The organism is Pseudomonas sp. LBUM1674, assembly GCF_059695635.1.
Window position 1 is genome coordinate 6,190,349 of sequence record NZ_CP166779.1, and the last position, 57,671, is coordinate 6,248,019.

Genomic DNA, 57,671 nt, shown 5'->3' on the forward strand with positions numbered 1-57,671 from the left:
TACCGCCAACGAGGCGTTACGCATGATCTGGTATTCCTTGTCCGTCAGGGTTTGTGCCGGAGCAACGGTGATCGAGTCACCGGTGTGCACGCCCATCGGGTCAAAGTTTTCGATCGAGCAGACGATGATGCAGTTGTCCTTCTTATCGCGGACAACCTCCATCTCGTACTCTTTCCAGCCGATCAGCGATTCGTCGATCAGCAGCTCTTTGGTCGGCGACAAATCCAGACCGCGAGCGCAGATTTCTTCGAACTCTTCACGGTTGTAAGCGATACCGCCACCCGTGCCGCCCATGGTGAAGGACGGACGGATGATGCACGGGAAACCGAGCTTTTCGAGGACCGCGTTGGCCTCTTCCATGCTGTGGGCGATGCCCGAACGCGGGCAGTCCAGGCCGATGGATTTCATCGCCTTGTCGAAGCGCGAACGGTCTTCAGCCTTGTCGATGGTGTCGGCGTTGGCGCCGATCATCTCTACGCCGAACTTCTCCAGAACGCCTTCGCGCTCCAGGTCCAGTGCGCAGTTCAGGGCGGTCTGGCCGCCCATGGTCGGCAGCAGCGCGTCCGGACGCTCTTTCTCGATGATCTTGGCAACGGTCTGCCACTTGATCGGCTCGATGTACGTGGCGTCAGCCATGTCCGGGTCGGTCATGATGGTCGCTGGGTTGGAGTTCACCAGGATGACGCGGTAGCCCTCCTCGCGCAGGGCTTTACAGGCCTGGGCGCCGGAGTAGTCGAATTCGCAGGCCTGGCCGATCACGATCGGGCCAGCGCCGAGAATCAGGATGCTTTTAATGTCTGTACGTTTTGGCATGGTTGTCACTCAAATCCGCAGGTCAGTCGGCAAGCCGTCTTGTTCAATCTGTGAAGACTTGAGGGGGTCGCCGGTGTCGGGACCGCCCTCAAGCTTTGCTGCATCAAGGCGAGCGATCAGCGTCGCTTGGCCATTTCGTTGATGAAGCGATCGAACAATGGCGCTACGTCGTTCGGGCCAGGGCTGGCTTCAGGGTGACCCTGGAAGCTGAAGGCGCTCTTGTCGGTAAGCTCGATGCCTTGCAGGGTGCCGTCGAACAACGATTTGTGGATCGCGCGGACGTTGCCTGGCAGGGTGGTCTCATCTACCGCGAAGCCGTGGTTCTGACTGGTGATCATCACCACACCGCTGTCCATGTCCTGGACCGGGTGGTTGGCGCCGTGGTGGCCGTGACCCATTTTCAAGGTCTTGGCGCCGGCGGCCAGGGCCAGCAGCTGGTGACCGAGGCAGATACCGAACACCGGGATGTCGGTTTCCAGCACGTCCTTGATCGCCTGGATCGCGTAGTCGCAAGGCTCGGGGTCACCCGGGCCGTTGGACAGGAACACGCCATCCGGATTGAGCGCCAACGCGTCGGCCGCAGGCGTTTGCGCCGGCACCACGGTCACGCGGCAACCGCGCGCAACCAGCATGCGCAGGATGTTCAGCTTGACGCCGTAGTCGTAGGCAAGCACGTGATACGGCAGCTCGGAGGCGTCGATGGTCGCATGGCTGTCGGTTTTCAGATCCCAGACAGTCGAGCGCCATTCGTATTGCTCTTTGGTGCTGACGACTTTCGCCAGGTCCATGCCTTTCAGGCCAGGGAAGCCTTGCGCGGCGGCGATGGCCGCTTCTTCGGAGATGTTGTCACCGGCCATGATGCAGCCGTTCTGCGCGCCTTTCTCACGCAGGATGCGCGTCAGGCGGCGGGTGTCGATACCGGCGATTGCCACCACATTGTTGGCTTTCAGGTAGTCGGACAGCGACAGCTTGTTACGCCAGTTGCTCGCAACCAGCGGCAGGTCACGAATGACCAGGCCAGCGGACCAGACGCGATCGGACTCGGCGTCTTCCGGCGTGGTGCCGGTGTTGCCGACGTGCGGGTAAGTCAGGGTAACGATCTGTTGGGCGTAGGAAGGATCGGTAAGGATTTCCTGATAGCCGGTCATGGCGGTGTTGAACACCACCTCACCAACGGTTTGACCGTCGGCTCCAATGGCTTCGCCGCGAAAAATGCTGCCATCAGCAAGGGCGAGTATGGCTGGCTTAGTCAAGAAGACCTCCCGTAAATAAAGCCTGAAAGGGCGATCGCAGGTTGTAAAAAAGCGGAGTGACGTATGGACACGTCACCCCGCTTCTTCACCGAATAATTCTGCGCGCTTTTAGTGGACACACTAAAGCTGTAGCTTACAGAAAAAGGCATTTTTGGTCTACCGCCAATGAGCCCTAAAGGCCGGAGAATGCGACAGGACGTCGCTTGGCGGGATAAAACCGGGCCCAAACGCTGAGTCTGGACCCGATTTCGGGCGCATCTTAGCGCAGGTCGAGCACGTCTTGCATGTCGTAAAGACCTGGCTCACGCTTGTCCAGCCACAAAGCCGCACGAACCGCCCCCTTGGCGAAGGTCATGCGACTGGAAGCCTTGTGCGTGATCTCGACACGCTCACCGTCGGCGGCGAACAACACAGTGTGATCACCGACAATGTCACCGGCACGCACCGTGGCGAAGCCGATGGTTTCGCGAGCACGGGCACCGGTCTGACCTTCACGACCGTAAACCGCCACCTTCTTCAAGTCACGACCCAACGCATCGGCAATCACCTCGCCCATGCGTACGGCAGTCCCCGACGGCGCATCGACTTTATGCCGGTGGTGAGCTTCGGTGATTTCGATATCGACGTCATCCCCCAACACACGAGCGGCGGTGTCGAGCAGCTTCAGGCACAGATTGACGCCGACACTGAAGTTGGCGGCGAAGACGATAGGAATATCCTTGCCCGCCTCGGCCAGCAACCGCTTCTCTTCCACGCTGAAGCCGGTGGTACCGATGATCATCGACTTACCGTGCTTGCGGCAAAATGCGAGGTTCTTCAGGGTCACCGTCGGGTGGGTGAAGTCGATCAGCACATCAAACTCGTCGACCACCCGATCCAGATCACCGGACAGTGGCACGCCGATACGACCCAGCGCAGCCAGCTCGCCGGCATCCGCGCCGACCAGCGAGCTGTCAGGGCGATCGATCGCCGCCGTCAGACCGGCGCCCGGCGTTTGCTGCACAGCCTCGATCAAGGTTTTGCCCATGCGCCCCGCGGCGCCCATCACTGCAATACGTCGCATGCCTGTCTCCTTACAAATCGCCGAAGAAACGCTTCACACCTTCGAACCAACCGGTGGTTTTCGGCGAATGACTGTTATCGTCCGCCAGCGAGCTACGGAATTCTTCCAGTAATTCGCGCTGGCGACGACCCAGGTTGACCGGGGTTTCGACCGCCACGCGACACATCAGGTCACCGGCACCGCCACCACGCACTGGCGCGACGCCTTTGCCGCGGACACGGAACTGCTTGCCGGTCTGAGTCCCCTCAGGGATCTTCAGCTTGACCCGACCATCGAGGGTCGGAATCTCCAGCTCGCCACCCAGCGCCGCGTCGACAAAGCTGATCGGCACTTCGCAGAACAGGTGTTTGCCGTCACGCTGGAAGATGGCGTGCTCGCGCACATTGATCACCACGTACAGGTCGCCGGTCGGGCCACCCTGGGCGCCCGCCTCGCCTTCTCCGGACAGGCGAATGCGGTCACCGGTATCGACGCCGGCCGGCACTTTCACCGAGAGCGTCTTGTACTCTTCGACACGGCCTTCGCCGTGACAGGAATCGCACGGATCGGAAATGATCTTGCCCTGGCCATGGCAGCGCGGGCAGGTCTGCTGCACCGAGAAGAAGCCCTGCTGCATGCGGACCTGGCCGATACCGCCACAGGTCGGGCAAGTGACAGGCGAAGAGCCTTTCTTGGCACCCGAGCCGTCGCACGGCTTGCAGTTGACCAGTGTCGGAACGCGGATATTCACGGTAGTACCGCGTACCGCTTCTTCCAGGTTCAGCTCCAGGGTGTAGCGCAGGTCGCTGCCGCGCTGAGCGCCGCCACGGGCACCGCCGCGACCGCCACCGAAGAAGTCGCTGAAGACATCACCAAAGATGTCGGAGAAGTTCTGACCGCCAAACCCGGCACCGCCGCCGCCCATGCTTGGGTCGACACCGGCATGGCCGTACTGGTCGTACGCCGCGCGCTTGCTGGAATCGGACAGCACTTCGTAGGCCTCGTTGGCCTCCTTGAACATCTCTTCCGACGCTTTGTCATCGGGATTACGGTCCGGGTGGTGCTTCATCGCCAGGCGACGGTAGGCCTTTTTCAGGTCCGCTTCGCTTGAGCCGCGCTCAACACCCAATACTTCGTAATAGTCACGCTTTGCCATAATTCTTTGCACTCTTAAGGACGTTCGGCAAACCCCTCCTGAGCCTCGCCAAACTCGTTGAGCCCCAATACAGGCCCGGACCCAACTCACGTCAATTCAACGATCCTGGTCTTTGATTCAATGCGGCACTTTCGGCTCGAAAAGCAGGAGCATTTCCGGCCATACCGCCAGCACCCGAGCGTTGTCGCATGCTGTAAAAATTCGTTAACTCCAGACACGCCAACGCGGGAGCAAGCTCCCGCGCGGCGACATCCTACCAGTCACCGCCTGAAGGCAGTCAACCGGGCGACCAACAACTTACTTGTGGTCTTTGACTTCTTCGAACTCAGCGTCCACGACGTCGTCGGCTTTTTGAGCTTTTTCGTCGTTCGGTGCAGCGCCTTCAGCAGGCTGAGCCTGTTCGGCGTACATTTTCTGAGCCACTGGCGCGGAGACTTTGGACAGCTCTTCAACCTTGGCGTCGATAGCAGCCTTGTCGTCGCCTTTGATGGCGGCTTCCAGGGCAACTACTGCAGCTTCGATTGCAGTCTTCTCTTCAGCGGTCACTTTGTCGCCGGCATCAGCGACCATTTTGCGCGTCGAGTGAACCAGGGCGTCGCCCTGGTTGCGGGCGCTGGCCAGCTCTTCGAACTTGCGGTCTTCCTCAGCGTTCACTTCAGCATCACGAACCATCTGCTGAATTTCGTCCTCGGACAGACCGGAGTTGGCCTTGATCACGATCGACTGAGTCTTGCCGGTGGCCTTGTCTTTCGCGCCGACGTGCAGGATGCCGTTGGCGTCGATGTCGAAGGTCACTTCGATTTGTGGCACGCCACGTGGTGCCGGTGGAATCTCGGCCAGGTCGAACTTGCCCAGGGACTTGTTCTGGGCGGCTTGCTTGCGCTCGCCTTGCAGCACGTGAATGGTCACTGCACCCTGGTTGTCGTCGGCTGTCGAGAACACTTGCGATTTCTTGGTAGGAATCGTGGTGTTTTTCTCGATCAGCGCGGTCATCACGCCACCCATGGTTTCGATACCCAGGGTCAGCGGGCTGACGTCGAGCAGCAGAACGTCTTTCACGTCGCCGGCCAATACCGCGCCCTGGATAGCAGCACCCATGGCAACGGCTTCGTCAGGGTTGACGTCTTTACGTGCTTCTTTACCGAAGAAATCGGTGACCAGCTTCTGAACCAGTGGCATACGGGTCTGACCGCCGACCAGGATCACGTCGTTGATCGCGCCAATGTCGATACCGGCGTCTTTCATCGCAATGCGGCAAGGTTCGATGGTGCGTTGAACCAGGTCTTCAACCAGCGCTTCCAGCTTGGAACGCGAGATCTTCACGTTCAAGTGCTTTGGACCGGTTGCGTCTGCGGTGATGTACGGCAGGTTCACGTCGGTCGACTGGCTCGAGGACAGTTCGATCTTGGCTTTTTCAGCAGCTTCTTTCAGGCGCTGCATCGCCAGCGGATCACCTTTGAGGTTCATGCCGCTTTCTTTCTTGAATTCGTCGACGAGGTAGTCGATCAGACGAATGTCAAAGTCTTCACCGCCCAGGAAAGTGTCGCCGTTGGTGGCCAATACTTCGAACTGGTGCTCGCCATCGACTTCAGCGATTTCGATCACGGAAACGTCGAAAGTACCGCCGCCCAGGTCATAAACGATCACGGTGTGATCGCCTTTGGCCTTGTCCATACCGTAAGCCAGCGCAGCTGCGGTCGGTTCGTTGATGATACGTTTAACGTCCAGGCCCGCGATGCGGCCGGCGTCCTTGGTGGCTTGACGCTGGCTGTCGTTGAAGTAGGCCGGAACGGTGATCACCGCTTCAGTCACTGGCTCGCCGAGGTAGTCTTCGGCGGTCTTCTTCATCTTCTTCAGAATTTCAGCCGAGATTTGTGGCGGTGCCATTTTCTGGCCGTTCACTTCAACCCAGGCGTCGCTGTTGTCAGCCTTGACGATCTTGTAAGGGACCATCTGGATGTCTTTCTGCACGACTTCTTCGTCGAAACGACGACCGATCAAACGCTTCACCGCGTACAGGGTGTTGTGCGGATTGGTCACTGCCTGACGCTTGGCGGACTGGCCAACCAGGATTTCGCCGTCGTTGGCATATGCAACGATCGAAGGGGTGGTACGCGCGCCTTCGGCGTTTTCGATGACTTTGGCTTTGCCGTTTTCAAGAATGGAGACGCAGGAGTTGGTAGTCCCCAGGTCGATACCGATAATTTTGCCCATGTTCACTCTCCCGAAACTTTGGATTTGGATGCCGCAGCAGTGGTGGCTAACTGCGGTAGCACTTAAACGCTTGACTTCTAAATGGGGGCCTTGCGACTAATTTCAAGCCTGCTCGTCAATAGAAGGCGCAACTGGCGCGCTGGCCTTGCTGACCACGACCATGGCCGGGCGCAGCAGGCGACCATTGAGCTGGTAACCCTTCTGGAACACCTTGAGCACGCTGTTCGGCTCGACGTCGGCGCTTTCCTGCATGGCCATTGCCTGATGCTGCGAGGCATTGAAGGGCTCGCCTTCAGGATCGATCACTTCCAGCTGATAACGCTTCAGGGTGTCCTGGAACATTTTCAGGGTCAGTTCGATCCCTTCGCGCATCGGACGAATGTTTTCGTCGTCAGGGCTGGACAACTCCAGGCCACGCTCGAGGCTGTCGATGATCGGCAGCAGGTCACCGGCGAATTTCTCCAGTGCGAACTTGTGAGCCTTCTCTACATCCTGCTCGGCGCGACGGCGGACGTTCTGCAGATCAGCTGCTACACGCAAAGCCTGATCATGAGCGCCAGCCAATTGCTCTTCGAGCACTTGTACACGAGCCGCCAGCTCATCACCCTCCTGGGCAGCTTGATCGGCGTCTAGATTTTGCGTATCCACTGTCTGTTCGTCAGCCATAGATTTCTCCTTTCAATATCGTCCGCGAGCTCAACTCGCGCTTCTGTCCCGGTATATGGGGCCGCAAAATCGAGCTTCAAGGGCCGCTTGTTGATTAACCCTACAAAAAACAGCTGCATTGTCATTCCCGGGCGCACTAAGGATTTCGTCGGATCAAGCAAATCGAGCTAAAGAGGGGCATTGTCAGCCAGAATCAAAACACTGTATAAATAACCAGACCTAATGCCTGGGAGCGGCCTTTATGCTGGTGCACCTGTCCGTACACAACTACGCCATCGTTGAACATCTCGATCTCGAACTCGATCGCGGGATGAGTGTGATCACAGGAGAAACCGGCGCCGGCAAGTCGATCATGCTCGACGCCCTGGGCCTGACCCTGGGTGATCGCGCCGACAGCGGCGTGGTCCGCCCCGGTGCCGACAAGGCCGACATCCTGGCCACCTTCGACCTGGTCGACATCCCGGAAGCCAGCGCCTGGCTGGCCGAACGCGACCTGGAGAGCGACGGCCCGTGCATCCTGCGCCGGGTAATCACCGCCGAAGGGCGCTCGCGCGGCTACATCAACGGCACCCCCTGCCCGCTTGGCGACCTCAAGGCCCTGGGCGAGTTGCTGATCGATATCCACAGCCAGCACGAACACCAGTCCCTGCTCAAGACCGACACCCACCGCCGCCTGCTCGACGAGTACGCCGGCGCGACGGACCTTGCCCGCCAGGTGCAACTGGCCGCCCAACGCTGGCGCCAGACCCGCCAGGAACTGGATCGTCTGTCCAACTCCGGGGATGAGCAGCGCGCCCGCCATCAGCTGCTCAGTTATCAACTCGACGAACTGGAAAACCTCGGCCTCGGTGAAAACGAGCTGGAGCAGCTCGAGCTGGAGCATAAGAACCTGACCAACGCCGAAACGCTGCTGAGCATCTGCCGGCAAGTGGTCGAACAATGCAGCGAAAGTGATTCAGGCAATGTCCTGAACGCACTCACCGCCAGCCTCAACCGCCTGTCGAGCGTGAACAACTCGATCGGTGCCCTGGGCGAAGCCAGCAGCCTGCTGACCAGTGCGCAGATCCAGGTCGAGGAAGCCGTGGGCGAACTTAACCGCTTCCTTGATAATTTCGACGCCGACCCGGCGCGTCTTCAGTACCTGGAAGAACGTCTCGACGCGATTTACACCATGGCGCGCAAACATCGCATTCAACCGACCGAGGTCGCGGATCTGCAACAGCGCCTGCTGGATGAAATCGAATCCCTGAATGCCAACGACGAATCCATCGAACGACTGAGCGATGAGCTGGCGTCCTACGCCCGTCATTATCAGGAGAAAGCCCGGGAACTGAGCGACCTGCGCCATCAAGCCTCAAGTAGTCTGGCAAGCGCCGTGGAGCAGGAAATCCAGCGACTGGGCATGCCGGGGGGGCGCTTCACCATCGAACTGCGCCCCAACAGCAGCGATGAATTGCTGCCCAATGGTCTCGAACAGGTAGAACTGCTGGTGAGCGCCAACCCGGGGCAACCGCTTAAAGCCCTGGCAAAAGTGGCCTCCGGTGGCGAGCTGTCACGAATCAGCCTGGCGATTCAGGTCATCACCGCGCAAACCTCGCGCGTACCGACCCTGGTCTTCGACGAAGTGGACGTGGGTATTGGCGGCCCGACTGCCGAAATTGTCGGCCAATTGCTGCGTCGTCTCGGCGCACGCGGGCAGGTACTGACAGTGACCCACTTGCCGCAGGTAGCGGCGCAAGGTCATCAGCATCTATTTGTGCACAAGGTGCGTGGCGAGGACGCGACCCGCACGGCGGTCTCCAAGCTGAACAAGAATGATCGTGTCGAAGAAGTTGCGCGAATGCTGGGCGGCATCGATCTGACCAAGGAATCCTTGGCTCACGCGAAAAAAATGGTCGTAACCGCAAAGATTTAACAACGGCAGACAGCACGAAGGCGACACTGGGGTCGCCTTCGTTCGTTTCGCGAACCTCAAGTTCGCGCGACATGCTTACTTTTTCTTACGCACGTACAGTACAAGGTTGTGATCAACCATCTCGAAGCCATACTTGTCGACGATTGCCTTCTGCAGCCGCTCGATTTCTTCATCGAAGAATTCGATCACTTCACTGGTCTCGACGTTGACCATATGGTCGTGATGCTTGCCGTCATCCAGCTCGAAGACCGCATGGCCTCCGTCGAAGTTGTGCCGCACCACAAGGCCAGCTGCCTCGAACTGGGTCAGGACACGGTAAACCGTGGCCAGACCGACGTCCTCACCAGCTTCCATCAGTGCCTTGTAGACGTCCTCGGCACTCATGTGGCGTTGCTCGGCGGAATCGAGCATTTGCAGAATTTTGACCCGTGGAAGGGTCACTTTGAGGCCGGCTTTGCGTAGTTCGCTATTTTCAACCATGGTCAGCTTTCTCGCGATGCTGCTTCGCAGCTTCTCTTAATGCGGGTATGATCGGCGTTTACGTTGTCCCAGCCAAGATAGTGGAAGTCGCCCACCGATGCAAAACACCAAGCTCTTGCTAACCAGTTTCACCTTTGTGGGACTGCTCGCACTCGCCGGTTGTTCATTCCCCGGGGTTTACAAAATCGACATCCAGCAGGGCAATGTCGTCACGCAGGACATGATAGACCAGTTACGCCCGGGAATGACCCGTCGGCAAGTACGGTTTATCATGGGCAACCCTCTGTTGACTGACACGTTCCATGCCGATCGCTGGGATTATCTGTATAGCCTGCAACCCGGTGGCGGTGAACGCCAACAGGAACGCATTAGCGTTATCTTCAACCCAAATGACCAACTTGTCAGCCTCTCCGGTGATTTCATGCCGGGCGTGAGCCGCGACGAAGCGATTCTTGGCAAGGACAGCGGCACCAGCGTGACCGCACCTGCAGAAAATGCCGAGAAGCCGAAACCGGAAAAACCGGTCAAGCCAGGTTCGTTGCTGGATCAGATCCAGAAGGACGTCGACGGCGTAGAAACCGTTCCGGTCCCGACTCCAGAACCTCTGGAAACCTCGCCACAATAATGTGCGAGACCATAAAAAACCCGGCATGTCCGGGTTTTTTATGGCCTGGCATTTATCCGCGTCACTGATTCCGCACCTTGGCCTCGGCCGCCTTGGCGGCGCGCAGCCGACGAACTTCTTTCGGATCAGCCAGCAGCGGCCGGTAAATTTCGATGCGATCCCCCGCCTGAACCACACGACTGTCCGGATCGATGACCACCTTTGCGAAGATCCCCACAGGACAATTGGCCAGATCCAGCTCCGCAAACGCCTGGCCGATACCCGACTTCTGCAAGGCCGCTCGCACTGTCGTCCCAGCAGGCACTGCCACAGTGAGCAGTACCTGACGATCAACGGCGGCATACACCACCTCGACCTCGATCATGGCCTCAACCATGCATCTGCCTGGCCCGCTGGCAGAACGCATCCACCAGCGTATTGGCCGCCTGATTGAACAACGGCCCCAAGGTGGCGCGAATGATCGTCCCGGCGTAATCGAACGACAGATCCAGGCTGATCTTGCACGCCTTCTCGCCCAGCGGCTTGAACACCCACACGCCGTGCAGCTGATTGAACGGACCTTTTTCAAGGTTCATTTCGATCGACTGTCCAGGCACCAGGGTATTGCGCGTCACGAAATGCTGACTGAGCCCGCCCTTGGCTACGCCCACACTGGCGCGCATGTGCTCGGGGGAGCTTTCAAGAACTTCGGCCGACGAGCACCACGGCAGGAATTCCGGATAACGCGCCACGTCGTTGACCAGGTCATACAGTGCTTGCGCGGGGTACGGCAGCAGGGCCGAACGTTGAATATGTGTCGTCATGTCAGCGTCACTTCCACAGCTGGGCGGCAAACACTACAAGAATGCCGATGGGCGCCACATAGCGCATCAAGAACAGGGACAGGGCGAACAACATCGGGCTGCGGATCGACAACTCGTCGCGTACCGTTTCCCGACCCATCACCCATCCCGCAAACACCACGAAACATAATCCACCAAGTGGCAACATGATTCGCGAGGTGAAGAAATCGATCACACCGAAGAAGTCCAGGCCACCGGCCGCACCCCATTGATAGAGATGGAACATCCCGCCTTCGTTCACGAAAAACTTGGCTTGCTTCCAGATGTTGAAGGAAAAGACCGTGCCCAGACCGACAAACCAGCAGATGAAGGCCAGCCAGAAAGTCACCCAGGCACGACTGACCCTGGTGCGTTCAACCAGGTAAGCCACCATCGGTTCAAGCAGGGAAATCGCCGAACTCCAGGCGGCAATCGCCACCAGTACGAAGAACACTACGCCCATCAACTGGCCGAAGGCTACGTTGCCAAAGGCAAATGGCAGGCTGACGAACATCAGGCCCGGGCCTTCGCTCGGGTTCAGGCCCGCAGCGAACACAATCGGAAACAATGCCAGGCCAGCAACCAGGGAAACGAACGTATCCAGCAGCGCCACGCCGACGATGGTGCCGGAAATCGACGAATCCTTCGGCATATAGGCGCCATAGATCATGATCGAACCAACGCCCACGCTCAGGGAAAAGAAGGCGTGCCCCATGGCCGGCAGCAAGCCGTCAAGGACTTTTTCCGGGTGGAAGTCGAACATGAAATGCACGCCCTCCATGAAATGGCCAGTGGTCATGCTGTAGCCCAGCAACACCAGAATCATCACGAACAGCAGCGGCATCATGATGCGCAGGCTGCGCTCAAGGCCGGCCACCACGCCCTTGGCGATCACGATGGCGGACAGCAGCATGAAAATCGTGTGCCAAAGTGTCAGGCGCCATGGATCGGCGATCACATTGCCGAAATACGCGCCAACCTGGTCTGCCGTCACCCCCTGAAAATCACCGCGCCCCATGTCGATGATGTAATCCAGCGACCAGCCGCCGACAACACTATAGAACGACAGGATCAGCAGCGCCGTGATCATCCCGGCGAACGCTCCCCAGGACCACTTCGCCGAATGCCCCGCCTCCAGCGCCAACACCTTCAAGGCATTGGCCGGGCTCTGCCGGGCGCGACGGCCGATCAGGGTTTCCGCCAGCATGACCGGCACACCGATCAGCGCGATACAGGCCAGGAACATCAGCACGAAGGCGCCGCCGCCGTAGACGCCGACCATGTACGGGAATTTCCAGATACTACCCAGGCCCACGGCCGAACCGGTCGCGGCGAGTATGAAGACCCAGCGGCTAGCCCAACTGCCGTGGACAGAAACCTTGTCTGTCGACATCGTTATCACGCCCAAGCGTTCAAAAAAGAGGCCGCATTGTCCGGGATTCAATCAACCTGCTCAAGCACGTAGCGATACCGTAGCCGACTCGCTTGTAACTCCCTATAATGCCGCCCCTATGGCTAAACAGAAGAAACACCCAACAGGGACCATCGCGCAAAATAAAAAGGCGCGACACGATTACTTCATCGAGCACAAGTTCGAGGCTGGTCTGGTCCTGGCCGGCTGGGAAGTAAAAAGTCTGCGGGCAAGCAAGCTGCAACTGGTTGACAGTTATGTGCTGCTCAAGGATGGCGAAGCCTGGCTGCTCGGCAGCCACATTACGCCGCTGATGACCGCCAGCACCCACGTCATCGCTGATCCGACCCGCACCCGAAAATTGCTGCTCAACCGACGCGAGCTGGAAAAGCTGGCCTCTGCCGTGCAGCAAAAGGGTTACGCCTGCGTGTGCCTGTCCTGGTACTGGAGCAAGCACATGGTCAAGTGCGAGATCGCGCTGGGCAAGGGCAAGAAGGAATACGACAAGCGTGATACCGAACGCGAACGCGACGCCGGTCGCGAGTTGCAGCGTGCGGTGCGCAACAAGGGCAAGGAAGATTAATTTTCTTTCTGCTTGAGACCACCATCGCGAGCAAGCTCGCTCCCACATTTGTTTTGTGTCGTTCACAAACCCACTGTGGGAGCGAGCTTGCTCGCGATGGCGATCGTACAAATCACCACAAAACCCACTGACTACATCCCCTTGCGTCGCTCCGCCCGGGCAACGCGCTGCACTTCCTGACGCACTTCCTCCAGCACTTCCTGCACATACAAAATGTGTCGACTGGAGACTTCCCGCGCCTGCTCCGCCCTGCCTTCGATAATCGCCAGGTACAACTCCCGATGCTGTGAAATCAGCATGTCTCGGGTTTCGGTGCGTTGCTTGTACATCCCGCCGATGTTGGTCACCACATTGCGCTTGAGCAGATCGAACAGCCCACGAATCGTGTGCAGCAACACCGCGTTGTGACTGGCTTCAGCGATCGCCAGGTGGAATTTCGCATCCGCTGCGCCCTCTTCCGCACGGCTCACCTCATCGTGGCGCGTGTAGCAGTCCTGCAATTCGTTGAACGCCGTGGTCAGCCGTTCGCGATCGACATCCGTGGCACGCAACGCCGCGTAATAGGCACAGGACGCTTCCAGGGTGTGACGAAATTCCAGCAGGTCGCGCTGGGCTTCAGGGTTGCTTTCCAGCAGAAGCAGCAGCGGATCGCTGAACGTCGACCCCAGCGACTCCACCACATAGTTGCCGCCCCCCTGGCGACTGACCAGCAAGCCCTTGGCCGCCAGTTTCTGGATCGCCTCGCGCAACGAAGGGCGTGACACACCAAACTGCTCGGCCAACGTACGTTCGGCCGGCAGACGCTCGCCCGCCTTCAGCGTGCCCTCGAGGATCATCCCCTCGAGCCGCTCGACAATATCGTCAGACAAACGGCGCTGACGTATCTGATCAAACCCCATAACTCACTTCTCCACGATCCCGGCAGCTCGCCGGGCCTTCTATTCTGGCCGATCGGCGCTGAGCCGGCACCCAGGCAGATTGCATTGGCTCGACCGCATCAGATGACCTGCGCACCGCGTATTCGACAAAAGTTGCAGGGCGGCAAATTGACACGCCGCCCATAAGGCTTTTACCCTAGCCAACAGCGATTGTAAATTGGTATTACCAATTAACCAAGCACGCTGACCAGTGCCTGACCAACAACAATTAGGGGCCACCCCATATGCAAACCTGGCAACAGCTCTATAGTCCGCTCGGCAGTCTCGGCCTTTCCGCGCTCGCGGCCGTCATCCCCATCGTATTTTTCTTCCTCGCCTTGGCCGTGTTCCGCCTCAAAGGCCATGTGGCCGGCAGCATCACACTGGCCCTGTCCATTGCGGTGGCCATCTTCGCTTTCCAGATGCCTGTCGACATGGCGTTCGCTGCTGCCGGCTACGGGTTCGCCTATGGCCTGTGGCCCATTGCCTGGATCATCGTCGCGGCGGTCTTCCTCTACAAACTGACGGTCAAGAGCGGGCAGTTCGAAGTGATCCGCAGCTCGGTGCTGTCGATCACTGACGACCAGCGCCTGCAAGTACTCCTGATTGGATTCTGCTTTGGTGCGTTCCTGGAAGGTGCCGCCGGTTTCGGTGCGCCGGTGGCGATTACCGCCGCACTGTTGGTAGGACTGGGCTTTAACCCGTTGTACGCCGCAGGCCTGTGCCTGATCGCCAATACCGCACCGGTAGCCTTCGGCGCCCTGGGGATCCCGATCATCGTTGCCGGGCAAGTGACCGGCATCGACGCGTTCAAGATCGGCGCCATGACCGGCCGGCAATTGCCGCTGCTGTCGCTGTTCGTGCCGTTCTGGTTGGTGTTCATGATGGACGGCCTGCGCGGCGTGCGGGAAACCTGGCCGGCAGCGCTGGTGGCGGGCCTGAGCTTTGCCATCACCCAGTACTTCACCTCGAATTTCATTGGCCCGGAACTGCCGGACATCACCTCGGCCCTGGCCAGCCTGATTTCCCTGACCCTGTTCCTGAAAGTCTGGCAGCCCAAACGTGCCGCTGGCCAACATATCGTCGGCGCCGTCTCGGCTTCCGTTGTGACCGCCAGCGCCGGCGGCTTCGGTCAGCCGCGCAGCACCGTGGCGTCGCCCTACAGCTTCGGTGAAATTCTCAAGGCCTGGTCGCCGTTCCTGATCCTCACCGTGCTGGTCACGATCTGGACCCTGAAACCGTTCAAGGCGATGTTCGCTGCCGGCGGTTCGATGTACAGCTGGGTGTTCAACTTCGCGATCCCGCACCTGGATCAGATGGTGATCAAGGTCGCACCGATCGTCACCGCCCCGACGGCCCTGCCTGCCGTGTTCAAGCTGGACCCGATTTCCGCGACCGGTACGGCGATTTTCTTCTCCGCGCTGATCTCGATGCTGGTGCTGAATATCAACCTAAGAACTGGTCTTACCACTTTAAAAGAGACCTTCTACGAGCTGCGCTGGCCGATTCTGTCCATCGGCATGGTGCTGGCGTTTGCCTTCGTCACCAACTACTCGGGCATGTCGTCGACCATGGCCCTGGTACTGGCAGGCACCGGGGCGGCATTCCCGTTCTTCTCGCCGTTCCTCGGCTGGCTGGGCGTGTTCCTGACCGGTTCCGATACCTCGTCCAACGCGCTGTTCAGTTCGTTGCAGGCGACCACCGCGCATCAGATCGGCGTCAGCGACACCCTGCTGGTGGCGGCGAACACCAGCGGCGGCGTGACCGGCAAGATGATCTCGCCACAATCGATCGCCGTGGCCTGCGCCGCGACCGGCCTGGTGGGCAAGGAATCGGATCTGTTCCGCTTCACCCTCAAGCACAGCCTGTTCTTTGCAACGATCGTCGGCCTGATCACCTACGCCCAGGCCTACTGGTTCACCGGCATGCTGGTGCACTAAGAACGATAAGAAAAACCGACGCCGGATCACGATTGCGGCGTCAGCTATTCACCACCCGGTCTGCAAGGCTGCTGAAAGCTTCCCTCTCTATATTCAGCAGCCTCAGCGGACGGATAACCGGCCGAGAGACACGCCTGATGAGCGAGCTTTTTTACAACGCTGTGCCGAACGCGACCCGTGTAGCCCCGCCACTGCCCGAGCCCCGGCAATACCCCAGCGAGAAACCGTCACGGGTCTACCTGTTCGGCACCTGCGTGGTGGATCTGTTCTACCCCGAAGCCGGGATGGATGCGATTCATCTGCTGGAACGCGAAGGCATCCGTGTCGAATACCCGCAAGGGCAAAGCTGCTGCGGGCAGCCGGCCTACACCTCGGGTTACACCGAGCAGGCCCGGACCGTGGCGCGCTCCCAACTGGCGTTGTTTGCCGGGGATTATCCGGTGGTGGTGCCGTCGGGCTCTTGTGCGGGCATGTTGCGCGAACATTACGCCGACTTGTTCAAGGATGAGCCGCAGACGTTGAAACAGGTCCAGGCCCTGGCCGCCCGGACTTATGAACTGGCCGAGTTCCTGCTGTTTGTCTGCAAGGTGCAGCTCATGGACAGCGGCGAACCGGTAAAAGTCGCGTTGCACACCTCGTGTTCGGCGCGGCGCGAGATGAACACACACCTGCATGGCCGTGAGTTGTTGGCGCAGCTAGGCAACGTGGAGCGAGTCGATCACAGCCATGAAAGCGAATGCTGTGGCTTCGGTGGGACTTTCAGCGTCCGTATGCCAGACATTTCCGGCGCGATGGTGGCTGACAAGACCCGATCGTTGAAGGAATCCGGCGCGCACCAGGTACTCAGTGCCGACTGCGGTTGCCTGATGAACATCAACGGCTCGCTGGAAAAACAGCAGGAAGCGTTGCGCGGCCAACACTTGGCCAGCTTCCTCTGGCAGCGAACCGGAGGTGGCCGATGAACGCTTCCGCGATTATTCCTACGGTTGCCGTAGAAGAAAATTTCCACACCCGGGCTCACGAGGCTTTGGGTGACAAGCAACTGCGAAATAACTTTCGCACTGCGATGGATTCACTGATGACCAAACGGGCAGCGTCCTTCAGCGATGCCCATGAAAGAGAACATTTGCGAGCGCTGGGCAATGCCGTCCGCGCCCGTGCGTTATCCAAGTTGCCCGACCTGCTCGAGCAGCTTGAACAAAACCTGACCCGCAACGGTGTGACAGTGCACTGGGCGGAAACGGTGGACGAGGCCAATGGCATCGTCTTATCGATCATCCGCGCTCACGAGGGGCGGCAAGTGATCAAGGGCAAATCGATGGTCAGCGAAGAGATGGAGATGAACCATGTCCTCGCTGAACAGGGCATTGAATGCCTGGAATCGGACATGGGCGAGTACATCGTCCAGCTCGACCACGAGAAGCCTTCACACATTATTATGCCGGCGATCCACAAGAATGCCGGTCAGGTCGCGTCCTTGTTCCACGACAAACTTGGCGTGGAATACACCAAGGACGTTGACCAACTCATTCAGATCGGTCGCAAAGTCTTGCGACAGAAATTCTTCGAAGCGGACATCGGCGTCTCCGGCGTCAACTTCGCCGTGGCCGAAACCGGCACCCTGCTGCTGGTGGAAAACGAAGGCAACGGGCGCATGACCACTACGGTGCCGCCGGTGCACATCGCCGTCACCGGCATTGAAAAGGTCGTGGAAAACCTGCGCGATGTAGTGCCGCTCTTGTCGTTGCTGACCCGCTCGGCCCTCGGCCAGCCGATCACCACCTACGTCAACATGATCTCCGGCCCGCGCAAGGAACATGAACTCGACGGCCCGCAGGAAGTGCACCTGGTACTGCTGGACAACGGTCGCAGCCAGGCCTTCGCCGACAGTGAATTGCGCCAGACCCTGAACTGCATCCGCTGCGGCGCCTGCATGAATCATTGCCCGGTCTACACTCGAATCGGCGGTCACGCCTATGGCGAGGTTTACCCTGGGCCTATCGGAAAAATCATCACCCCGCACATGGTCGGCCTGGCGAAAGTCCCCGATCACCCGAGCGCTTCGTCCCTGTGCGGTGCCTGTGGTGAAGTCTGTCCGGTGAAAATCCCGATCCCCGCCTTGCTGCGACGTCTGAGGGAAGAAAACGTCAAAGCGCCGGACAGCCCGCATCAAGTCATGCGCGGCCAGGGCAGCAAGTACTCGCGCAAGGAACGCTTTATCTGGAACGCCTGGGCCAGGCTCAACAGTTCGCCGACGCTCTATCGCCTGTTCGGCTTCTTCGCCACTCGCTTGCGCGCCCTCGCGCCGAGCAACGTCGGTCCGTGGACGCAAAATCACAGCGCACCGAAACCTGCTGCCCGCTCACTGCATGACATGGCCCGCGAGCATCTGGCCAAACAGGGAGACCGTTGATGAGTGCCAAGCAAACTATCCTCGCCAAGCTGCGCAACAGTCTGACGGGCACCACGCCGGTGCCTGACGAGTTCGACGTCGAACTGGTGACCCAGCCCTACACCTACACGCCCGAACAACGCATTGCGCAATTGCGCAAACTGATGGAAGCGGTGCACACGGAAATCCATCTGTCGTCCGGCGAAAGCTGGACCGGGTTGCTGGCCCAATTGCTGCGGGATCGTCAGGTGCCGAACCTGCTGATCGCGCCGACCACGCCTCATGGTCAAAGGGTCACTCAACACTGGGCGAAAAATCCCGGGCTGCCGGCGCTCAAAGCCTACGACCGTCCGGTTGAAGAATGGAAAGCCGAGCTGTTCAACGACACCGCCGCCAGCCTGACCACCACCCTCGGCGCAATCGCAGCGACAGGCAGTCTGATTCTCTGGCCGACGCGGGAAGAACCGCGCCTGATGAGCCTGGTGCCGCCGGTGCATTTCGCCCTGCTCAAGGCCAGTGAAATCCGCGACAACTTCTATCAGGTACAGCAGGAATTCGAATGGGCCCAAGGCATGCCGACCAATGCGCTGCTGGTGTCGGGCCCATCGAAAACCGCTGACATCGAACAGGTCCTGGCCTACGGCGCCCACGGCCCGAAAGACCTGGTGGTTCTGATCCTGGAGGACCAATGAGTCTACCGACAGCTTTTCTGCAAGATGCACAACGGCTAATTCCCCAGGCACGACGTTTCGATGACCCGTTGTCGACCCTGGCCTTCGGCACTGACGCCAGTTTCTACCGGCTGATTCCGCAACTGGTGATTCGTGTCGAGTCCGAAGAGGAAGTGGTGGCGCTGCTCAAACTCGCGCAACGGGATCAGGTCCCGGTGACCTTTCGCGCCGCCGGCACCAGCCTGTCCGGGCAGGCGATCAGCGATTCGGTGCTGATCGTTCTTGGGGATAACTGGAATGGTCGCGAAATCCGTGATCAGGGCATGCAAATCCGCCTGCAACCGGGCGTGATCGGCGCTCAGGCCAACGCCTGGCTGGCGCCATTCGGGCGCAAGATCGGTCCGGACCCGGCCTCGATCAACGCCTGCAAAATCGGTGGCATCGTCGCCAACAATGCCAGCGGCATGTGCTGCGGCACCGCGCAAAATACCTATCACACTCTGGCCGGCATTCGTCTGGTGCTGGCCGACGGCAGTCGTCTCGACACCGAAGACCCGACAAGCGTTGCCGCGTTTCGCGACAGCCACGCTGCGCTGCTTGAGCGACTGGCAACCTTGGGCCGCGAGACCCGCGCCAATGCCGAACTGGCTGCGAGAATCCGCCACAAATACCGTCTGAAAAATACCACCGGCCTGTCACTCAATGCCCTGGTGGATTTCGACGAGCCTGTGGATATCTTGAGCCACTTGCTGGTGGGTTCCGAAGGCACCCTCGGCTTCATCAGCGCGGTGACTTACGACACCGTGATCGATCACCCGAACAAGGCGTCGGCGCTGATTGTGTTCCCGGACGTGGAAACCTGCTGTAACGCGGTCACTGTGTTGAAAAGCCAGCCGGTGTCGGCCGTGGAACTGCTGGATCGCCGCAGCCTGCGTTCGGTGCAGGACAAACCCGGCATGCCGGTTTTCGTACAGCACCTGTCGAACAATGCCTGCGCCCTGCTGATCGAGTCCCGCGCCGCCTCGTCCACGTTACTGCACGAACAACTGACGCAAATCATGGCGTCGTTGACCTCGTTCCCCGTAGAGAAGCAAGTCGACTTCACCGAAGACCCGGTGGAAAACGCCCGGCTCTGGGCAATCCGCAAGGACACCTTCCCCGCCGTCGGCGCCGTGCGCAAAACCGGGACCACGGTGATCATCGAAGACGTGACCTTCCCGGTGGAACAACTGGCCGCCGGCGTAAACCGCTTGATCGAGCTGTTCGACAAACATCACTACGACGAAGCGATCCTTTTCGGACACGCCCTGGAGGGCAATCTGCACTTCGTCTTCACCCAGGGCTTCAACAACCCGGAAGAAGTCGCACGCTATCAGGCGTTCATGGACGACGTAGCGCAGTTGGTCGCGGTGGAGTTCGGCGGCTCGTTGAAAGCCGAACACGGCACCGGCCGCAACATGGCGCCCTTCGTCGAACTGGAGTGGGGCAGCGACGCGTATCAATTGATGTGGCAGCTCAAACGCCTGCTCGATCCCAAGGGCATTCTCAACCCGGACGTGGTGCTCAGTGAAGATCCGCAGATCCACCTCAAGCACCTGAAGCCACTGCCGGCCGCCGATGAGATTGTGGACAAGTGCATCGAGTGCGGCTTCTGCGAGCCGGTCTGCCCCTCTAAAGGCCTGACCCTGAGCCCGCGCCAGCGCATCGTGATCTGGCGGGACATCCAGGCGAAGAAACGTGCCGGGGTGGACACCACAGAACTTGAAGCGGCCTACGAATACCAGGGCATCGATACCTGCGCGGCGACCGGCCTCTGTGCTCAACGTTGCCCTGTAGGCATCAACACCGGCGAACTGGTGAAAAAGCTCCGCAGCCGCAACGCGACTCATACGAAAACCGCCAACTGGCTGCAAGGCCATTTCGCCACCGCGTTGCAAGGCGCACGCTTCACCCTGCACGTGGCCAACGGCGCGCGGATGCTGTTGGGCGCGCCACGACTGGCGAAACTATCAGCCACGCTGACGCGGTTATCCAAAGGCCAGGTCCCGCAATGGACCAACGCCATGCCGCAACCGGAAAAAGCCATTCGCTTCAGCCCGAGCGTGTCGGACGAGCGCCCTCGGGTGGTGTACCTGGCAGCCTGCGTGTCGCGGATCATGGGTCCCGCGGCCGGTGATAAAGAGCAGATGTCGCTGTACGACAAAACCCGTGGGTTATTGGAAAAAGCCGGTTACCAGGTGGTCTTTCCAGACAACCAGAACAGCCTCTGCTGCGGTCAGCCCTTCGCGTCCAAGGGCTACGCCGAGCAGGCCGAACACAAGCGCCAGGAACTGATCGGCGCATTGCTGCACGCCAGTCGCGGCGGACTCGATCCAATCTACTGCGATACCAGCCCCTGCACCTTGCGCCTGGTTCAGGACCTGGGCGAAGTTCGGCTGGACCTGTACGACCCGGTGCGTTTCATCCGTACGCATTTGATGGATCGCCTGGACTTCACGCCCCAGGACGCGCCGATCGCGGTGCATGTCACCTGCAGCACCCAGCACCTGGGCGAAAGCCAGGCACTGATCGATCTGGCGCGCAAATGCAGCAAAAACGTGGTCATTCCCGAAGGTATTCACTGCTGCGGATTTGCCGGTGACAAGGGCTTCAGCACACCGGAATTGAACGCTCATGCCTTGCGTACGCTCAAGGGTGCCGTGCAGCAATGCAGCGAAGGGATTTCTACCAGCCGCACCTGTGAAATCGGCCTGACCCAACACGGCGGAATCGACTACCACGGCTTGGTATATCTGGTAGACCGGGTGACTCGGGCGAGGGCGAACTGAAGAAAAATAGAACCCTGACGCGCCGCCGCAGTCCACTGATCAAGCCCCGCAAAACGCGGGTCTTCCCCACACTCGGCAGCCCGTCCTGATGGCCAGCGATGCCTGGACCCTCAGCTCAAGGAGATACACATGAAACGTTCTGTACTGTTAGGTCTGTTCGTTACTGCTTCCATGATGGCCTCCTCCTCGTTTGCTGTAGGCGATCTTTGCGACGTCAATCTGCAAACCATCAACAATGCCAAATCGCAGATTCAGGCGCCGGAAATGCAGGCCAGGGTAGAAGCCAGTGTCCAGCAAGCCAAAGCCCATCAGGCACTCGGCACGAAAGACGGCACCGAGAAATGCATCGCGGAAACTACCCAGACCATCCAGGAAATTCAGAAGGCAAGTGACGGCGGCAAGCAATAACATCCGCTCACGGCCAACCTTCGGGTTGGCCTTCTGAGCCACGTTGGCGTACACTGTGCTGGCTTGTTGCTCATTTGGATTCACAGAGCAACAGGCTCGGGGCCGTTTAGGATTCGACGCCGGTTGCGAAACTTTAGGTGCATGCCGAGTTGGTAACAGAACTCGTAAATCCACTGTTGCAACTTTCTATAGTTGCCAATGACGAAACCTACGGGGAATACGCTCTCGCTGCGTAAGCAGCCTTAGCCCTTCCCTCCTGGTACCTTCGGGTCCAGCAATCATCAGGGGATGTCTGTAAACCCAAAGTGATTGTCATATAGAACAGAATCGCCGTGCAGTACGTTGTGGACGAAGCGGCTAAAACTTACACAACTCGCCCAATGCACCCTGCCCGTCGGGTCGCTGAGGGTTAACTTAATAGACACGGCTACGCATGTAGTACCGACAGCGGAGTACTGGCGGACGGGGGTTCAAATCCCCCCGGCTCCACCACTTCATCATCTAAAGACGTCCACGGACGTCTTTTTTTGTGCCTGAAATGCAGCAAAATCAAGGGTTTAAGCGCTACTGGGCGCTGGAGAGGTTTATTGAGTTCCAGCCGTTTGGGTATTCCAAATGGTATTCCAAGCCATCCGGTGCTATTTTTTGGAATACCAAAACGGTGTCAGAGGTAGCTCTCATGCCTGCTCCAGCCCTTCGCCTTTCCGACCGCCAGCTCAAGGCAGTCAAGGCAAAAGACAAGGATTACGTCCTCAGCGATGGTGACGGCCTTCAGCTCCGAGTCAGGAGCAATGGCTCGATGCTGTGGAACTTCAACTACCGCGAGCCGGTAACCAAAAACCGTATCAATATGGGGCTGGGCACATACCCAGAGCTCTCGCTAGCGAACGCCAGGAAGAAAGTGGTGGAAGCACGCGAGCTGCTTGCACAAGGCATTGATCCCAAGGTGCAACGCAATGCACAGGACGAAGCCAAACGAGCGGAGACGGAACATACGTTCGAGAACGTGGCCACCGCCTGGTTCGAGCTGAAGAAGGACTCCGTCACGCCGGCGTACGCCGAAGACATTTGGCGATCGCTCACGCTGCATGTATTTCCAGACCTGAAAACAACGCCGCTCTCGCAAATCAGCGCCCCGATAGTCATCAAGCTCCTTCGCCCCATCGAAGCCAAAGGCAGTCTCGAGACAGTGAAGCGACTGAGCCAACGGCTCAACGAGATCATGACTTACGGGGTGAACTCCGGGCTGATTTTCTCTAACCCTCTCAGTGGCATTCGGGCGGTCTTCAAGAAGCCCAAGAAAGAGAACATGGCCGCGCTACGACCCGATGAGCTTTCCGAGCTCATGATCGAAATCGCGAATGCCAGCATCAAGCGGATCACCCGCTGCCTGATCGAATGGCAACTGCACACCATGACCCGTCCTGCCGAAGCGGCTACCACCCGATGGGCAGATATCGACTTCGACAAACGCATCTGGACCATCCCGCCGGAGCGCATGAAAAAGCGTCGTCCGCACACCATCCCACTGACCGAACAGGCACTCGCGTTACTGGAGGCGCTCAAGCCCCACAGTGGTCACAGGGAATACGTGTTCCCGGCAGATAGAAATCCGCGCACCCACGCCAATAGCCAGACCGCCAACATGGCGTTGAAACGCATGGGCTTCCAGGACCGCTTGGTCAGCCACGGCATGCGCTCCATGGCTAGCACCATCCTGAACGAGCATGGGTGGGATCCGGAGCTGATCGAAGTCGCGCTGGCGCATGTCGACAAGGACGAAGTTCGAAGCGCTTACAACCGAGCGGACTACATCGAGCGCCGGCGTCCGATGATGGCTTGGTGGAGTGAGCACATCCAAAAAGCGGCCACTGGAAACCTGTCGGCATCTGCGATCAATCAAACCAGGGACCACAACGTCGTGCCGATACGGTGAGCGCTGACCGGACGCCGCCAGTAACCGAACATGCCCCCTCAGATGGAGTGATGGTTGATTTGGCGACAGCGGCGACACCGGCGACAACCCGCGTAATACCTGGTTCTGCAGCATGGCGACAGAAGTGGCGACTGTCGCCGTTGCAAGCCTTGCTCTTGGGGCCTTTTCGACTAAGCCCACGCGAGCGGGGAGGCTCCGCATTCCCACTCGCATGGGCTCTGCGTAATTGCATCTCACTTGACCACCTAATTGCATTGCCACTGACCAGTCGTTTGCATTCACGCTGATCAGCCGTTTGCAGTTGATGGGTGTCAGCGGGTGCCACTCAGCGCGAGTGCGTCAGCCAAGCACTGAAGGACTGCAACCGGCGGCCAAAAGCGGTCCGTCAGCGCGGTTCTGGTTTCGCTCGATAGCGAATGCTCAAGCGACGGCATCGACATCCAGTACTCATGGCACCACCAGGCCACGGGGCTGGAGTCGCGGTTATCATTCCAAACCTTCTGCCGAAGGGCAGTGTTTCTGCAAACCTAAGCAGGGCTACACCAAGCCGACGCCTTGGCCTTCGAAGTAGGCAGGAAAATCCCGCCCAGGTACACACTAAGCCCAGCCGTCAAACGTTGGGCAACACCAGTAACAGGATGCGGTTTTCGCGTCCGCAAATCAAAAAGTGAAACAAGGAGAGTCACGTAATGCGCGTTATAGTCGATCCTCATGTTGGCTTCATAAGCTTCCAAGAAGCGGTACGCGCCGGGACAATCCAACTCGCCTTATGCGCAAGTCATCCAGAGCTGTATGTGCTGCATGAGACGCCAGAACCGGGCGTTCAACGACTTACATATGCGCTTGTCACTGGGTCATTGGCGAAGTCCTACGCCGTTTACGTTTTGGCTCAGCCGCTTGATGGAAAACCCTGCTTTAGGGTTGGCTACGCGACTGATGTCGAACATCGGGGCCAAGGTCTTGCGACAGAGGTCGTTCAGGCGAGCATCGCCGTGTTACAAAAGGACATGGCACCAAAACTCCGATCACCAGGCTTCCACGTCGAGGCGATCATTGGCGCTGACAACTTTGCTTCGCAGAAAGTCGCTGCACGGACTCTCAGTGACAAGCCTAAGAAAACGACGGACAAAGAGTCGGGGCAGCCAGGACTTCAATACGTGAAGCTGCTTGGCTGTTGAACTGTTCAAGGAAAATCCGCGGCACTCACAGCCCGCCTTGTCGCGGGCTTTCGCAGTACTAGGGTGTGGTTTACACATCTAGGCAATGGGAAGGAACTCAAGTGGCCAACAACATCAAAACCGAAGTTCAGGAAAGCGGCATGGTCGAACAAGTCCGAAAGGTTGAACTCGCCGACTTGGCGGCTGCTTTCGACCTGCCTGCGACGCGCATCCAGCGAGAGTTGTCACTCCTGGGCTGGGGCATGATTGTCAATGAGGCCATCCGCTTGGCGCATGCGGATGACTTCGATCGCAACGTTGGACAGCGGCGGATTATAGAGAGCCTCAAAGACCTCGATGTGACGCCAACCTGGGCGCATTTCGTAGAAGCCGCGAAGGAATTTCTCCCGCATCTCGCTTCGCGGTCGCCTGGTAATCCAACGAGCCCGCCTGACCGGCTGGTCGGTTATGTCTATGTCTTGTTCGATGGGACGACAGGGCTCAGCAAGATCGGACATACCAAGACGGCAGGTCGTCGCCAGCGCGCGCAGATGAGCGGCCATGGAAGCGCGGTAGTCAATGTAGTCAATGCCAAGGTTGCAGACTGCCGTGCGGCCGAGACGAAGTGTCACGAGCATTTTGCTCAGTACCGCACTGTCGTGGTTCAGCAAATCCGAACATCCATTTAAACGAGAGGATGCTCGCTAAATTGAGTATCAGATGGGCAATCAGCGCCGTATATGTTCTGCTGAATTGAAACGCGACGCAGCCGATCTCGCGTTCAAGCAAACTACAGCATCATCGAAGCTAGCCGTTAACCCGGAGTCTTTGTGGCTACATTACGCCGCTGGTCAACCAGATTTAGTAAGAGGGGTAGACGTCACACCGCAGAGCAAGGCGTGACGCCCGAAACAAGCGAAAAGTTGTTTGAGCCCCCCCGCCTCCACCGACAACGGCAAGCAGACGAGAGGTTTCTTGGATTAAACCAGAAAATCTTCCGTCAACTTAACCCAGCAATCTGCTCCCAACCGAACTAACTCATCGTTGAAGTCGTAGTGAGGGTTATGCACTGAGCAGCCATGATATTCCCCCTCGCCGTTGCCCAGCATAAAGTAACAACCCGGCACTTCCTGCAGCATCCATGCGAAGTCCTCGGTGCTCATAATGATCGGGGCGTTGCTCCGTAGCCGTTGCGGATCGAACAGTGGAGCAAGGCTGTTGCGAAGGATTTCGGCTTCAGCGGCGTGGTTCACTAGCACCGGGGCCAGTTGCTCTAGGGTCAATTCGATGTGCACGCCGAACAGTTGCTCATGGCCCTTAACAATTTGCTCAAGACTGACGCGGATTTTCGTCAGGGTTTCGAGGGTTTCAGTGCGCACGCCTATCAGCATGATGGCGTCATTGGGGATAATGTTGTAGACGGTGCCGGCCTGGACCATGCCGATGCTGATGACGGCGCGTTCGTGCACGGACAGCTGGGTCGCCTTGATACTCTCAATGGCGTGGGTAAGGCTTGCGATGACGCTGATGGGATTGATCGCTTTTTCGGGCATGGCGCCGTGGCCGCCCTTGCCGGCGATGCGCAGGGTTACTCGCGATGATGACGCCATGGTCGGGCCGGTCTGCACCAGCGCTGATCCCACCGGGTAACCGGGAGCGTTATGCAGGGCGTAAACGGCGTCGCACGGGAAGCGTGTGAACAGGCCGTCTTCGATCATGGCCTTCGCGCCACTCAGACCTTCTTCGTCTGGCTGAAATATCAAGTTCAGGGTGCCGCGGAAGTTGCGCGCCTTCGCCAGCCGATATGCCGCGGCCAACAGGATCGCGGTGTGGCCATCGTGGCCGCAGGCGTGCATGCGCCCTGGGATTTCGCTGGCGTGGGGGAACTGATTGTTTTCCTGCATGGGCAAGGCGTCCATGTCGGCACGCAGACCCAGGCGCTTTTCTCCTGGGGCGCCGCGCAGCACGCCTACCAAGCCGTGGCCGCCAATGTTGCGGTGCACTTCATAACCCCAGCGTTCCAGACAGTTGGCAACCATGGCGGCGGCCTCGGGGGTTTCACTGCCGATCTCTGGCCGGCGGTGCAGCCAATGACGTATGGCGACGAAGTCTTCTTGATGATCGTGGTTGCAGGTATTCATGGTAGATGTCCTCGTCTCTTATTCGCGACCGGGTTGTTCTTTGAGCAGCAGCAGGCAAGTCAAACTAATGGCACCACCAAAGTAGAGGTAATACAGCGGTGCGAAAGGTGTCTGAAATTCGCCGATTAACCAGGTTGCGATCAAAGGTGAGAAGCCGCCAAACAGGGTCACGCCGAAGCTGTAGCTGACGGCGCAGCCCAGCGCACGATTGCGACGCTCGAAGGATTCAGTGATCAGCGCAACGAAGGCGCCCCCGCCCAGGCAACTGGGAAGTGTCTGGATCGCTACCATCAGCATTGCCAAAGGCAGACTCTGAATGTTTCCCAGCACCCAGAAAGTTACCCAGGTCAATCCCAGGGAAACCGGCAGCGTGCACAGCAACAGCTTTTTGCGCAGTTGATAGCGGTCGGCTATGCGCGCCGCCAGCGGCGTGAAAAAGGCGCCGCAGGCCGCGGCCACACATGGAATCGCCATGGCGCTGCTTTGCGGGTAATTCAGGGTGGTCACGAGGTAGGCCGGCATGTAGAAGATAAATAAGTACATACCGATGGTGGTACTGGCCATCAGGCCGGTGGTCAGCACGATGTTGCGCAGGTCGTAACGCTCCCGCCAATTGGGTTTCTGCACCTTCTGACGAGGCGCTTCGAACGTTTCCGGCAGGAAGCGGCGAATATACCAACCGACCGGACCAATCACCAGCCCGAGCATGAACGGCAAGCGCCAGCCCCAGTCGTTCAGTTGCTCACTGGGGATGCTGGTGGTGACCACCAGGCCGATTGCCGCACCGAAAAGTGCCGCGTAGGCCTGGCTCGCCCCCTGCCAAGCCAGGTTGCGGCAACGGAATCCAGGCTCGCTGGACTCCATGAGAAACACCGATGCGGTGCCAACTTCACCGCCGGCAGAGAACCCCTGTACCAGGCGCCCCAGCACTAACACAAGCGTGCCGACGATGCCCGCCTGGGCGAAGGTCGGCGCAAAGGCAATCATCGCGGTACCCAAGGTCATCAGGCTGATGGTTAGACTCAGTGCCGCTTTGCGTCCGCGCTGGTCGGCGATGCGGCCAATGACTATTGCGCCGATTGGCCGCATCAGGAAGCCGATGCCAAAGGTGGTCAGCGACATCATCAGCGAGGCCAACTCCGACTGCGCCGGGAAGAAGTTGTGGGCGATGATCACCGCAAAAAAGCTATAGATGGTGAAGTCGTACATTTCCAGGGCGTTGCCTAATGCGCAGGCAATAGTGGCGCGCCTGGCCGTCGTGCGCGGTATCGCAACAGGTGCGTGGTCGGCCAGCGCTCCCTGAGCGGTTGGGCTGCTCATGCTGTGTCTCCTAGGTCGGATGAAGGGCAGCCGGACTATCGCGTAAAGGACCCAGCCGGGCACTTGCCTTTTCATAAGCGCATTACCAAAAATGCAATTTGATCGCCAATACCGCGTGCGGTCTTGGCCAATCCTGTGCGATATGCGCCATGACCAAGGACATACGCGCCTCGGATGGGGTGTTTTCGAAATCGTGAACGTGGTGCTCCGGCGGCACGGTCAACCGATGAGCAGTGAGAGAAGGGATTTCAGGGCTTTTTCACGCCGTTAATGTGTAAAACGTCATTACCATGAGGATTTGTAAATTCAGTACTTTGCGGGAACAGGTCGGCGATGGCCTGCAGAGCGTGGTAATTGGCACCAACTGACGCTTTTGACTGCAGGTGCTGCAGTTAACGGTCGCGCAGCACCCGTTTGAGGTTCAGCAAAAGTTCCCGTGCCGGTGTGGTCAAGGCATTACGGTCGATGCAGACCAGGAGGATTGGATAATCCGGAATGCTCTCGGCCACGCTCACTTGCACGATGTGCTTATCCAGACGATCAGGAAAAATACCGAGCTGCCCCAGTTCGCTCAGGGTAATAAAGGCACCGCTGCGTATGACCATGCGAATCGCCAGCACGATCGAGGAGCACTCGATAATCGACTGAGGCAAGTGAACGTCGTTGGACTCGAACATTTGGAAAAACTGCGACGAAGTATTATCTACCTCATCCAAACTAACCCACTTGGCGTGTTGCAATTGCCGCAAAGAGTGGGCATGGCGCAACGGATTGTCCTTGTGACAGAACACTCGCCCGCGAATCTGCCCCACCGGATCCCAGTCCAGATTCAGACGCATGGCGTTCTGTTGTGAGGTCAAGGCAAAGTCCAGGGAGCCATCACGAAGGCGATGAAGAATCTGGCCAGGGCGCAACTCCACCAGCTTGATTTTCATGCGTGGGTACTTTTCCTGGAATTGCGTGATGCATTCATCAACGCCATCGATCACAGCGGTCAGCGAGGTAACACCAATGGTGATTTCACCAACCGTGGCTTCGGTGATGTTCTCGGCCTCGGTCTGCAAGCGTTTTACGCTTTCCACTGCCAATTGCGCATGTCGGATCAGGCGTTTGCCTTCATCGGTAAGCGACATACCCTTGTAAGAACGTTTAAGTAGGCACACCCCCAGGAATCGTTCAAGTTCCTTGATCGAACGGCTCAGGGCTGGCTGGGTCACATGCAGTATCTCTGAAGCTTCTTGAATGCTCCCGCACTGATCGATGGCGACTAGTGCCCTAATTTGTTGCAGCTTCACTCACCACCTCTTTTTTGTTTTTTTTGGCTAAAGCAAACTTTTTGCCACGAGCGCACGCTCACAAAGGGCTCGCATGTTTAACTCAGTGGTTTGGCACGAGCGAGCATGAAATCGATAAAGGTCGACGTCGCGCGGGGGTGATGATGGTCGGGCATATAGAGCATGTACATGTGAGTGCCGAAGATACTCAGTCGCCACGCCTCCAACGCCGTGACGAGTGTGCCACGACGCAAGTCATCCAGCACCAGATAGTCTGGCACCAGCCCTACACCCAACCCGGCCAGCACGGCTTGCCGAAGAAACGGGAAGTTCTCAGAAATCAGTGTCGGTTCAAGCAACACCTCATGGCGTTCCTCGTTCAGGTAGGCGGCGACCCGTAATTGCCGACCGACCACCGCTGCAGTAATCACAGGCGCGGTGCGCAGGTCGGCAAGTTGTTGGGGCAGGCCATGTTCCAGCGCATACGCCGCAGAGACACAGGCAACGTAGCGCAACGCCCCCATGTCCCTGGCCACCAAATTCTGCGGTGGTTCCGACATAACCCTGACGGCGATATCGACTTCATCGCGCATTAGGTCTTCGACGCGGTTTTCAAACATTACGTCTAGCACGATACCCGGGTAAAGACGCTTGAAATCTAGAAGCCACTCAGCCATCACCCACTGGCCGTAACCGCTGGGCACACTCAACCGCACCCTGCCCTGCAGGCTCTGACCCAGTGAAGAAACCGACTCGTGAGCCGCAAGCAATTCATTGCGAATGCTCAAGCCGTGTTCATAAAGGCGCAAACCGATTTCGGTCGGCTCGATACGGCGCGTGGTGCGCCGTACCAATTGCAGGCCGATTGACTGCTCCAGTCGGCTCAGGTGATAGCTGACATTCGCCCGGCTGACCTTAAGCCGCCGCGCCGCTTCACTGAGGTTACCGGCGTCGATGATATCTACCAGCAAGGTGAGCGATTTCAGGTCCATCGTCATCACTGTCAAAAGAATTTGGACAGCCTGTCAATCAGGCCTCTGATTGTCAATGATGCTTTGCCTCTCGATAATCCTTGGAATAACAGCAATTCTTGCCACCTCTAGCGCGAGCCCTGCGCGAGACCGGAGTCAAAACCATGAGTGAGCCACTTATTTTGCGCCGTGAAGGCGCAGTGCTGGTACTTTCCAACAACAACCCGATGGCTCGTAACGCCCTTACTCCCGAATTTTACGCGGCACTGCCGCAAGCCCTGGCCGAGGCTCAGGCCGATCCGGCGATAGGTGGCGTGGTCTTGACCGGGGTCGGGGGTACATTTTGCGCCGGTGGCGATCTGCATCGACTCGCCTTGAGACGTGCGATGACGCCATCGGTACGCAGGGCCAACCTCGAAGGGCTACATGATCTGATCCGTGCAATCCAAAGTTGCAGCAAACCGGTAATTGCCGCCGTCGAGGGTGCGGCGGCGGGCGCCGGACTGTCGATTGCGCTGGCCTGCGACATGCTGGTGGCCGCCCGTAACGCTTCGTTTTCAGTAGCTTACGTCAAGGTGGGCCTCACCCCTGATGGAGGTGCAACTGCGTTTCTGTCCGAGTTTGTTTCACGGCAAGTACTCACCGAGCTGTGCCTGACGGGCGAGCGCATTACCGGCGAGCGTATGCATGCCTTGGGCGCGGTAAACCGACTGGTTGAGTCGGGAACAGCGCTTCCTGCTGCGATCACCTTGGCCGCCAGCATTGCCTGCGGTCCCCAGCGAGCAATGGCGCGTATCAAAACCCTTTGCCGCCAAGCCAGCGGAAACACGCTTGAACAGCAGTTGGAGTTGGAAGCTGAACACATGGTTAAGTCGATGGGGGATGACGAAGCAGCCGAAGGCATTGCTGCGTTCTTCGCCAAGCGTGCAGCAGATTTTTCGACCCTGCGGTCATCAATCACCCAAGATGCAGCCCATTCTTTGGCCCTTAAAGAAACAAGCAATTTTTAGTTCCGCATAGCGGAATTTACTTCCATAATATTGACCGCGACTTGTGATACATGCAAATATCTGAAGACATGGTGCACGTCGCGCACCTGTCCATCGATTGACCCAAAATTCAAAACAATAGGGTTTCAGAATGTTCAATCGTCACATGCCTCACTGGCCCAAGGATTTACCCCATCACCTGACGCTCCCGGCCACTAGCCTTTATTGCAACCTGGAGACTTCCGCCAGACGCTACCCCGACAAGACGGCGATCATTTACTACGACACGCTCATCACCTACGCTCAATTACTCGATGATGTCGAGCGACTGGCCGGCTATTTTCAGTCCCAGGGGGTGAAACGTGGAGACCGCGTTCTGCTGTACATGCAGAACTCTCCCCAATTCATCATCACTTACTACGCCGCACTGCGTGCCGATGCCTTGGTGGTGCCGCTCAACCCCATGAGCCGGCCCGCCGAACTCGAACACTACCTGGTCGACACCGATGGCGAGATTCTGGTGTGCGCCCAGGACCTCGAGCCCTTTGTCACCCCTATGATTGGCCGTTTCAAGCTACGCCAAGTGATCACCACCGCTTATTCCCAGTACCTGCGTACTCCCACCGACTTGCCGCTTCCGCCAGAGCTGAAAATCGCTGTTGAAACACCGACGCATCCTGGGGTAGTCGGCTGGCAGGAAGCACTCGACTCCGCGAAGCAGCCCGGCCCGCATCTCAGTGGCCCGACCGACTATTGCGTGATGCCTTACAGCTCCGGTACTACCGGTGTACCCAAGGGCTGCCTACACACCCATGCCTCGGTGATGGCAACCACCGTTCACCGGCAGACCTGGATCATGTGCAGCTGTGAAGATGTAGTGCTTGCAACACTCCCGCTTTTCCATGTAGCCGGCATGCAATCTGCGATGAACGGACCGATTTTCAGCGGCGCCAGCGTGGTCATAATGACCCGCTGGAACCGCGAGGTCGCTGCACAACTGGTACAGCGTTATCGCGTCAGTACCTGGATGCTGATCGTCACCATGGCGGTGGATTTTCTGACTCAAGACAACATCGAGCATTACGATCTTTCCAGCCTGAAGAACATTGGCGGCGGAGGCGCTGCAATGCCCGGCCCGATCAAGGAAAAGCTCAAACGATTGTCGGGGCTGGAATACATCGAGGGTTATGGCTTGTCGGAAACCATGGCCGCCACCCACATGAACCCCAAGACACGCAGTAAATCTCAATGTCTGGGCATTCCGACGTTTGATGTGGATTCGCGGGTCATCGACAGCAGTACTGGCGAAGAGCTGGCGGCCAACAAGGTGGGAGAAATCATCTGCCATGGCCCGCAGGTATTCAAAGGCTACTGGAAGCTGCCCGATGAGACCGAGAAAGCCTTTATCGAACTGGATGGCAAGCGTTTTTTGCGTACCGGCGATCTCGGTTATTACGACGAAGACGGCTACTTTTTCCTGGTCGACAGGATCAAGCGAATGATCAATACCTCGGGCTATAAGGTCTGGCCATCCGAAGTGGAAAGCCTGATGTACCGACATCCGGCGATCAACCTCTGCTGCGTTATCTCCTCCCCAGATCCACGCCGGGGAGAAACCGTGAAGGCCCTGGTGACTCTGCACCCAGGACACAAGGACACCAGCGCAGCCGCCATCATTGATTGGTGCAAGGCCAATATGGCGGCCTACAAAGTGCCCTCAGCCATCGAATTTCACGCGCAATTACCGCAGTCCGCCGCGGGCAAGCTGCTCTGGCGCCAGTTGCAGGACGAAGAATGGTCCCGGTGCGCAGCAATGAACCCATAACGTTCGCAGAGCGATCACACCCCATTTCTTGAAGAGGACTAGATTGATGTCTGACGTAGTTATCGTCTCCACCGCACGCACAGCGTTAGGAAAATCTTACCGTGGCGCCCTGAACAATACCCACAGCATTGACCTGGCCGGCCATGTGATTCGCCATGCCGTGGCCCGCGCCGGGATAGATCCGCTGCTGATTGAGGATGTGATAATCGGCGCAACCTTCCATGAAGGCGCCCAGGGCAAAAACATGGCGCGCCTGGCGGCCATTCGCGGTGGGCTGTCCACCGCCACCGCAGGCCTTTCGATCAATCGTTTTTGCAGCTCCGGCCTGCAAGCCATTGCCCTGGCCGCCCAGCGCATTGCGTCGGAGAAGGTACCGGCGATGATTGCTGGCGGAGTGGAATCTATCAGCCTGCTGCAAAACGACAAACTCAACGTTTATTGCGGCCCTAACCCGTGGCTGGCGGAGCACAAGCCTGAGCTCTATCTGTCGATGATTGAAACCGCCGATATCGTAGCCCGCCGCTACGGCATCAGCCGTGAAGCGCAGGACGAGTACGCCCTGCTCAGCCAACAGCGCACCGCCGCCGCGCAAGCCGGTGGCCTGTTCGATGATGAAATCGTCCCGTTCACTACCCAGATGCTGGTCAAGGACAAGCACAGCGGCGAAGTCAGCGAACACACCGTGACTCTAACCCAAGACGAGTGCAACCGCCCGTCGACCACTCTGGAGGGCCTCACCCTGTTGGAGCCCGTGCGCGGTGCCGGCCAGTTTGTCACCGCCGGCAATGCCAGCCAGCTCTCCGACGGTGCATCAGTCTGCCTGGTCATGGACAGCCTGTATGCCGAACGCAACAATGTGGAACCGCTAGGCATCTTCCGTGGCTTTGCGGTTGCCGGTTGCGAACCAGACGAAATGGGGATCGGTCCGGTCTACGCGATTCCGCGCCTGCTACAACGCAATGGCCTGAAAATCGAGGATATCGATCTGTGGGAGCTCAACGAAGCTTTTGCCTCGCAAGTAATTTATTGCCGTGAGCGCCTGGGCATTCCCTTGGAAAAAATGAACGTCAATGGCGGTTCAATCTCCATCGGCCACCCTTACGGCGTGACCGGCTCTCGGCTGACTGGACATGCCTTGATCGAAGGCAAACGGCGCGGTGCGAAGTATGTGGTGGTGACCATGTGCATCGGTGGCGGGCAAGGAGCAGCCGGGTTGTTTGAAGTCGTCTGACCCCTCCTTCTTATAGATGGTTATAGATGTTCCTCTGTGTGAGAGCGGCTTTGCCCGCTCTCACACAGAGGAATTACATCGTTTTGTAGCTTCAGGTTCATTCGAGCCGCTCAATCACACAAGCGATGCCCTGGCCAATTCCGATGCACAGACTCACCACCCCAAAGCGCCCTTTCTGGCGCTCCAGGCTGCGCATGGCAGTCAAAACCAATCGCGCACCGGAAGCGCCCAGCGGGTGGCCAATGGCAATCGCGCCGCCTTGGGCATTCAAGCGCGGATCGTCGAACGCCAGGCCTAGTTCCTTGGCGCAACCCAGTACCTGCGATGCGAAGGCTTCATTGATTTCGATCACGTCCATGTCGGCCAGGCTCAGCCCGGTACGCTTCAACACCTTGCGGATCGCAGGCACGGGACCAAGCCCCATCACCCGAGGGGAAACCCCGCTCACCGCCCCAGCCACTATTCGCGCCCGGGGCTTCACGCCGTAACGCTCACCGATGACCCGGTTACCCAGGATCAGTGCTGCCGCCCCGTCGTTAACCCCCGAAGCATTGCCGGCCGTGACTACACCACCCTCGAACAGTGCACCCAAGCGGGCCAGTGCTGCCTCGTCAGTGGCCGGGCGCGGATGCTCATCGGCTATCACCCACTTCGGTGGTAACTTGCGTCCCTGAGATACCTGGACCGGCATCATCTCCCCCGCATAGAAACCTTCGACCAACGCCTTGGCATATAAAGCCTGACTACGGGAAGCAAACGCATCGCTGTCGGCACGGCTGATGCCCAAGTCGCGGGCGATGTTATCAGCGGTCTCTGGCATGGTGTCGGCACCGAACTGTGCCTCGATGAGCGGGTTCGGGAAGCGTGCACCAATACTGCTGTCGAACACTTGGACCGCACGGGAAAAAGCCGCCTCGCTCTTAGCTACCACGAAGGGCGCGCGGCTCATGCTCTCCGTGCCTCCCGCGACAAACAACTGGCCCTCGTCACAACGGATCATTCGGTTGACATCGAGAACCGCCGCCAGCCCCGAACCGCACAAGCGATTGACGGTCAGACCGCCCGTAGTCAGCGCCAGCCCCCCTAGTAGCGCAGCATGGCGAGCGACATTTCGTGCATCTTCACCGGCCTGGCAGGCGCAGCCCATCACCACATCTTCATAGTCATCAAGGGCGAACGGGCTGCGGTCCACCAGCGCGCGAATGACCTCGCCCAACAAGTCATCGGGGCGCACTGTCGCAAGTGCTCCGGCGCTACGGCCGAAAGGAGTACGCAAACCATCATAGATGTAACCAGCCATGCTTATTGCTCCTGCACAGCAATGGGACGATCAGGGGTGTGCAAGCTCAGGCCCAACTGGACCCGACGGCGTAGCCAGGGGGTGGGGCGATAACGTGGCTCTTCGTAGCAGGCATGAACGCCACGCAGAACCGTCAGGATATTTTCCGCACCATAGAACTCGGCGAAGCCCAGCGGGCCACGGGGGTAACCCAGTGCCAACATCACCGCACGCTCAAGGGTGGCCGGCGTGGCAATTTCGCGCTGGACGATTTCCGCCCCCAGGTTCACCACGCTGGCCACTACCCGCTGAATGACGAATCCTGGCGAATCATTGATCACGTCCACCGGCACACCGCTGCTGCCCAATGCCTGGACGGCCTGGGCCTCCAACGCCGGGTCGAGCGCGGGTTGACGCATCAGTACCAGGCGTTTGGAAAAGTCGCAGAAGGTATCCAGGGCCAGGGTCCGCTCGGCCGGCAGGCCAACGCGTGCAATCACACTGCTCGCGTCCTCTCCCAACGGCGTGATCAGGCAGATCGCTTCGGCAGACGGCTGCGCGGCATCTTCAAGCGGTGCCCCTGCGGCAGCGAGGAGGGCTACCACTGCGGCGCGCACTTCAGGACTCTGGCTGTCGAGCCAGAATGAACGGTCGACCGAGACAACCGCCCGTGTTGGCTCAGGCAGTTGAATCTGCCGACCATCAACATAGCGATAGAAACCACGCCCCTCACTCTTTCGCCCAAGCAACCCGCCGGCCACCCGCTGAGCTGCCACGTAGGACGGGGTGTAGCGCGGATCGCTATAGAACTGCTCGTAGATCGACTCCATGACAGCATGAGAAATGTCCAGCCCGGTCAGATCGAACAGCTCGAAAGGTCCCATACGAAACCCTGGGCCGTCACGCAGGATACGGTCAATCTGTTGAAAACTGGCAATACCCTCGCTGAGTATGCGCAAGGCTTCAGTGCCATAGGCGCGGCCAGCATGGTTGACCAGAAAACCCGGAGTGTCCGGCGTTTCTGCCGGGAAGTGGCCAGCGGCGTCCGCCAAGGCTGAAAGGCGCTCCACCACTTGCGGGTGTGTACGCTCACCACGCACCACCTCGACGATCTTCATTTTGGGCACCGGGTTGAAGAAGTGAAACCCCGCGACCCGCTCAGGGTATCGGCAGCCACTGGCGATCCGGGTGACGGACAACGACGAGGTGTTCGTTGCCAAAACAGCAGTTGGCGCGACGATCGCTTCCAACTGACGAAACAGCCCGCGTTTGGCTTCAAGATTCTCGACAATCGCTTCAATCAACAAATCACAACCGGCCAGCGCTTCCAGTCTGTCGGCCGGCTGCATCCGCGCCAGGGTCTGCGTCAGTTGCGTGGCGCTAAGCTTGCCCTTGGCAGTCGAGCGCTCGAGTAACTCTCGGTTGAAGCTCAGTGCCTGCTCGACCGCCTCGGGATGCACGTCGTATAGCAACACCTCGCAGCCTGCCGACGCAAGCACCTGAACAATGCCGCGCCCCATGACGCCACTACCAATCACACCGATACGTGAAAACATATTTTCTCCGAATTAATGTTTCGCTGTGCAGTATCAAATTTCATAATGACCGATTTATCAAAGTAATGATCTATTGTTTTTTATAAATTTAAACAAACGCGGAACTCGCCATGCCGATATGACAGGTTTCCTGTAGTTACCGACTCGAATAGGGCCAGGCATGCGCAGTCATTGGAATGGATGCGCTAGCGGAACAGGGTTCTGTTATGTCGTCATTTGCCTTGATTCCGGTGCAGCAGCATTGAAATAAAAGCCATTACTGCCCACACTGCGCTCAAATCATCACCAAAATGGGCATGAGTGATTTATCGTCCTTCCTCCTGCCCTTTCACTAACACGAGCTTCCATGACTGAAGAAATTGAAACACCCGAGAGCGAACCCAAAGACCGGAAATTCGTCGAGGCGTTGAGCCGGGGTCTCGAAGTGCTGCGCGCCTTCACTCATGGCAGTGTCATCCGTGGCAATCAGGACATCGCACGGATTACCGGTCTGCCAAAAGCAACGGTGTCGCGCCTGACCTACACACTGACCCAGCTCGGCTACCTGAGCTATAATCAGGACGTGGAAAAGTACCAGCTCGACTCGGGCGTACTGGCGCTGGGTTATGCGTATGTCAGTAACCTGCGAGTGCGTCAGTTGGGCAAGCCCTACATGGACGAATTCGCTCGCCGCACCAACACCACCGTCGGCCTCACCTGCCGTGATCGGCTGTCGATGATCTACGTGGAAAGCTGCCGCCCGCCCGAAGTGGCCAGCCTGCGCATGGACGCGGGCGTGCGCTTGCCCCTGAGCACGACGGCTGCCGGCCGTGCCTACCTGGCAGCCACCCCGGAAAACGAGCGCGCGCACCTGATCAGTGAAATTGCCAAGAAGGCCGGTGACGAATGGCCAGCCCTTGAAACATCGCTGAAAGAGTCTTTTCTCGAGTATGAGGAATTTGGCTTTTGCCTGTCCCTCGGCGAGTGGGACCGCAACATTAACGCCGCCGGCGTTCCGTTGCGCCTGGCTGATGGCAGCATTATGGCGTTAACCTGTGGTGCGCCCAATTTCCAGTTGCCGATTGATACCCTCAAGAACTCCCTAGCCCACCAACTGGTGATGCTGGCGCGGGACATCGAAAGCCTTGGCGCCTGACGCTCAGCGAATCCAGAAGCCGCCGGTAACACTCTTGCCGGCGAGTTTTTTGGATAAAGCCTGCTGTCCCATTTTCGGATGCCATGGCGCGCAACTCGCCGTGGCTGCGAGGCACGTACCCACTCAGTCAGGGCGGGCGATAAGGTGTTTGGCCAGTGCATGATAAGCCGGCAACGAAGTGGGGTTGAGGTGCCGGCTCGACGCGAGCGGGTGCGAACCGTAGCGGGCGATTACCATCTGCGCCATTGGGTCAATGTAGATGACCTGCCCATGGATGCCGAGCGCCGCATACGCGCCGTGCTCGTTGTGGGAGACCCACCACATGTCGCGGTAACTCCAGCCTGGCATGGTCGTACCTGCGCCTGCAGCCTGCGCGAATAATTGGCGGTCCCCCCCTTTACGGATATCGTCGATCACGGCCCCGGGAATGATTTGCTGACCGTTGAACCTCCCATTCAGGCGCATCGCCTCACCAAAACGCGCCAGGTCGCGTAACGTGGTGTTGAGTCCACCACCGGCAAATTCGTTACCTACGGAGTCGACCATGAAGTAGGCATCGTGCTCGGCACCTAGTTTTGACCAGATGCGTTCGGACATATTCTCGCCTACCGATTTTCCGGTTACGCGGCGGATCACCCAGCCGAGCACATCGGTATTGACCGTCTTGTAGGCGAAGGCCTGGTCGTGCTCGCCTTCTTTCTTCACCGTCTGGAGGAACTCATAGAATGTTTGCGGCCCTTGGTATGCCTGTGGTCGAACGCCCATACCGCCCGCGCGTGTATGTGCCCAGATTTCGGCTTCTGGGTCGGCGTAGTTCTCCGAAAACTGAATGCCCGTTGTCATGTCGAGCACCTGGCGTATCGTCGCGTCGCCGAAGCCTGTGTTCTTGAGCTCGGGCACGTATTGGGAAACGGGAGCGGACGGGTCGAGCTTGCCCTCGGCGATCAGCGCCATCCCCAGGGTGCCGAAGAAGGATTTGGTCACCGACATCGCGATATGGTGGCCGGTCGGCTTGAGCACACCAAAGTAACGCTCGGAAATTATGCGTCCCTTGTGCAGCACGACGATTCCATCCGTGTAGTTGACATCCAGCGATTGGCGCCAGGTCATGGGCGTGCTGCTGCCCATTGGCATGAAGCTGACCTCATCGAGATCGTTGCGTTCGGCACGGGGCAGCGGAGCAATCGGCCCTTCGCCACGACTGACGCTAGAGGTCGGCAGTATTTGACGAAAGTTCGAGAAGGCCCATCGCAGTTGTGGGAAGCGGTAGTAGCTGCCATCGGCATGTCGAATCACCTTATCCGCCGGTGGCGGCGAGCCCTGCATCCAACCAAGCACCGCCGGATCACTCGCCTTCGCATCGGGAAACTGCGGTGCCCCATCTTGAGCCAGCAGCGGTAAGGGCAGGCCGCCAAGCGTGGCAACGAACCCCGTCTTGCACAGTACAGATAGGTATTTCTTATTCATTGAAAGTCTCCTGCGTATTTCGCATCCGCCTAAGTCGCGCAGTGGGCTGGCGGTGGGGTAGCGGAACGAAGCGGCGGCGTACCAACTTGGGTGGTCGCATGAACGCTCATGCGCTTGCGCGGGGTAACCTCGCCATGGCGAGCCGCATATCCTGCTCGAAGCGAGCGATGATTATGGCCAGTGATTCGATGCGATCGACGAAGGCCAGTGAGTGGCCGGCGGCAAGCAGCCCTTTCGACCAATCGCCAGTGACGTAGGCGTTGCGGCCGATATGCCCCGCTACAAGTGGCATCAGATCCTGAATGGTCACGTTAAGGTTTTCCGCTTCTATTGCTTTGACGGCTGCTGTGGTCTCGTTCCGCAGCGTACGGACGGTGTTACGAACTGTTTGCATGGTCAACTCGGTATCGGTCGGCAGTGCTTCGACCAGACGCTGCTTGTAATCGCGGTGAGCCCAGATCTCATCGGCAACTACAAAGCGCGTTCCTACGACTACGCCGGCTGCTCCCATCGCCAGGGCAGCGATAACCTGTGAACCGCGGCCGATGCCACCTCCGATCAAGTAAGGAATGTCGAGGCAACTCTCAGCCCAGGCCGCATTGACATAAGTGCCTACCATATCGAGGCCGGGGTGCCCCCCGCATTCGCCGCCCACGATAGCCACCGCGTCGACACCCATTTCAGCCGCCTTAACCGCATAGCGTACGGCCGGCACCTTGTGCAGCACCTTGACGCCAGCACCCTTGAGCAGCGGCATGAATTCTTCGGGGTTGCGCCCTGAAGTCTCGACAAAGCGCACTCCTTCGTCGATGACCGTCTCGAACACCTCGCGGGTCCTGTCGCCAGGCACCAGTTTGGGTAGCATGGAGACGTTGACGCCAAAAGGCCTACCAGCGCAGAGGTCGCGGCAACGCCTAATTTCGTCGCGTAATGCCTGCCGTTCGGGAAAACTCGCGGCGGTAATAAAGCCGATTATGCCGGCATGTGCAGCAGCGGCGACATAGCTCGCATCGGCGAGCCACATTAGACCACCAGCAACTATTGGCAGGCGGATGCCGAACAGTTCAGTCGCGGGAGTGGAAAACAGACCATCGCTCATATTCAGTCGCCTCTGTGTCGCAGACAGGTGGGAGTTGGGTGTGCGTTTGCTCAAGGCTGAGTAGTGAGTAAGTGTCACGGATAACAAGTCTTCAATATCTGCGGAAGCCTGCTATTTGGCTGAGCGGCTAGTCCCACAACGACAAACAATTTCGTTTTCCACTCATCTGGTTCCGCACAGCAAAATATTGTTCTGAAATAATTATCACTGAAGACACTTGGAACCGCAAGTCCAGGGGAATGCTGCATCTCCGTAACGGAGGAAGGTGGCGGTTTTGGAACAGGAGCTACCAAGCAACACCCTTGGACCCAGGAGCGGGTTGCGGCGTGAGGCTTGGGCATCTCAGGTGTCCTGGCGATATGCCGAGCGACCTTTGCATTCGTTCAAATGAAGGGCGATTACATCAAATGGGGCTGTGCGGGGGGCTGGAGCGGCGGCAAAGGAGACCCTGCGGCGTCAAAAAATCACACTTAAGTATGATCTTCAGAATCCAACTTTCGAACACTTATCACACCCCCTTTCGATTAAGTAGCTTCTGTCGGCGTTCCGCTACAACCACAATGGAGTGCCGTATGACAATTACAACAAGGCCAGAAATCCTACCTCCACACCACTTGGCATTGGCTATTGCCCTGGGAATTGCCGTTAGCCCGGTCCATGCCTCCACCTTCAAGCTCGGCGAAATCGAGGGGCAGTTCGACTCCTCGCTGTCGATCGGCGCCAGTTGGTCGATGCAGGGTGCTGATCCGAAATTGATCGGCCCTAATAACGGTGGCGAGGGAGCGTCAAATACAGGCGATGACGGTCGAGTCAACTTCAAAAAAGGCGAGACCTTTTCGAAGATATTCAAAGGCATCCACGATCTGGAACTCAAATATCAAGATACTGGCGTGTTCCTGCGCGGCAAGTATTGGTATGACTTCGAGTTGAAGGACGAGAGTCGCCCGTTCAAAGACATCGACGACCACAACCGTAAAGTGGCGGCTCGATCCTCCGGATCCGAACTGCTCGATGCCTTCGTCTACCACAATTACAACATTGCGGATCTGCCGGGCTCGGTGCGTCTGGGCAAGCAGGTGGTCAGTTGGGGGGAAAGCACTTTCATCCTGAACTCGATCAACGCAATCAACCCGATCGACGTCGCCGCCTTCCGCCGCCCGGGCGCGGAAATCAAGGAAGGTCTGATTCCAGTCAACATGTTTTATGTGTCACAGAGCCTCACCGACCAGTTGAGTGCAGAGGCCTTTTACCAGCTGGAATGGGACCAGACGGTGGTGGACAACTGCGGCACCTTCTTCTCCTCCAGCGATCTTCCTGCCGATGGCTGTAATGATAACTTCCGTGTGCTGTCCCCCAACCTCGCGGGGCTCGAGCCCATTGCCGCAGCGTTTGGCCAGGGCTTCGACGTCAATACCGAGGGTGTGTTGATACCCCGCTCGGGTGATCGTGACGCGCGGGACAGCGGCCAATACGGCATCGCTCTGCGCTGGTTGGGCGACACCGCCGAATACGGTGCATATTTCATGAATTACCACAGTCGTCAGCCCTACTTCAGCACCCAAACCGCCTCCTCTGCGACCTTCGCAGCGCTACCGCGCATTCTTGCCGCGACGCCAGCGCCCTTTCGCACTGCTCTGGGGGCGGCCACCGGGCTGGCCAATGGCAATTACTTTATGGAGTACCCGGAGGACATCCAGCTCTACGGCTTGACCTTCTCGACCAACCTGCCTACGGGAACCGCTTGGTCCGGGGAGATCAGCTACCGGCCCAACGCCCCGGTGGATCTCAATAGCAACGATGTCACCAATGCCCTGCTCAATCCAATTAGCGGCGGCTCTCTCTCGCCTATCGCGAGCGGCATCGGCGCGGATAACACCGGTTATCGTCGCAAGGAAGTTACCCAGGCGCAGACCACCCTCACGCACTTTGTCGAACAGTTCATGGGCGCCAACCGCCTGACCCTGGTGGGTGAGGTCGGCTGGCACCATATCGGAGGACTGCCCGAAGCCACCGGAGACGACCTGCGATTTGGTCGCGCCAGCGTGTTCGGCAGCTTCGGCGCAAACGGCGACGTCCACGGTTTCTATACCTCCGATTCCTGGGGATACCGGGCGCGCGCCATCTGGGAATACAGCGATGTCTTCGCCGGCATCAACCTCAAGCCGAACCTGGCCTGGTCACACGATGTGGACGGTTACAGCCCTGTGTTCAATGAAGGTGCTAAAGCCATCAGCGTCGGTTTGGATGCCGATTACCGTACTACCTACACCGCCAGCCTGTCCTATACAGACTTCTTCGGCGGCGAGTACAACACCTTGGTCGATCGCGATTTCCTCGCTTTCAGCCTTGGCGTGACTTTTTAACCGGCATCACGGAGGAAACACTATGAAGACGAAAAGCGCCCTCATCACCGCGCTGACCCTGTCCCTGCTCGGTGGTAGCGCGTTGGCCGCCGTCTCGCCGGAGGAGGCGGCCAAACTGGGCAACACCCTGACCCCGCTCGGTGCGGAGAAGACAGGCAATGCTAATGGCAGCATTCCGGCCTGGACCGGTGGAATCTCCAAGGGCGCCGCCAAGGTGGAACCAAACGGATTCCTTGGCGATCCCTTCGCCAGCGAGCAACCCCTGTTTGTAATCACCGCGCAGAATATCCAGCAATATCGCGATAAGCTCTCCGAAGGCCAGTTGGCGCTATTCAAGCGCTATCCCGCGACCTACAAGATGCCGGTCTACGCCAGCCACCGGACGATGTCGGCTCCCCAGGCAATCAATGCGGCGGCGATGAAAAGCGCGCAAGCCACCAGCCTGATGGAAGGTGGCAACGGCTTGAAAGGTTTCAACGACAGCCGCTATTACGCCTTCCCGGTTCCACGGACTGGTCTTGAAGTGGTATGGAACCATATTACCCGCTACCGAGGAGGTAATCGCAAGGGGGTCTCCATCTTCGCCGCGCCTTTGGCCAATGGCGACTTCACACCGGTCAAGCTCGAAACTCAGGTGGCGATGCCACCGACTATTACCGGTCTGACTCCCGAAAAGGCCGAGAACATCCTGCTGGTGTACAAAGAGAGAAACCTTGCACCGGCACGAATGGCGGGGAATGTGCTGCTGGTGCACGACTCATTGGACCAGCTTCAGGAGCCGCGCATGGCCTGGCAGTATAACCCCGGCCAACGCCGGGTGCGCCGCGCGCCGCAGGTGGCGTATGACGGCCCGTCGGGCATCGACGGTCTACGCACCTCGGACAATGTGGACATGTACAACGGCGCGCCGAATCGCTACGACTGGAAGCTGGTCGGCAAGCGCGAGCTGTACATCCCCTACAACAACTACCGGTTGCACTCACCCAAGCTCAAGTACAAGGACATCCTCAAAGCCGGCCACCTGAATCAGGATCTGGCGCGCTACGAGTTACACAGAGTCTGGGAGGTAGAGGCCACGTTGAAATCCGGCGAACGCCATATCTATGCCAAGCGCCGCTTCTTCATTGATGAGGACAGCTGGTATATCGCCGTCTCCGAGCACTATGACGGCCGTGGTCAGTTGTGGCGCGTCGGCGAGGCCATGCTGATGCACAACTATGAGGTGCAGAGCATGGAAGCCGCCACCCAGGTGCTGTCCGACCTGATCTCTGGACGCTATATCGCCGGACTGAGCAACGAAGAAGAGAGATACGTCGAGTACGGCATTCCGGCTACGATGGCCGAATACACCCCTTCCGCGCTGCGCAGTGCCGGCGTGCGTTAGCAATAAAGTCGCTCTAAATAGTCGATGCGGCGACCCCAAGGGGTCGCCTTTTTTATGCGCAGTTCCGATAGCGCGGCATAATGGCGCGGAGCGGGTCGTCTGGACCCGCGAAACAATAAGAAAAATGGGTGAGATCAGGACGATGTCCGACGAGACGTGCAACATTATTCCTATAGCAGGGTCCTTTCCTCCACGTCTTGTGCTCCCCCGCTTGCCGCTGGCGCATGTGCCCCGTCCACGTCTGAGTCAGCGCTTGCTGGCCAGCGATTGCCTGCTTACTCTGGTCTGTACGCAGGCCGGTTTCGGCAAGACCGTGCTGTTGAACGAGTGTGCACGTCAGGCAGGCCCCTCAACCCGACTGGTCTGGCTCGATCTGCTGGGGCATCCGCTGAGCCCTGCCGAGCTGCTGTCACGCCTGGCCGGTGCCCTGCAGTTACCGCATGGCGACGGTGATCCTTATGCGGAGTTGACCCAGTTGCTCAGCCGAGTCGAAGGCCCCTTGTGGATAGTGCTCGACGACTATCCCAGACTGCCCTGTAACGAACTGGATTCCTGCCTCGATCGTTTGCTGGAGCGATTGCCGCATACACTGCGCTGGTGGATCAGCGGGAGGCGGCGACCCGCGTGGAACCTACCGCGCCTGCTGTTGCAGGACGACTTGCTGGAGCTGGGAGCGGATGATCTGGCGCTCGATCAACATGAGCTGGACGCGCTGTTGTTCAAGCGTCAGATTCAATTATCCGTCGAGCAAAGTGCTCAGTTGCTTCAGCAGAGCGAAGGCTGGTTGGCCTGCATTTGTTTGCTGTTGACCCAGGGCGAGGCGAACAGCGTCCTTGAGCGCCTCACCGCTAGCCCGCCGCTGCTTCAGGAGTACATCGCGCGCGAGGTACTCGCCGGTTTGCCTGAACCCTTGCTCCAAGGCCTCAGTGTGCTGGCCCGTATGCCCAGATTTTGCTCGGCGCTCTGTGATCACTTGATGGAGCATGAAGGCGGCGCACGAGTACTCGATGATTTGCTTCAACGTCAGCTATTTCTCCGTGGACTGGACAGCCGCAACGAGTGGTTACGTCTGGCCTATCCTCTGGCGACGATGCTCGGGCGTAAGACCGCCAGCCAATCAATGCGGCGTCTTCATATTCGTGCCAGCCACTGGTTTGCCCGCCAGGGTGAAGTGCGTGACGCGGTGGAACATGCCCTGTGGGCGGAGCAGCCGGACCTGGCAGCGGGCTATCTGCAACGCTACGGACAGGATCAGTTGCTGGTAGGACGCAGTGGCGCACGCTTTCTAGAATGGCGTAACGAACTACCGACTGAGCTGTTCACCAGCACACCACGTATGATTCTCCTGCAATCCTGGGCGTTGATCATGTCCTCGCGGTTGGATGAGGTGGATCCCTGCCTCGCGGACCTGGCGCGCTTTTTGCCCCAGCCAACGCCGCGCCGCCAGCAACAGCTGCTGGCGCAATACCAAACCGTCCAGGGTGTTCTGCAGCGGATGCTGGGCCACCGAGGGGCTCGTCGGCACTGCCTTGAGGCTTTGCAGGTGCTGGTTCCTTCAGCGTGGGCGCAACGTATCCTGTGCTACCAAATGCTGAGCCAGCACGCGCTGGCAGAGGGCGACCTGAAGGCTGCCGATCACTTCAATCATGAAGGCCTGAGTCTGGCCGGGCGCAGAGGCAATCAGCCGTTCGAGGCCTTGCTCAGCATCGAGCGCGTGCACCTGTTAGCGATGCATGGCGAAACGGAGCGGGGGCTGAAGCAGGTCGAGCAATTGCTGCAAGAAATGCCTGAGGCCGGCAAGCGGGGGCCAGTGCTGGTGCGACTTTTGCTGCTGCGCGGCAGGTTGCTGGCCAGCCGTGGTGAAGACGACGGGGCCAAGGCAGCTTTGCTTAGCGCACTGGATGAGGCTGAACGCTGCAAGGAGGCATACTTGCTTTTCGGCTATCAGACCCTGTCTGAGCTGGCTATAGAGCAGGGGGACTTCGACCGAGCCCAACAGTTGCTTGACACGGCCGAGCGGCAAATGCGTTGGCTGCAGGTCCCGGAAGAGCGTTATCGCATGGTGCTGCTTTTTGCCCAAGGCGAGCTCTGGCTGCAGCGGGGCGAGACACAAAAAGCACACAACAACTTCACTCAAGTGCTGCAGTCTTTGCGCGATGGGGATCTGTTGGGGCCTTCGGGGTTCTACGAACTGCCCCACCGCGCAAGCCTGCTTCTCGCCCAGACCGAGCTTTGCCTTGGCCGAGCCGATGTGGCATTGCCTGCCTTGCGCACGTTGGAGCAGGAGTGCGGCAGAAGGGGCTTGCGTAGTCTGGCTTGTGAATGTCGGTTCGTTATTGCCGAGGCGCTGCGAGTGAGTGGGCAAAGGAGGGCGGCTAACGATCAACTGCGCCAGGCACTGGCCGAGGCAGAGCGGCTGGAGCTGCTGCAGCCGCTACGGATGCTGTACCGCCGCCAGCATAACTGGCTGGAGCAGATGCTACCCGCTCCAGCGGAACGCCAAGGTTGTCTGCGTCTTCTCGATCCCTCCCGCCTGAAGTCGCCGTTAAGCAAGCGGGAACAAGCGGTGTTGAGCTTAATCGCTCAGGGTTGTTCCAACCAGCAGATCGCTGAGCAACTGTTCATCTCGCTGCATACCGTGAAAAGCCATGCCCGTCACATCAATGTCAAACTTGGTATCGAGCGCCGCACCCAGGCCGTGGCGCAGGCCAAAGCGTTTGGCTGGCTGGATTGAGTTGCTAGCCACCAGCGAACCGATCGCAGGCGAGGTCAGAGCAACCTTTCGAGTTCCGGTACGGCTTCGAACAAGTCCGCTACCAGGCCGTAATCGGCCACCTGGAAGATCGGCGCTTCTTCGTCCTTGTTGATCGCAACGATCACTTTGGAGTCTTTCATGCCGGCCAGGTGCTGGATCGCGCCGGAGATACCGACCGCTATGTACAGCTGTGGCGCAACGATCTTGCCGGTCTGACCGACCTGCATGTCGTTGGGTACAAAACCTGCGTCGACCGCGGCGCGGGAAGCGCCAACGGCCGCGCCCAGCTTGTCGGCCAGGGCGTACAGGTGTTTGAAGTTGTCGCCGTTCTGCATGCCGCGACCGCCGGAAACCACGATTTTGGCAGCGGTCAGTTCCGGACGATCGGACTTGGCCAGCTCTTCGCCAACGAAGCTCGACGTGCCGGCATTGTGCGCAGCCGCAACCGCTTCAACGGCAGCCGAACCACCTTCAGCGGCAACCGGGTCGAAACCGGTGGCACGCACGGTTATGACTTTGATTGCCGCGTTCGACTGAACGGTGGCGATCGCGTTACCGGCGTAGATCGGGCGCTTGAAGGTGTCAGCGCTTTCGACCGAAATGATCTCGGAGATCTGGTCGACGTACAGCTGCGCAGCAACGCGCGGCAGGATGTTTTTACCGTTGGAGGTCGCGGCCGCCAGGATGTGGCTGTAGCCAGCGCCCAGCTCGGCTACGAGCGGAGCAACGTTTTCCGGCAATTGGTGAGCGTAGGCGGCGTTGTCTGCCACCAGCACTTTGGCTACGCCCGCGATTTTCGCGGCGGCTTCAGCCACGGCGCCAACGTTCTGGCCCGCTACCAGCACGTGGATATCACCACCGATTTTGGCGGCAGCGGCGACGATATTCAGGGTGGCCGGAGCCACTACTTTGTTGTCGTGTTCAGCAATAACCAAGATAGTCATTTAGATTACCCTCGCTTCATTCTTGAGTTTTTCAACCAGTTCAGCCACCGACTTGACCTTGATGCCCGCGCTGCGTGCAGCAGGCGCTTCGACTTTCAAGGTTGTGTTGGTGGAGGCAGTGGAAACGCCCAAAGCGTCCGGAGTCAGCACTTCGAGAGGCTTCTTCTTGGCTTTCATGATGTTTGGCAGGGACGCATAACGCGGCTCGTTCAAACGCAGGTCGGTGGTGACGATGGCCGGCAGTTTCAGGGAAACCGTCTGCGCGCCGCCGTCGACTTCGCGAGTCACGGCAACGCTGTCGCCGCTGATTTCGACTTTCGAGGCGAAGGTGCCCTGACCGTAGCCGCTCAGTGCAGCGAGCATCTGGCCAGTCTGGTTGTTGTCGCTGTCGATGGCTTGTTTGCCAAGGATCACCAGCTGCGGCTGTTCCTTGTCCACGACAGCCTTGAGCAGCTTGGCAACGGCCAGGGAAGTCAGATCTTCAGCGGATTCGACGAGGATGGCGCGATCGGCACCCAGAGCCAGCGCGGTGCGCAGTTGCTCTTGGGCGGTGGTCGGGCCGATGGAGACGACGACGATTTCAGTCGCAACACCTTTCTCTTTCAGGCGTACGGCTTCTTCCACTGCGATTTCGCAGAACGGGTTCATCGACATCTTGACGTTGGCGAGGTCGACGCCGGAATTGTCCGCCTTGACGCGAACCTTGACGTTGTAGTCGACCACTCGCTTGACTGCGACGAGGACTTTCATTCAATACCTCCGTATTTTAAACAGTGAAACCTGTGCCTGGGGGCACACAGAACCTAAGCCCAACGTATCCCTTTGAAACGGGCTTGCCCGATAGCGTCAGCACACTCAACACCATCGTTGATTGACCCATTGCTAGCGTCGGCAAACCCGCTCTCACCTTGGTCTCCGTTTATAGAACAGGTTCAGGCCGCATCGAGCAGAGCTGAATAGGCCTGCAGGTGATAATCATCGTCACCAAACTCATGGCTGAGCATCACCAGGCGCTTGGCGTGGTGCGCCAGAGCGTATTCCCAAGTCATACCGATCCCGCCATGCAGTTGGATCGCTTGTTCGGCAATGCTGCGCGCGGCACGGGTGACAATGAACTTGGCGGCCGACAGGGTCCGGCTGCGCTCGTCACTGTCAGCTTCATTGGCGCTGTACGCGGCCAGAATCGCCATGCTGGTGGCCTGGTCCAACTCGGTGCGCATGTCCACCATGCGGTGTTGCAATACTTGGAACTGACCAATCGCTACACCGAACTGCTGACGGGTTTTCAGGTAGTCCAGGGTCAGGCGACAAGCTTCCTGCATGCTGCCCAGCGCTTCGGCACACTGCGCTGCAATCGCCCGACCTTGCTGGTAACGCAACGCCGACAATGCATTCGCCGGCTCGCCGAGTACGTACTGCGCGGATACCCGCACCTTGTCCAAGTACAAATCGCAGCCTGTGCGGCCATCCACGGTTTGGTAAGTGCGACGTTCGACGCCAGGGGCTTGCGGGTCGATCAGGAACAGGCCAATTCCCAGATCGTCACGACTGTCACCACTGACCCTGGCGCTGACCAGAATCAACCCGGCCTGATGTCCACCGATCACCACTGCTTTTTTCCCGGTCAGCGTCCAGCCTTGGGAGTCTAGGCAGGCGCGGGTCTGCACATCGTTCAAGTGGTAGTGACTCTGAGGCTCCTGAAAGGCAGTAGCGATTAGCAATTGTCCACTGGCCACCCGTGGCAACAGATCTTGATGCTGCGTCAGATTACCGAGCTGCATGATCAACCCGCCCGCGTAAATCACCGACTGCAAGTAGGGTTCCAGGCACAGGCCACGGCCCAGCTCGGTCATCAGTAGCATCGTATCTACACCACTACCGCCAAAACCACCGAGTTCTTCCGGGAAGGGCACAGCCGTCAGCCCCAGTTCACCGAGCTGTTGCCAGAACGTGTAACTGAAACCTTCCTTACTGGCCGCGTACTGCTGGCGGGCCTCGAAGCTGTAAGCGTCGCGCACCAGACGAGTCGCCGTGTCTTGCAACATTTGCTGCTCTTCTGTCAGTTTGAAATCCATGATTAGCCCCCGTTACAGTTCAAGAATCATCTTCGAGACGATGTTTTTCTGAATTTCGTTGGAGCCGCCGAAGATCGACAGCTTGCGCAGGTTGAAATACTGGCTGGCCAACGCAACGCTGTAATCGGCGTGCAGCGGTTCGCCCGGGTAATCCAGGTCCTGCTCCTCCTCCAGAAACGGCAAGGCATAAGGACCGATCACCTTGCGCAGCAGGTGACTGATGGCTTGGCGAATTTCAGTACCCTTGACCTTGAGGATCGAACTTTCGGCACCGGGTACGCCGCCTTCCTTGGCTGCGGCAAGGATGCGCAAGGTGCTCATCTCAGTGGCCATCAGTTGCATTTCCACCTCCGCGACCTGAGCCCGGAACAGTGAATCGTCGAGTAAGGGTTTGCCTGCGCTCATTTGCAGGCGGGCAATACGCTTAAGGTGCGCCAGCGCCGCCTTGGACGCGCCAATCCCAGCCAGGCCGGTACGCTCGTAGGTGAGCAAGTATTTGGCGCAGGTCCAGCCGTGGTTTTCCACGCCGACCAAATTCTCGACCGGGACTTTCACGTTGTCGAAAAACACCTCATTGACTTCATGTTCGCCCTCGAGGGTGATGATTGGGCGCACGCTGATACCGGGGCTGTTCATGTCGATGAGCAGAAAGGAAATACCGAGCTGCTTCTGCGCCTGCGGGTCGGTGCGCACCAGGCAGAAAATCATGTTGGCGTGCTGACCCAGGGTGGTCCACGTCTTCTGGCCGTTGACGATGTAATGATCGTTATCTCGCACCGCCCGGGTATTCAGTGAAGCCAGGTCGGACCCGGCACCGGGTTCGGAGTAGCCCTGGCACCACCAGTCTGCGCCGTTGAGGATACGCGGCAGGTAATAATCCTGTTGTTGTTGCGTGCCAAACTTGATCAACACCGGAGCGACCATGCTGACCCCGAACGGAATAGTTCGCGGCGCCCCCATCCGGGCGCATTCCTCTTCGTAGATATGCTTTTGTACCGGCCCCCAACCGGTGCCGCCAAAGGCCACCGGCCAGTGAGTTGCATACCAGCCCTGTTCATTCTGAATCGCTTGCCAGCGCAGGTGGTCGGCTTTCGACAAGTGCTTGCTGAGGCGCACCTTATCCGCCAGGTCCTGGGGCAACTTGTCCTTCAGGAACGCCCTGACCTCATCGCGAAACGCTAATTCTTCAGCCGTAAAATGAATGTCCATTGTATTTCTCCAAGCCATTGAGAGACCGTGAAGCGTGCCGTTAATCGTGTTTCCAATCAGCGAAGCGCCGGCCTTCTGCGGCCAGTTTTTCGAGCAGCGAAGCGGGCTCCCACCAGGCGCCAAAGCGTTGGTGGAATTCGCGAATGCGGGCCAGCACCTTGTCCAGGCCCAGGCTGTCGGCATAGAACATCGGACCGCCGCGCCATGCGGCAAAACCGTAGCCATTGAGGTAAATCACGTCGATGTCACTGCTGCGCTGGGCAATGCCTTCTTCGAGGATCTTCGCTCCCTCGTTGATCAGGGCGAAGATGCAACGCTCGACGATGTATTGATCACTGAGGCCATGTCGCTCGATGCCTTTCTCTCGGGAAACCGCCTCCAACAATGGCAACAACTCCGGGTTCGGCTCGGGACGGCGCGAACCAGAGGCATAGCAATAGAAACCCTTGCCAGTCTTCTGCCCGAGCATGCCAGCCTCGCAAAGCTTGTCGAGCACGCCGGGCAATGGATAGTGCGATGGCAGGCTTTCCCGCTGACGCTTACGAATGCTCCAGCCGATGTCCAGTCCCGAAAGGTCGCGCATGGCATGAGGGCCCATGGCCAGGCCAAAGTGGCGCAGGGCAGCATCCACCTGCTCAGGAGTGGCGCCCTCCTCCAATAGGAACTCGGCCTCCCGGCCATATTGAAAGATCATCCGGTTACCGACAAAACCATCACAGACGCCCACTACCACCGCGACCTTGTTGAGGGTTTTGCCAAGGTGCATCACGGTGGCTAACACTTCCAAGCTAGTGTCCCGTCCGCGTACCACTTCCAACAGGCGCATGACGTTGGCCGGGCTGAAAAAGTGCAAACCGACCACGTCCTGCGCCCGTGAGGTGAAACCGGCAATGACGTTCAGGTCCAGTGAGGAGGTGTTGCTAGCCAGAATCGCGCCTGGCTTGCAGACCCGATCCAGACGCTCGAATACCTTGCGTTTGGCTTCCAGACTCTCGTACACCGCCTCGATGACCAAATCTGCTTCGGCCAGTTCCTTGTAATCCATCACGCCGTGCAGCAGTGCCAAGCGTTGCTCCATCACTTCAGGGCTAAGGCTGCCACGGTCGACGCTGGCGGCGCAGGTCTCTCGTGCCCGTTGCAGAGCCCGTTGCAGGGCTTGTTCGTTGACTTCCAGCAGCATCACCGGAATGCCACTACTGACAAAGCTCAACGCAATGCCAACGCCCATGGTCCCGCCGCCCACCACACCCACGCGGTCGATGACGCGCACTGCGGTTTCTTTCGGCAAATCTGCAATGTGAGCGCATTGACGCTCGGCGAAAAAAGCGTGTACCAACGCCGCCCGTTGTTCAGAAACGAGGCATTCCTGGAACAGTTCCCGCTCACGCTCCAAGCCCTCGGCCAAGGGGAGAAAAGCCGCTGCTTCGACGGCTGCAATGCAACGTGGCGGAGAAAAAGCCTCCGGCATCCGCTTTGCTACTTCGGCACGTTTGGCCGCGATCAGCGCGGTGTTATCGGCTCCATCCAGTGCGGCAGTCTGTTCGCCGGTGCGCCGCACGCCCATGGACTCCTCGAGCATCCGCCGGGCAAACGCGATCCCGGCCGCACGCGGATCGCCTTCAAACAATTCATCGACAATGTGGAATTCCAGGGCTTGAACGGCATCGACAGGCGCGCCGGAGACAATCATGTCCAGTGCCTTGTCCAGGCCTGCCAGACGCGGCAATCGTTGCGTTCCGCCTGCCCCTGGCAGCAGCCCCAGCTTGACCTCCGGCAGACCGACCCGGGCATCGCGACGGGCAATCCTGTAGTGACAACCTAACGCCAGCTCGAGACCTCCACCCAGGGCCGTACCATGAATCACCGCGACGCAGGGTTTGTCACTTTGCTCATAGGCGTTGACTACGTCCGGCAGACTCGGCGCCTGCGGCGGATTGCCAAACTCCTTGATGTCCGCGCCAGCTATAAAGGTTCGGCCGTCGCACAGCAATACCAGAACTTTGACCTCGGTATCGCTCCGTGCCGCGTGAAAGGCACGGAGTAAGCCTTCACGCTGGGCTTGGCCGAGCGCGTTAACCGGAGGGTTTTTCAGGGTAATAAGAGCAATCTGATCTTGACGCTCATAGTCAACGCTGGAATTCATCTGAACCTCAATATCCCGATTTTGAATTTTGTTCCGCTGTGCAGAACCAGAAACCGATAATATCAAGGTAATGGCCGACGGAGAAGAGCTTGTTGACAATCACCCATCATAAATGGAACTGAAATAATAGGAATGCAACTACGGTTACGACCGGCGGATCTTCTTCGATAAGCTTATCCCGCGGCGGATTACCTCAGATGGACGGTCGTCAACAGTCAACAAAGGTGGTAACCGTTCCACATATGCCCCGGTGGACGCTCTCTGCCGATAACGATACTGGATGCGTAGGTCTCAAATTTGTGACGGCAAAATGCGTCCTGCAGGGGTGTAGTTCGATAGGGATCAGCCGCCCCTGGCATGGAAGGCCGCGGTGCACCTGGCGAAGGATTGTGATCTTATGATTTCCATGGGCACCTCTGGGATGATCGTGCCCGCCGCAGGCTTCCCAACCCTGCGTTAGAGTCTGGAAGCTCCTGTCATCCATGTGAACAAGTGGTGTTGCCATGGGTGAGCGAGAGGAGTTGATGCTTTTGGGAGCTGCCGGCGAGGTCTTATGCGGTAGAGGACCATCACAGCTACACCTCCAACCGCACGTTGTGGGCGTCGCCGGATGCCCGCCCCACTTGGGTACGGGCGCCATGAGCTAGGTAATCGATGTACTACGTGATCAGACCGGAAGCTTTCCATTTGCACTGATGCCGCTCTGCGCCTTAACCGCTATCAGTTCGCTGTTGGTGTTTCTGATTGGCAGATAGAACCGTCGTGCGAAGCTGATCGCTAGGGTCAGCGTACGACCAGTTCCCCCGTTAGGAGGCTCGAAATTTGGCGAGCCGTGTCGTTGCCTATTATCCACTTTTCGAGATCCAGTGTTGACTAGGGCAATTCGCGCTTTCGCCTGCTGGTTTCGTAGGTAACGCATACAACTCTCAGCTTTCGACGTATTCAGTGCGTTTTCACACAGCCTGGGCCGAAAGTGGACGTTTCCGCCTTTGTGCTTGTTGGATGGGCCCCTGGCAAACCGAGGCCAATTAACGCGCTTCCAATCGGTAATTTCAGCTTTGTGCCGCAAGTCGTTCTGATTGCTGGATTGCGGGTTTTGGCAATGCCATGCGCAGGCTTTCGCGATACTGTTCCGCCGGTGCTTCGTGGGTGACCTCGACAACAGCATCGTAGTTTTCTCGAATGACCGACTCAATCTCAGCAATGTCCGCGCGGAAGAACTCCTTGCGCCCGTTAACCTTGTTGAGGCGACCTACGGCAAAGCGTTCGTGCAGTTTTGCTTCCAATGCGGGAGCGTTATTCGAGAAGACCATCGCATGCACGTCAAACCAAAACGGCACCGACGCATCACCCAGCTCATCAACCCGATCCATGGGCTCCAGGCGGCGGGTCATACCGATCTTGTAAATCCCTTCCCCGAATGCCCCTAGGTTGGAGATCACGTACACATAGCCGGCTTTGGCATTCTGTTCGCGATAGTCAATGAGCTTTTCTTCGCTCTCTAGCTCGGCTCGGCCCGCTTCGACCTCGGCTAGCTTCGCCAGCAGGGCGGCACGCTCTTCTTCAGATTCTACTTTGTCCAGGCGAGCCTGGAGGTCACGCATGGCGGTCGTAAAGTGTTTGCGCTCCTTGGCGATCTTCTCCCGGGCTGCGCGAATCTCCTGCTCCAGCTTCTGTTGTTCCCGCAACTCTTCTCGGGCGCGCTTCGCTTCTTCCTTTTCCTCTTGCTTCTTGATCTGAAACTCCTGGGCAAGGTGCAGTTCATCGAGCTTGAGGCTCAGGTAAGTGCGCGATATCTCTACGCTCATAATCTTGCCAAGGCGGTTGCAGGTTTCGAACGATTTGAGAATTCGTTTCTCGCCCAGTTCGACGTTGTCGAATTTCACGTTGTCCACACAGACATCGGCTTCGTTGTTGAACGAGCGAATCACCAGCTTGATCATGTCGTTCACGAGCTTCCGACCTTGGGCCTTGCTGTCGTTAACCGTCCAGTCCATGTTCCCGATCGCTGCATCCCCGCCCTTAATCATCGCTTTCTGACGCTCGCGGACACTGTCCAGTCGGGACTTGTATTCTTGGCTGGTAATTAGCTTGAACTTGGGTTCATAGAGCGCAAAGCTTTCTAGCAGTAACGTCTCCTCCCACACGAGTATCTGCCCTTGCAAATCAGAGGAGCGTTGCGCTAGCGCAGCCACCTCCCGCTCAGCGCGCTGAGTTTCTTGGCGGATGGCAGCAAGCCTCTCTTTCTCTTGCTCGATCAGCCTCTGAACCTCCAAGACGTCCATGGCGCCGATCTTCGTAGTGAGCGCTTGGAGCTGCGCAAATTGCGCTTGGAGATCCGTAAGCTGGGCTTCCAAATCATCCGCGCGTTGCCGGTGGGCGGGGCCTTTCCAATAGTCGCTAAGGGACATAGGTTCCTTCCTCGTTTCTGAATCAACTGGTCGTTCAGTTCTAAACCAACGCAGACGCCTTTACAGCGCAAAGCATGAAGGCCGGCTGCGTAGTTATTCAATCGCTTTCAGCGTTGATATGCATCGGGTCGGGGTGGGGCTCATCAGGAAGGGGGGGCGACATTGCAGGGACTTCTTTCCTTGCGCGATGAGCCATTATTAGGCCATCCCTGTGTAGAATGAGCTGAAACAGCCATTCGTGCAAATCGTTGATGTGCTCGGGGCCGACAACCTTCCATGATGGAATGCGAGATGCAGCAAGCAAATTTTCAGGTTGACTCCCGACTGGCAACGTTGCTCAGCCAAGATTACTCAACGACAGAAAAAGCTCTTAAAGAGTTGGTTGATAACGCATGGGATGCGGATGCAGAAGAGGTGGTTATCGGACTACCTGAGCCATTGACCGATGGCCCTATTGTTGTACGTGACGATGGCAACGGGATGACTCGCCAGGAGCTTGAGTCTCATTATCTGAAAATCGCATCTGATCGACGGATGCGGACTGATGGACGTACATCAAAAAAGCGGCGCCCGATCAAAGGCAAGAAAGGGATCGGAAAATTTGCTGGACTGATGTCCGCTTCGGTGATGGGTCTCACCACAATGGCCCGTGGCCAACAGATTTCGTTCACGCTCGGTATTCAGGACCTTGAGTCGGCGTCTGACATCGAACACTTGACGCTACCGCTTGAGGTGAGCGAATGCAGCTCCGAAGATCATGGAACCTGCGTGACACTGACGCATCTTCGCCAAGGGCTTCGTTACCCAAGCGCTGATCGACTACGCCAAGAACTGATCATGGAGTACGGTCGGCAGAAGGACTTCAAAATTAT

Annotated in this window: 45 protein-coding genes and 1 other RNA gene (2 of these 46 running past the window's edge); 21 read left to right on the plus strand and 25 right to left on the minus strand. The window is 58.4% G+C overall.

Going from position 1 to position 57,671, the window contains the following annotated elements:
* From carB to grpE, 6 genes are all read right to left on the minus strand, one after another.
* On the minus strand, positions 1-813 hold the 5' portion of the coding sequence (carB, locus tag ACA067_RS28405; RefSeq protein WP_497459495.1) for a carbamoyl-phosphate synthase large subunit. The gene continues 2,409 nt to the left of window position 1, outside the view; the window shows 813 of its 3,222 coding nt (coding positions 1-813); the start codon lies at positions 811-813; its stop codon lies off the left edge, out of view.
* Positions 814-929: 116 nt separating this feature from the next.
* Entirely contained in the window at positions 930-2,066 is a 1,137-nt protein-coding gene (gene carA / locus ACA067_RS28410) for a glutamine-hydrolyzing carbamoyl-phosphate synthase small subunit (protein WP_497459496.1), read from the minus strand.
* 259 nt (positions 2,067-2,325) lie between these two features.
* Positions 2,326-3,129: a 4-hydroxy-tetrahydrodipicolinate reductase gene (gene dapB / locus ACA067_RS28415; protein ID WP_497459497.1), complete on the minus strand. Its 804-nt coding sequence runs from the start codon at positions 3,127-3,129 to the stop codon at positions 2,326-2,328.
* Positions 3,130-3,139: 10 nt separating this feature from the next.
* Positions 3,140-4,264: a molecular chaperone DnaJ gene (dnaJ, locus tag ACA067_RS28420; RefSeq protein WP_123405133.1), complete on the minus strand. Its 1,125-nt coding sequence runs from the start codon at positions 4,262-4,264 to the stop codon at positions 3,140-3,142.
* Positions 4,265-4,561: 297 nt separating this feature from the next.
* The gene (gene dnaK / locus ACA067_RS28425) at positions 4,562-6,478 is read right to left on the minus strand and encodes a molecular chaperone DnaK (protein ID WP_497459498.1); all 1,917 of its coding nucleotides are present in this window, start codon (positions 6,476-6,478) and stop codon (positions 4,562-4,564) included.
* A 102-nt stretch (positions 6,479-6,580) separates the two neighbouring features.
* The gene (gene grpE, locus ACA067_RS28430) at positions 6,581-7,144 is read right to left on the minus strand and encodes a nucleotide exchange factor GrpE (protein WP_064679798.1); all 564 of its coding nucleotides are present in this window, start codon (positions 7,142-7,144) and stop codon (positions 6,581-6,583) included.
* Between the two features lie 241 nt (positions 7,145-7,385).
* On the opposite strand from grpE, the gene recN reads away from it, so the two are divergent.
* On the plus strand, positions 7,386-9,059 hold the full coding sequence (recN, locus tag ACA067_RS28435) for a DNA repair protein RecN (protein WP_497459499.1): 1,674 nt from the start codon (positions 7,386-7,388) through the stop codon (positions 9,057-9,059).
* Between the two features lie 75 nt (positions 9,060-9,134).
* On the opposite strand, the gene fur is transcribed toward recN, so the two are convergent.
* On the minus strand, positions 9,135-9,539 hold the full coding sequence (fur, locus tag ACA067_RS28440) for a ferric iron uptake transcriptional regulator (protein ID WP_003197684.1): 405 nt from the start codon (positions 9,537-9,539) through the stop codon (positions 9,135-9,137).
* Between the two features lie 97 nt (positions 9,540-9,636).
* Here fur and ACA067_RS28445 point away from each other — a divergent pair, with 97 nt between their 5' ends.
* Complete coding sequence (locus ACA067_RS28445) at positions 9,637-10,164, plus strand: outer membrane protein assembly factor BamE (protein ID WP_462021066.1); 528 nt, start codon at positions 9,637-9,639, stop codon at positions 10,162-10,164.
* Positions 10,165-10,225: 61 nt separating this feature from the next.
* Here the strand turns inward: ACA067_RS28445 and ACA067_RS28450 are convergent, their stop codons facing one another.
* Genes ACA067_RS28450 through ACA067_RS28460 form a run of 3 tightly spaced genes read right to left on the minus strand, consistent with a single transcriptional unit; the run spans position 10,226 to position 12,378 of the window.
* Entirely contained in the window at positions 10,226-10,540 is a 315-nt protein-coding gene (locus ACA067_RS28450; RefSeq protein WP_497459500.1) for an RnfH family protein, read from the minus strand.
* On the minus strand, positions 10,533-10,967 hold the full coding sequence (locus ACA067_RS28455) for a type II toxin-antitoxin system RatA family toxin (protein ID WP_497459501.1): 435 nt from the start codon (positions 10,965-10,967) through the stop codon (positions 10,533-10,535). Before ACA067_RS28455 ends, ACA067_RS28450 begins: the two co-directional genes overlap by 8 nt.
* Before the next feature lie 7 nt (positions 10,968-10,974).
* Positions 10,975-12,378 (minus strand): sodium-dependent transporter, encoded by a 1,404-nt coding sequence (locus ACA067_RS28460; RefSeq protein WP_497459502.1) that lies wholly within the window; start codon positions 12,376-12,378, stop codon positions 10,975-10,977.
* Positions 12,379-12,496: 118 nt separating this feature from the next.
* Between ACA067_RS28460 and smpB the strand changes: the two genes are divergently transcribed.
* On the plus strand, positions 12,497-12,979 hold the full coding sequence (smpB, locus tag ACA067_RS28465; RefSeq protein WP_123405120.1) for an SsrA-binding protein SmpB: 483 nt from the start codon (positions 12,497-12,499) through the stop codon (positions 12,977-12,979).
* Between the two features lie 131 nt (positions 12,980-13,110).
* On the opposite strand, the gene ACA067_RS28470 is transcribed toward smpB, so the two are convergent.
* A complete protein-coding gene (locus ACA067_RS28470; protein ID WP_497459503.1) occupies positions 13,111-13,878 on the minus strand; it encodes a GntR family transcriptional regulator in 768 nt (255 codons plus the stop codon).
* Positions 13,879-14,141: 263 nt separating this feature from the next.
* Here ACA067_RS28470 and ACA067_RS28475 point away from each other — a divergent pair, with 263 nt between their 5' ends.
* The 10 genes from ACA067_RS28475 (at position 14,142) to ACA067_RS28520 (ending at position 25,917) form a co-directional block, all read left to right on the plus strand.
* Positions 14,142-15,836 (plus strand): lactate permease LctP family transporter, encoded by a 1,695-nt coding sequence (locus tag ACA067_RS28475; protein ID WP_497459504.1) that lies wholly within the window; start codon positions 14,142-14,144, stop codon positions 15,834-15,836.
* Between the two features lie 137 nt (positions 15,837-15,973).
* Positions 15,974-16,798, plus strand: coding sequence for a (Fe-S)-binding protein (locus ACA067_RS28480; protein WP_497459505.1), 825 nt, complete (start codon positions 15,974-15,976; stop codon positions 16,796-16,798).
* Positions 16,795-18,249 carry a LutB/LldF family L-lactate oxidation iron-sulfur protein gene (locus ACA067_RS28485; RefSeq protein ID WP_497459506.1) on the plus strand — a complete coding sequence of 485 codons (1,455 nt, stop codon included), beginning with the start codon at positions 16,795-16,797 and terminating at the stop codon, positions 18,247-18,249. Before ACA067_RS28480 ends, ACA067_RS28485 begins: the two co-directional genes overlap by 4 nt.
* Complete coding sequence (locus ACA067_RS28490; protein ID WP_497459507.1) at positions 18,249-18,920, plus strand: LutC/YkgG family protein; 672 nt, start codon at positions 18,249-18,251, stop codon at positions 18,918-18,920. Before ACA067_RS28485 ends, ACA067_RS28490 begins: the two co-directional genes overlap by 1 nt.
* Complete coding sequence (locus tag ACA067_RS28495; RefSeq protein ID WP_497459508.1) at positions 18,917-21,727, plus strand: FAD-binding and (Fe-S)-binding domain-containing protein; 2,811 nt, start codon at positions 18,917-18,919, stop codon at positions 21,725-21,727. The genes ACA067_RS28490 and ACA067_RS28495 overlap by 4 nt, the downstream gene beginning before the upstream one ends.
* 129 nt (positions 21,728-21,856) lie before the next feature.
* The gene (locus ACA067_RS28500) at positions 21,857-22,135 is read left to right on the plus strand and encodes a PA2433 domain-containing protein (protein ID WP_497459509.1); all 279 of its coding nucleotides are present in this window, start codon (positions 21,857-21,859) and stop codon (positions 22,133-22,135) included.
* Between the two features lie 98 nt (positions 22,136-22,233).
* Positions 22,234-22,627: a transfer-messenger RNA gene (ssrA, locus tag ACA067_RS28505) on the plus strand.
* Between the two features lie 187 nt (positions 22,628-22,814).
* On the plus strand, positions 22,815-24,071 hold the full coding sequence (locus ACA067_RS28510) for an integrase domain-containing protein (RefSeq protein WP_497462860.1): 1,257 nt from the start codon (positions 22,815-22,817) through the stop codon (positions 24,069-24,071).
* Between the two features lie 689 nt (positions 24,072-24,760).
* Positions 24,761-25,249: a GNAT family N-acetyltransferase gene (locus ACA067_RS28515; RefSeq protein ID WP_497459510.1), complete on the plus strand. Its 489-nt coding sequence runs from the start codon at positions 24,761-24,763 to the stop codon at positions 25,247-25,249.
* A 101-nt stretch (positions 25,250-25,350) separates the two neighbouring features.
* Positions 25,351-25,917 (plus strand): GIY-YIG nuclease family protein, encoded by a 567-nt coding sequence (locus ACA067_RS28520; RefSeq protein ID WP_497459511.1) that lies wholly within the window; start codon positions 25,351-25,353, stop codon positions 25,915-25,917.
* A gap of 291 nt (positions 25,918-26,208) precedes the next feature.
* Here the strand turns inward: ACA067_RS28520 and ACA067_RS28525 are convergent, their stop codons facing one another.
* The 4 genes from ACA067_RS28525 to ACA067_RS28540 all read right to left on the minus strand — a co-directional run bounded on the left by ACA067_RS28525 (position 26,209) and on the right by ACA067_RS28540 (position 30,955).
* Positions 26,209-27,369: an amidohydrolase gene (locus ACA067_RS28525; protein WP_497459512.1), complete on the minus strand. Its 1,161-nt coding sequence runs from the start codon at positions 27,367-27,369 to the stop codon at positions 26,209-26,211.
* Positions 27,370-27,387: 18 nt separating this feature from the next.
* Entirely contained in the window at positions 27,388-28,689 is a 1,302-nt protein-coding gene (locus ACA067_RS28530; protein ID WP_497459513.1) for an MFS transporter, read from the minus strand.
* A gap of 392 nt (positions 28,690-29,081) precedes the next feature.
* Positions 29,082-29,984: a LysR family transcriptional regulator gene (locus ACA067_RS28535; RefSeq protein WP_497459514.1), complete on the minus strand. Its 903-nt coding sequence runs from the start codon at positions 29,982-29,984 to the stop codon at positions 29,082-29,084.
* A 77-nt stretch (positions 29,985-30,061) separates the two neighbouring features.
* The gene (locus tag ACA067_RS28540) at positions 30,062-30,955 is read right to left on the minus strand and encodes a LysR family transcriptional regulator (RefSeq protein ID WP_497459515.1); all 894 of its coding nucleotides are present in this window, start codon (positions 30,953-30,955) and stop codon (positions 30,062-30,064) included.
* A 143-nt stretch (positions 30,956-31,098) separates the two neighbouring features.
* Here ACA067_RS28540 and ACA067_RS28545 point away from each other — a divergent pair, with 143 nt between their 5' ends.
* The 3 genes from ACA067_RS28545 (at position 31,099) to ACA067_RS28555 (ending at position 34,979) form a co-directional block, all read left to right on the plus strand.
* Positions 31,099-31,944, plus strand: coding sequence for an oxepin-CoA hydrolase, alternative type (locus ACA067_RS28545; RefSeq protein ID WP_497459516.1), 846 nt, complete (start codon positions 31,099-31,101; stop codon positions 31,942-31,944).
* A 130-nt stretch (positions 31,945-32,074) separates the two neighbouring features.
* Complete coding sequence (locus ACA067_RS28550; RefSeq protein ID WP_497459517.1) at positions 32,075-33,748, plus strand: long-chain-fatty-acid--CoA ligase; 1,674 nt, start codon at positions 32,075-32,077, stop codon at positions 33,746-33,748.
* Positions 33,749-33,794: 46 nt separating this feature from the next.
* Positions 33,795-34,979: an acetyl-CoA C-acyltransferase gene (locus ACA067_RS28555; protein WP_497459518.1), complete on the plus strand. Its 1,185-nt coding sequence runs from the start codon at positions 33,795-33,797 to the stop codon at positions 34,977-34,979.
* Positions 34,980-35,076: 97 nt separating this feature from the next.
* Here the strand turns inward: ACA067_RS28555 and ACA067_RS28560 are convergent, their stop codons facing one another.
* Both ACA067_RS28560 and ACA067_RS28565 read right to left on the minus strand, forming a co-directional pair.
* Positions 35,077-36,279 carry a 3-oxoadipyl-CoA thiolase gene (locus tag ACA067_RS28560; RefSeq protein ID WP_497459519.1) on the minus strand — a complete coding sequence of 401 codons (1,203 nt, stop codon included), beginning with the start codon at positions 36,277-36,279 and terminating at the stop codon, positions 35,077-35,079.
* A gap of 2 nt (positions 36,280-36,281) precedes the next feature.
* Positions 36,282-37,814: a 3-hydroxyacyl-CoA dehydrogenase gene (locus ACA067_RS28565; RefSeq protein WP_497459520.1), complete on the minus strand. Its 1,533-nt coding sequence runs from the start codon at positions 37,812-37,814 to the stop codon at positions 36,282-36,284.
* 346 nt (positions 37,815-38,160) lie between these two features.
* On the opposite strand from ACA067_RS28565, the gene ACA067_RS28570 reads away from it, so the two are divergent.
* Positions 38,161-38,949: an IclR family transcriptional regulator gene (locus ACA067_RS28570; protein WP_497459521.1), complete on the plus strand. Its 789-nt coding sequence runs from the start codon at positions 38,161-38,163 to the stop codon at positions 38,947-38,949.
* A 123-nt stretch (positions 38,950-39,072) separates the two neighbouring features.
* Here the strand turns inward: ACA067_RS28570 and ACA067_RS28575 are convergent, their stop codons facing one another.
* Positions 39,073-40,416: a serine hydrolase domain-containing protein gene (locus tag ACA067_RS28575; RefSeq protein ID WP_497459522.1), complete on the minus strand. Its 1,344-nt coding sequence runs from the start codon at positions 40,414-40,416 to the stop codon at positions 39,073-39,075.
* A gap of 106 nt (positions 40,417-40,522) precedes the next feature.
* Positions 40,523-41,515 (minus strand): NAD(P)H-dependent flavin oxidoreductase, encoded by a 993-nt coding sequence (locus ACA067_RS28580; protein ID WP_497459523.1) that lies wholly within the window; start codon positions 41,513-41,515, stop codon positions 40,523-40,525.
* Positions 41,516-42,087: 572 nt separating this feature from the next.
* On the opposite strand from ACA067_RS28580, the gene ACA067_RS28585 reads away from it, so the two are divergent.
* From ACA067_RS28585 to ACA067_RS28595, 3 genes are all read left to right on the plus strand, one after another.
* Complete coding sequence (locus tag ACA067_RS28585) at positions 42,088-43,878, plus strand: DUF1302 domain-containing protein (protein WP_497462861.1); 1,791 nt, start codon at positions 42,088-42,090, stop codon at positions 43,876-43,878.
* Positions 43,879-43,900: 22 nt separating this feature from the next.
* The gene (locus ACA067_RS28590; protein WP_497459524.1) at positions 43,901-45,262 is read left to right on the plus strand and encodes a DUF1329 domain-containing protein; all 1,362 of its coding nucleotides are present in this window, start codon (positions 43,901-43,903) and stop codon (positions 45,260-45,262) included.
* A 226-nt stretch (positions 45,263-45,488) separates the two neighbouring features.
* Positions 45,489-47,996 (plus strand): LuxR C-terminal-related transcriptional regulator, encoded by a 2,508-nt coding sequence (locus tag ACA067_RS28595; protein WP_497459525.1) that lies wholly within the window; start codon positions 45,489-45,491, stop codon positions 47,994-47,996.
* Between the two features lie 35 nt (positions 47,997-48,031).
* On the opposite strand, the gene ACA067_RS28600 is transcribed toward ACA067_RS28595, so the two are convergent.
* From ACA067_RS28600 to ACA067_RS28625, 6 genes are all read right to left on the minus strand, one after another.
* Positions 48,032-48,961 (minus strand): electron transfer flavoprotein subunit alpha/FixB family protein, encoded by a 930-nt coding sequence (locus tag ACA067_RS28600; protein WP_497459526.1) that lies wholly within the window; start codon positions 48,959-48,961, stop codon positions 48,032-48,034.
* Entirely contained in the window at positions 48,962-49,711 is a 750-nt protein-coding gene (locus ACA067_RS28605; protein WP_497459527.1) for an electron transfer flavoprotein subunit beta/FixA family protein, read from the minus strand.
* 182 nt (positions 49,712-49,893) lie between these two features.
* Positions 49,894-51,036, minus strand: a complete 1,143-nt coding sequence (locus ACA067_RS28610) for an acyl-CoA dehydrogenase family protein (RefSeq protein ID WP_497459528.1) — start codon at positions 51,034-51,036, stop codon at positions 49,894-49,896.
* 12 nt (positions 51,037-51,048) lie between these two features.
* The gene (locus ACA067_RS28615) at positions 51,049-52,245 is read right to left on the minus strand and encodes an acyl-CoA dehydrogenase family protein (RefSeq protein WP_497459529.1); all 1,197 of its coding nucleotides are present in this window, start codon (positions 52,243-52,245) and stop codon (positions 51,049-51,051) included.
* 40 nt (positions 52,246-52,285) lie between these two features.
* Positions 52,286-54,388, minus strand: coding sequence for a 3-hydroxyacyl-CoA dehydrogenase NAD-binding domain-containing protein (locus tag ACA067_RS28620; protein ID WP_497459530.1), 2,103 nt, complete (start codon positions 54,386-54,388; stop codon positions 52,286-52,288).
* Between the two features lie 1,052 nt (positions 54,389-55,440).
* Positions 55,441-56,799 (minus strand): SNIPE associated domain-containing protein, encoded by a 1,359-nt coding sequence (locus tag ACA067_RS28625; protein WP_497459531.1) that lies wholly within the window; start codon positions 56,797-56,799, stop codon positions 55,441-55,443.
* A 291-nt stretch (positions 56,800-57,090) separates the two neighbouring features.
* On the opposite strand from ACA067_RS28625, the gene ACA067_RS28630 reads away from it, so the two are divergent.
* Positions 57,091-57,671: the 5' portion of an ATP-binding protein gene (locus tag ACA067_RS28630; RefSeq protein WP_497459532.1), read on the plus strand. 1,186 nt of this gene lie beyond the right edge of the window; only the first 581 of its 1,767 coding nucleotides appear in the window; its start codon is at positions 57,091-57,093; its stop codon lies off the right edge, out of view.

Excerpts from the sequence above, each read along its gene's own strand:
- recN (WP_497459499.1), top strand. The coding sequence starts at position 7,386 with ATGCTGGTGCACCTGTCCGTACACAACTACGCCATCGTTGAACATCTC.
- ACA067_RS28550 (WP_497459517.1), top strand. The coding sequence starts at position 32,075 with ATGTTCAATCGTCACATGCCTCACTGGCCCAAGGATTTACCCCATCAC.
- ACA067_RS28510 (WP_497462860.1), top strand. The coding sequence starts at position 22,815 with ATGCCTGCTCCAGCCCTTCGCCTTTCCGACCGCCAGCTCAAGGCAGTC.
- ACA067_RS28580 (WP_497459523.1), bottom strand. The coding sequence starts at position 41,515 with ATGAGCGATGGTCTGTTTTCCACTCCCGCGACTGAACTGTTCGGCATC.
- ACA067_RS28525 (WP_497459512.1), bottom strand. The coding sequence starts at position 27,369 with ATGAATACCTGCAACCACGATCATCAAGAAGACTTCGTCGCCATACGT.
- fur (WP_003197684.1), bottom strand. The coding sequence starts at position 9,539 with ATGGTTGAAAATAGCGAACTACGCAAAGCCGGCCTCAAAGTGACCCTT.
- grpE (WP_064679798.1), bottom strand. The coding sequence starts at position 7,144 with ATGGCTGACGAACAGACAGTGGATACGCAAAATCTAGACGCCGATCAA.
- dnaK (WP_497459498.1), bottom strand. The coding sequence starts at position 6,478 with ATGGGCAAAATTATCGGTATCGACCTGGGGACTACCAACTCCTGCGTC.
- dnaJ (WP_123405133.1), bottom strand. The coding sequence starts at position 4,264 with ATGGCAAAGCGTGACTATTACGAAGTATTGGGTGTTGAGCGCGGCTCA.
- ACA067_RS28450 (WP_497459500.1), bottom strand. The coding sequence starts at position 10,540 with ATGGTTGAGGCCATGATCGAGGTCGAGGTGGTGTATGCCGCCGTTGAT.
- ACA067_RS28500 (WP_497459509.1), top strand. The coding sequence starts at position 21,857 with ATGAAACGTTCTGTACTGTTAGGTCTGTTCGTTACTGCTTCCATGATG.
- ACA067_RS28490 (WP_497459507.1), top strand. The coding sequence starts at position 18,249 with ATGAGTGCCAAGCAAACTATCCTCGCCAAGCTGCGCAACAGTCTGACG.
- ACA067_RS28610 (WP_497459528.1), bottom strand. The coding sequence starts at position 51,036 with ATGGATTTCAAACTGACAGAAGAGCAGCAAATGTTGCAAGACACGGCG.
- ACA067_RS28470 (WP_497459503.1), bottom strand. The coding sequence starts at position 13,878 with ATGGGGTTTGATCAGATACGTCAGCGCCGTTTGTCTGACGATATTGTC.
- ACA067_RS28585 (WP_497462861.1), top strand. The coding sequence starts at position 42,088 with ATGACAATTACAACAAGGCCAGAAATCCTACCTCCACACCACTTGGCA.
- ACA067_RS28460 (WP_497459502.1), bottom strand. The coding sequence starts at position 12,378 with ATGTCGACAGACAAGGTTTCTGTCCACGGCAGTTGGGCTAGCCGCTGG.
- ACA067_RS28555 (WP_497459518.1), top strand. The coding sequence starts at position 33,795 with ATGTCTGACGTAGTTATCGTCTCCACCGCACGCACAGCGTTAGGAAAA.
- ACA067_RS28480 (WP_497459505.1), top strand. The coding sequence starts at position 15,974 with ATGAGCGAGCTTTTTTACAACGCTGTGCCGAACGCGACCCGTGTAGCC.
- ACA067_RS28625 (WP_497459531.1), bottom strand. The coding sequence starts at position 56,799 with ATGTCCCTTAGCGACTATTGGAAAGGCCCCGCCCACCGGCAACGCGCG.
- ACA067_RS28565 (WP_497459520.1), bottom strand. The coding sequence starts at position 37,814 with ATGTTTTCACGTATCGGTGTGATTGGTAGTGGCGTCATGGGGCGCGGC.
- ACA067_RS28495 (WP_497459508.1), top strand. The coding sequence starts at position 18,917 with ATGAGTCTACCGACAGCTTTTCTGCAAGATGCACAACGGCTAATTCCC.
- ACA067_RS28560 (WP_497459519.1), bottom strand. The coding sequence starts at position 36,279 with ATGGCTGGTTACATCTATGATGGTTTGCGTACTCCTTTCGGCCGTAGC.
- smpB (WP_123405120.1), top strand. The coding sequence starts at position 12,497 with ATGGCTAAACAGAAGAAACACCCAACAGGGACCATCGCGCAAAATAAA.
- ACA067_RS28475 (WP_497459504.1), top strand. The coding sequence starts at position 14,142 with ATGCAAACCTGGCAACAGCTCTATAGTCCGCTCGGCAGTCTCGGCCTT.
- ACA067_RS28545 (WP_497459516.1), top strand. The coding sequence starts at position 31,099 with ATGAGTGAGCCACTTATTTTGCGCCGTGAAGGCGCAGTGCTGGTACTT.
- ACA067_RS28615 (WP_497459529.1), bottom strand. The coding sequence starts at position 52,245 with ATGGACATTCATTTTACGGCTGAAGAATTAGCGTTTCGCGATGAGGTC.
- ACA067_RS28485 (WP_497459506.1), top strand. The coding sequence starts at position 16,795 with ATGAACGCTTCCGCGATTATTCCTACGGTTGCCGTAGAAGAAAATTTC.
- ACA067_RS28620 (WP_497459530.1), bottom strand. The coding sequence starts at position 54,388 with ATGAATTCCAGCGTTGACTATGAGCGTCAAGATCAGATTGCTCTTATT.
- dapB (WP_497459497.1), bottom strand. The coding sequence starts at position 3,129 with ATGCGACGTATTGCAGTGATGGGCGCCGCGGGGCGCATGGGCAAAACC.
- ACA067_RS28445 (WP_462021066.1), top strand. The coding sequence starts at position 9,637 with ATGCAAAACACCAAGCTCTTGCTAACCAGTTTCACCTTTGTGGGACTG.
- ACA067_RS28530 (WP_497459513.1), bottom strand. The coding sequence starts at position 28,689 with ATGAGCAGCCCAACCGCTCAGGGAGCGCTGGCCGACCACGCACCTGTT.
- ACA067_RS28515 (WP_497459510.1), top strand. The coding sequence starts at position 24,761 with ATGCGCGTTATAGTCGATCCTCATGTTGGCTTCATAAGCTTCCAAGAA.
- ACA067_RS28600 (WP_497459526.1), bottom strand. The coding sequence starts at position 48,961 with ATGACTATCTTGGTTATTGCTGAACACGACAACAAAGTAGTGGCTCCG.
- ACA067_RS28570 (WP_497459521.1), top strand. The coding sequence starts at position 38,161 with ATGACTGAAGAAATTGAAACACCCGAGAGCGAACCCAAAGACCGGAAA.
- ACA067_RS28455 (WP_497459501.1), bottom strand. The coding sequence starts at position 10,967 with ATGACGACACATATTCAACGTTCGGCCCTGCTGCCGTACCCCGCGCAA.
- ACA067_RS28605 (WP_497459527.1), bottom strand. The coding sequence starts at position 49,711 with ATGAAAGTCCTCGTCGCAGTCAAGCGAGTGGTCGACTACAACGTCAAG.
- ACA067_RS28540 (WP_497459515.1), bottom strand. The coding sequence starts at position 30,955 with ATGGACCTGAAATCGCTCACCTTGCTGGTAGATATCATCGACGCCGGT.
- ACA067_RS28590 (WP_497459524.1), top strand. The coding sequence starts at position 43,901 with ATGAAGACGAAAAGCGCCCTCATCACCGCGCTGACCCTGTCCCTGCTC.
- ACA067_RS28575 (WP_497459522.1), bottom strand. The coding sequence starts at position 40,416 with ATGAATAAGAAATACCTATCTGTACTGTGCAAGACGGGGTTCGTTGCC.